35 protein-coding genes are annotated in these 42,670 nt (G+C 60.5%); 21 read left to right on the top strand and 14 right to left on the bottom strand.

What is annotated here, in order from left to right; genetic code table 11:
* Window positions 1–77: 77 nt before the first annotated feature.
* From H8B14_RS20490 to ribD, 3 genes are all read right to left on the bottom strand, one after another.
* Window positions 78–614 (bottom strand): dihydrofolate reductase family protein, encoded by a 537-nt coding sequence (locus H8B14_RS20490; RefSeq protein ID WP_187317541.1) that lies wholly within the window; start codon window positions 612–614, stop codon window positions 78–80.
* Between the two features lie 12 nt (window positions 615–626).
* Window positions 627–1,109 carry a GAF domain-containing protein gene (locus H8B14_RS20485; RefSeq protein ID WP_187317545.1) on the bottom strand — a complete coding sequence of 161 codons (483 nt, stop codon included), beginning with the start codon at window positions 1,107–1,109 and terminating at the stop codon, window positions 627–629.
* An 84-nt stretch (window positions 1,110–1,193) separates the two neighbouring features.
* On the bottom strand, window positions 1,194–2,255 hold the full coding sequence (gene ribD, locus H8B14_RS20480) for a bifunctional diaminohydroxyphosphoribosylaminopyrimidine deaminase/5-amino-6-(5-phosphoribosylamino)uracil reductase RibD (protein WP_261990121.1): 1,062 nt from the start codon (window positions 2,253–2,255) through the stop codon (window positions 1,194–1,196).
* 152 nt (window positions 2,256–2,407) lie between these two features.
* Between ribD and prmC the strand changes: the two genes are divergently transcribed.
* From prmC to H8B14_RS20430, 10 genes are all read left to right on the top strand, one after another.
* On the top strand, window positions 2,408–3,277 hold the full coding sequence (gene prmC / locus H8B14_RS20475; RefSeq protein ID WP_187317540.1) for a peptide chain release factor N(5)-glutamine methyltransferase: 870 nt from the start codon (window positions 2,408–2,410) through the stop codon (window positions 3,275–3,277).
* A gap of 164 nt (window positions 3,278–3,441) precedes the next feature.
* Complete coding sequence (locus H8B14_RS20470) at window positions 3,442–4,035, top strand: acyltransferase (protein WP_187317539.1); 594 nt, start codon at window positions 3,442–3,444, stop codon at window positions 4,033–4,035.
* A 75-nt stretch (window positions 4,036–4,110) separates the two neighbouring features.
* Complete coding sequence (locus H8B14_RS20465; RefSeq protein ID WP_187317538.1) at window positions 4,111–5,409, top strand: nucleotide sugar dehydrogenase; 1,299 nt, start codon at window positions 4,111–4,113, stop codon at window positions 5,407–5,409.
* A gap of 90 nt (window positions 5,410–5,499) precedes the next feature.
* Window positions 5,500–6,525 carry a UDP-glucose 4-epimerase GalE gene (galE, locus tag H8B14_RS20460; protein ID WP_187317537.1) on the top strand — a complete coding sequence of 342 codons (1,026 nt, stop codon included), beginning with the start codon at window positions 5,500–5,502 and terminating at the stop codon, window positions 6,523–6,525.
* A gap of 114 nt (window positions 6,526–6,639) precedes the next feature.
* A complete protein-coding gene (gene rfbB / locus H8B14_RS20455; RefSeq protein WP_187317536.1) occupies window positions 6,640–7,692 on the top strand; it encodes a dTDP-glucose 4,6-dehydratase in 1,053 nt (350 codons plus the stop codon).
* 125 nt (window positions 7,693–7,817) lie between these two features.
* Window positions 7,818–8,825 (top strand): SDR family oxidoreductase, encoded by a 1,008-nt coding sequence (locus H8B14_RS20450; protein WP_187317535.1) that lies wholly within the window; start codon window positions 7,818–7,820, stop codon window positions 8,823–8,825.
* Window positions 8,826–8,974: 149 nt separating this feature from the next.
* Window positions 8,975–9,853, top strand: a complete 879-nt coding sequence (gene rfbA, locus H8B14_RS20445) for a glucose-1-phosphate thymidylyltransferase RfbA (protein ID WP_187317534.1) — start codon at window positions 8,975–8,977, stop codon at window positions 9,851–9,853.
* A 349-nt stretch (window positions 9,854–10,202) separates the two neighbouring features.
* Complete coding sequence (locus tag H8B14_RS20440) at window positions 10,203–10,976, top strand: hypothetical protein (protein WP_187317533.1); 774 nt, start codon at window positions 10,203–10,205, stop codon at window positions 10,974–10,976.
* 41 nt (window positions 10,977–11,017) lie between these two features.
* Window positions 11,018–12,088: a sensor histidine kinase gene (locus H8B14_RS20435; protein WP_187317532.1), complete on the top strand. Its 1,071-nt coding sequence runs from the start codon at window positions 11,018–11,020 to the stop codon at window positions 12,086–12,088.
* On the top strand, window positions 12,063–12,818 hold the full coding sequence (locus tag H8B14_RS20430; protein ID WP_187317531.1) for a LytR/AlgR family response regulator transcription factor: 756 nt from the start codon (window positions 12,063–12,065) through the stop codon (window positions 12,816–12,818). Before H8B14_RS20435 ends, H8B14_RS20430 begins: the two co-directional genes overlap by 26 nt.
* A 22-nt stretch (window positions 12,819–12,840) precedes the next feature.
* Here H8B14_RS20430 and chrA read toward each other — a convergent pair whose 3' ends face one another.
* Both chrA and H8B14_RS20420 read right to left on the bottom strand, forming a co-directional pair.
* Complete coding sequence (chrA, locus tag H8B14_RS20425) at window positions 12,841–14,046, bottom strand: chromate efflux transporter (RefSeq protein WP_187317543.1); 1,206 nt, start codon at window positions 14,044–14,046, stop codon at window positions 12,841–12,843.
* Between the two features lie 228 nt (window positions 14,047–14,274).
* Window positions 14,275–15,252, bottom strand: a complete 978-nt coding sequence (locus tag H8B14_RS20420) for an isopenicillin N synthase family dioxygenase (protein ID WP_187317530.1) — start codon at window positions 15,250–15,252, stop codon at window positions 14,275–14,277.
* A 133-nt stretch (window positions 15,253–15,385) separates the two neighbouring features.
* Between H8B14_RS20420 and H8B14_RS20415 the strand changes: the two genes are divergently transcribed.
* The gene (locus tag H8B14_RS20415) at window positions 15,386–16,216 is read left to right on the top strand and encodes a hypothetical protein (RefSeq protein ID WP_187317529.1); all 831 of its coding nucleotides are present in this window, start codon (window positions 15,386–15,388) and stop codon (window positions 16,214–16,216) included.
* Window positions 16,217–16,288: 72 nt separating this feature from the next.
* Here H8B14_RS20415 and H8B14_RS20410 read toward each other — a convergent pair whose 3' ends face one another.
* Both H8B14_RS20410 and H8B14_RS20405 read right to left on the bottom strand, forming a co-directional pair.
* Complete coding sequence (locus tag H8B14_RS20410; protein WP_187317528.1) at window positions 16,289–16,996, bottom strand: DUF4349 domain-containing protein; 708 nt, start codon at window positions 16,994–16,996, stop codon at window positions 16,289–16,291.
* 219 nt (window positions 16,997–17,215) lie between these two features.
* On the bottom strand, window positions 17,216–19,330 hold the full coding sequence (locus H8B14_RS20405; RefSeq protein WP_187317527.1) for a hypothetical protein: 2,115 nt from the start codon (window positions 19,328–19,330) through the stop codon (window positions 17,216–17,218).
* A 242-nt stretch (window positions 19,331–19,572) separates the two neighbouring features.
* Here H8B14_RS20405 and H8B14_RS20400 point away from each other — a divergent pair, with 242 nt between their 5' ends.
* Entirely contained in the window at window positions 19,573–21,615 is a 2,043-nt protein-coding gene (locus H8B14_RS20400; RefSeq protein WP_187317526.1) for an OmpA family protein, read from the top strand.
* Between the two features lie 156 nt (window positions 21,616–21,771).
* On the opposite strand, the gene floA is transcribed toward H8B14_RS20400, so the two are convergent.
* Both floA and H8B14_RS20390 read right to left on the bottom strand, forming a co-directional pair.
* On the bottom strand, window positions 21,772–22,776 hold the full coding sequence (floA, locus tag H8B14_RS20395) for a flotillin-like protein FloA (RefSeq protein WP_187317525.1): 1,005 nt from the start codon (window positions 22,774–22,776) through the stop codon (window positions 21,772–21,774).
* Window positions 22,777–22,887: 111 nt separating this feature from the next.
* The gene (locus H8B14_RS20390; RefSeq protein ID WP_458363603.1) at window positions 22,888–23,355 is read right to left on the bottom strand and encodes an NfeD family protein; all 468 of its coding nucleotides are present in this window, start codon (window positions 23,353–23,355) and stop codon (window positions 22,888–22,890) included.
* Between the two features lie 151 nt (window positions 23,356–23,506).
* On the opposite strand from H8B14_RS20390, the gene H8B14_RS20385 reads away from it, so the two are divergent.
* A complete protein-coding gene (locus tag H8B14_RS20385; RefSeq protein WP_261990119.1) occupies window positions 23,507–23,752 on the top strand; it encodes a hypothetical protein in 246 nt (81 codons plus the stop codon).
* A gap of 104 nt (window positions 23,753–23,856) precedes the next feature.
* Here the strand turns inward: H8B14_RS20385 and proS are convergent, their stop codons facing one another.
* On the bottom strand, window positions 23,857–25,332 hold the full coding sequence (proS, locus tag H8B14_RS20380; RefSeq protein ID WP_187317523.1) for a proline--tRNA ligase: 1,476 nt from the start codon (window positions 25,330–25,332) through the stop codon (window positions 23,857–23,859).
* A gap of 195 nt (window positions 25,333–25,527) precedes the next feature.
* Between proS and H8B14_RS20375 the strand changes: the two genes are divergently transcribed.
* Both H8B14_RS20375 and H8B14_RS20370 read left to right on the top strand, forming a co-directional pair.
* Window positions 25,528–26,925: a hypothetical protein gene (locus H8B14_RS20375; protein WP_187317522.1), complete on the top strand. Its 1,398-nt coding sequence runs from the start codon at window positions 25,528–25,530 to the stop codon at window positions 26,923–26,925.
* Between the two features lie 67 nt (window positions 26,926–26,992).
* Window positions 26,993–28,537, top strand: coding sequence for an OmpP1/FadL family transporter (locus H8B14_RS20370; RefSeq protein WP_187317521.1), 1,545 nt, complete (start codon window positions 26,993–26,995; stop codon window positions 28,535–28,537).
* A 70-nt stretch (window positions 28,538–28,607) separates the two neighbouring features.
* Here the strand turns inward: H8B14_RS20370 and H8B14_RS20365 are convergent, their stop codons facing one another.
* Window positions 28,608–29,570 carry a hypothetical protein gene (locus tag H8B14_RS20365; protein WP_187317520.1) on the bottom strand — a complete coding sequence of 321 codons (963 nt, stop codon included), beginning with the start codon at window positions 29,568–29,570 and terminating at the stop codon, window positions 28,608–28,610.
* Between the two features lie 128 nt (window positions 29,571–29,698).
* Between H8B14_RS20365 and H8B14_RS20360 the strand changes: the two genes are divergently transcribed.
* The 3 genes from H8B14_RS20360 (at window position 29,699) to H8B14_RS20350 (ending at window position 35,132) form a co-directional block, all read left to right on the top strand.
* On the top strand, window positions 29,699–31,966 hold the full coding sequence (locus tag H8B14_RS20360; RefSeq protein ID WP_187317519.1) for a S9 family peptidase: 2,268 nt from the start codon (window positions 29,699–29,701) through the stop codon (window positions 31,964–31,966).
* A 1,031-nt stretch (window positions 31,967–32,997) separates the two neighbouring features.
* Window positions 32,998–34,506 carry an energy transducer TonB gene (locus H8B14_RS20355; protein ID WP_187317518.1) on the top strand — a complete coding sequence of 503 codons (1,509 nt, stop codon included), beginning with the start codon at window positions 32,998–33,000 and terminating at the stop codon, window positions 34,504–34,506.
* 47 nt (window positions 34,507–34,553) lie between these two features.
* A complete protein-coding gene (locus tag H8B14_RS20350) occupies window positions 34,554–35,132 on the top strand; it encodes a Uma2 family endonuclease (protein ID WP_187317517.1) in 579 nt (192 codons plus the stop codon).
* Between the two features lie 89 nt (window positions 35,133–35,221).
* Here the strand turns inward: H8B14_RS20350 and H8B14_RS20345 are convergent, their stop codons facing one another.
* Complete coding sequence (locus H8B14_RS20345) at window positions 35,222–36,664, bottom strand: aldehyde dehydrogenase (protein ID WP_187317516.1); 1,443 nt, start codon at window positions 36,662–36,664, stop codon at window positions 35,222–35,224.
* A gap of 120 nt (window positions 36,665–36,784) precedes the next feature.
* Here H8B14_RS20345 and H8B14_RS20340 point away from each other — a divergent pair, with 120 nt between their 5' ends.
* Window positions 36,785–38,539 carry a hypothetical protein gene (locus tag H8B14_RS20340; RefSeq protein WP_187317515.1) on the top strand — a complete coding sequence of 585 codons (1,755 nt, stop codon included), beginning with the start codon at window positions 36,785–36,787 and terminating at the stop codon, window positions 38,537–38,539.
* A gap of 170 nt (window positions 38,540–38,709) precedes the next feature.
* On the opposite strand, the gene H8B14_RS20335 is transcribed toward H8B14_RS20340, so the two are convergent.
* Together H8B14_RS20335 and H8B14_RS20330 are read right to left on the bottom strand one after the other, a co-directional pair.
* A complete protein-coding gene (locus H8B14_RS20335) occupies window positions 38,710–39,663 on the bottom strand; it encodes a glycosyltransferase family 2 protein (RefSeq protein ID WP_187317514.1) in 954 nt (317 codons plus the stop codon).
* Between the two features lie 54 nt (window positions 39,664–39,717).
* A complete protein-coding gene (locus H8B14_RS20330; protein ID WP_187317513.1) occupies window positions 39,718–40,464 on the bottom strand; it encodes a class I SAM-dependent methyltransferase in 747 nt (248 codons plus the stop codon).
* A 159-nt stretch (window positions 40,465–40,623) separates the two neighbouring features.
* Here H8B14_RS20330 and H8B14_RS20325 point away from each other — a divergent pair, with 159 nt between their 5' ends.
* Both H8B14_RS20325 and H8B14_RS20320 read left to right on the top strand, forming a co-directional pair.
* A complete protein-coding gene (locus H8B14_RS20325) occupies window positions 40,624–42,024 on the top strand; it encodes a hypothetical protein (protein WP_187317512.1) in 1,401 nt (466 codons plus the stop codon).
* 30 nt (window positions 42,025–42,054) lie between these two features.
* Window positions 42,055–42,594 carry a carbohydrate binding domain-containing protein gene (locus H8B14_RS20320; RefSeq protein WP_187317511.1) on the top strand — a complete coding sequence of 180 codons (540 nt, stop codon included), beginning with the start codon at window positions 42,055–42,057 and terminating at the stop codon, window positions 42,592–42,594.
* Window positions 42,595–42,670: the final 76 nt, after the last annotated feature.

Below are 42,670 nucleotides of genomic sequence, written 5' to 3'. Positions count from 1 at the left end.
CAGCTATTTAAAAGCCCACAAGAAAGCCCGGCCGTTAGCTAACGGCCGGGCTTTCTTGTGGGCTTTTAAATAGCTGGCTAAGATTCCAGCTCAGCTAAACGGTAATGCAGCAATACCATGCCGTCGGGCCAGGTTTGGGTGTGCAGCAGCTGTAGCGGCTGCGGATGATCCTGCAGGCGCCAGAGCGGAATGCCCGCTCCCAGCAGCCGTGGTACCACGAAGAGCATCAGCTCATCAACCAAACCGGCGGCCAGCAGTGGGCTGGCCAGCGTGCTGCCGCCAATCAGCCAGATGGTGCCGCCGGGCTGCTGGCGCAGCTGCGTCACAAATTCCACCGGATCGGTACTGACAAACTGCACCGACGGCTCGGGCGACTCGGTGGGTGGCTTGCGGCTGAACACGTAGTTGGTGAGCGTGGGGTAGGGCCACTCCCCGAACATGAGCACCTGCTCGTAGGTGGCGCGGCCCAGCAGCGTCGCGTCGGCGGTGGCCAGAAAATCGGCATAGCCATAGTCCTCGCCGGGTGGGGGCGTGGGCAGCCACTCCACCGAGCCATCCGGCGACGCAATGTAGCCGTCGAGGCTGGTAGCAATATATAGAACGACTTTGCGCATAACCGTCGGAGCCTAAAACCAAGTGGCGGCTACCTGCATCAGCTGTTCCAGGGCCTGCTGGTCGTCGTGGTCGAAATCGTTAAGCTGGTCACTGTCGACATCCAACACCGCCACTACTTGCCCGTCTTTCAGCACGGGTACCACAATCTCGGATTTCGACTCCGAGCTGCAGGCAATGTGGCCGGGAAACTGCTCTACATCAGGCACTAATAGTGTAGCGGCCTGGGCCCAGCTGGCGCCGCATACGCCTTTGCCGTGCCGGATGCGGGTGCAGGCAATGGGGCCCTGGAATGGCCCAAGTACCAGTTCATTGCCCTTCACGAGGTAGAAGCCTACCCAGAAAAAACCAAACGCCTGGCGCAGAGCGGCGGCCGTGTTGGCAAGGTTGGCGGTAAGGTCGGGCTCGCCAGTGGTTAATGCCTCAATCTGGGGTAAAAGCTGGCGGTATTGCGCCGCTTTGGTGAGTGTGGTGTCGAGGGTGAGTTCTTCGGCCATTTGGGTGAGTTGGATGGGGAGCAGTAAGGTAAACAGCAGACGAGGCAAACAAGAAATAAGTTGGGGCAAAACCAACTTCGTGGGCTATCCGTTCGGTTGCTCCCGCTCATTCACATACACAAACAGCTCATCGTTGCCGAGGCGGGTATGCTGGCGCAGACTGCGCAGGCCGGGGCTGGGGGCTGCTACACCGCCACCCAGCTGCCGGGAGCTGCGCAAAATCCGGATTTCATCCCAGAGGCCGTCTTTCAACAGCGAGTTGAGCACCGTCGGCCCGCCTTCCACCAGCACCGACTGCACGTTGCGCTGGTGCAGGTTGCTGAAAATCTGCGGAAACAGGTCTTCGGCCTCCGACAGCCGCACAAAACCCAGCTTATCGGTGGTAGCCCGCTCGCGGTAAGTGTACACCACCGTGGGCTGGCGTCCATCAAACAGATGATGTGTGGGCGGCAAGCTCAGGTTTTTATCGATGACCAGCCGGATGGGGGCGGGGCCGGGCCACTCGCGCACGTTCAGGTGTGGGTTGTCGTGCAGGGCCGTGCGCGTCCCAACCAGAATGGCGTGCTCCTCGCTGCGCCAGCGGTGCACCGCCACCCGGGCCAGCTCGCCGCTGATGGCCACCGGCTGAAAGTAGGGCCCCGCCAGATAGCCATCGGCGGTTTCGGCCCATTTCAGCACCACGTAGGGCCGGTTTTTCTCCTGAAACGTGAAAAAGCGCCGGTTCAGCCATCGGCCTTCGGCCTCCAGCACCCCGGTTTCCACCTGAATGCCGGCGGCCCGCAGTTTTTCCAGGCCGCGTCCGGCTACCAGCGGGTTAGGGTCGAGGTTGCAGATTACCACTTCCGGAATGCCTTTGGCAATCAGCAGGTCGGCGCAGGGTGGGGTTTTGCCGTGGTGGGCGCAGGGCTCCAGCGTTACGTAGGCGCGGCTGTGGCGCAGCAGCAGCGGGTCCGACACGGCTGCCACAGCATTTACCTCGGCGTGCGGCCCGCCGTATTGCCGGTGCCAGCCTTCTCCAATGATGCGTCCTTGGTGGGTTATAACGCAGCCCACCAAAGGATTAGGGCGGACGTAGCCGGTGCCAAGGCGGGCCAGGTCCAGAGCGCGGCGCATCATCAGCAGGTCGAAGTCGAGAGAAGAAGGCATGGGGTGGGAGGGTGGAGGTGCAGAAAAGCGAAAGTAACACGGCGCCAACTGTAGCGCGAATCTTCTGCCTTACGCCCGCCGGATGCAACAACTGTAGCGGCAAGAACAGGAGCCGGCCCGACGCTTCGCGCCTGAGGCGCTACTTTTGCACCATGCCCACGCTCCGCCAGCTCACCACTTCCTTTACTTCTGCTCTGGAAACCATCTATCCAACATCGGAAGCCGGCAGCATTGCAGGGCTGGTACTGGAGCATCTGCTGCAGCTTACGCCGCTGCAGCGCCGCATGCAGGCCGATGCGCCCGTGCCAACGGAAGTGGCGGCGCAACTCCCGGCTCTGCAGGCACGGCTGCTCCACCACGAGCCAATGCAGTACGTGCTGGGCGTGGCGCATTTTGCCGGGCTGGAGCTGGAAGTAACGCCCGCCACCCTCATTCCGCGCCCCGAAACTGAGGAACTGGTGCAGCTTATCATTGAAGAGCAACGCCACCGTCCGGCGCTGTCGGTGCTGGATGTGGGCACGGGCAGCGGCTGTATTCCGCTGGCGCTGTGCCAAGCGCTGGAGCCCACCCGCACCGTGGCCGTAGATATTTCCGGCGAGGCCCTGACCGTAGCGCGCCGCAACGCCAGCCGCTACGGCTGCGAAATAGATTTTCAGCAGCTGGACATTCTAACGCAAACTCCCGCCGCTTTGGAGCCTCAAAGCTTGGATATTCTGGTTAGCAACCCGCCTTACGTGCTGGAAAACGAGCGGCCCCTGATGCGTCCCAACGTCCTCAACTACGAGCCGGCCACCGCGCTGTTTGTGCCCAACCACGACCCGCTGCTGTTCTACCGCCGCATTGCCGAATTGGGTACCACGCTGCTACGGCCGGGCGGGGCGCTCTATTTTGAAATCAACGAGCAGTATGCCGGCCCTACGCTGGCGTTGCTTACCGGCCTTGGCTACACAGAAGTGGCTGCCCGCCCGGATATATTTGGTAAGCAGCGGCTGGTGCGGGCCAGTTGGGAAAGCGCCACGTAGGCTGCACCTTGTGTTGTTCTATAGGCAAGTTGGCTGCTGACTTGGCTGGTCGTTTTTGCTAGTAGCCTGAGGCTTACCACCTGCCGTTTCCGGCCCGGCCCAAATGTGGGCCTGCACTACAACGGCAAAAGCCTTACCTTTGCCCCCCGAACCGTACACCTTCTATGACTAATGCCCCCGCCTACTTCGCCCACCCTACTGCCGTCCTCGACGAGGGCAGCCGTATCGGGGCCGGCAGCCGGATCTGGCATTTCTGCCACATAAGTGCCGGCGCCGTGCTGGGCGAAAACTGCAGCCTGGGCCAGAACGTGTTTGTGGCCGACGGCGTGACGTTGGGCTGCAACGTGAAAGTGCAGAACAATGTAAGCCTTTATACCGGCGTTGAGTGCCACGACGATGTATTTATCGGCCCGTCGGCCGTATTTACTAATGTGCTCAATCCGCGGGCAGCCGTAGTGCGCCGCCACGAATATCAACCTACCATACTGGAGCAGGGGGTTAGTATTGGCGCTAATGCCACTATTGTTTGCGGCGTGCGGTTAGGCAAGTACGCTTTCGTAGGCGCTGGCTCTGTAGTGACGCATAGCCTGCCCGCTTACGCGCTGGCCTACGGCAACCCAGCTCGCCAGTATGGCTGGATGAGTGAGCAGGGGCATGCATTGGTATTCAATGCTGCCGGCCAATCTTCATGCCCCGGCAGCGGCGAACAGTATGTTCTAACCGAAAATCAGGTTTCTCGTATTAGCCCCGATTCCTGACCAGGCCTGATGCTCTCCGGCTATCCGCTTTCAAACCTCCGAAATTCAAGACTTTACGTCCCTAAGATTCCAATCGTGTACGAGCAACTACTTCGCAAAGAGGCCAAGCTGGCCGTTATCGGCCTCGGCTACGTTGGCCTGCCCATCGCCCTCGAGTTTGCCCGCAAAATCCAGGTTATCGGCTTCGATATCAACGCCAAGCGCGTGGATATGATGCGTAACAATATCGACCCCAGCGGCGAACTGGAAGCCAAGGACTTCGAGGGCTGCGACATTACGTTCACCGATTCGCTGGACGTGCTGCGCGAAGCCACATTCTACATCGTGGCTGTGCCTACACCCATTGATGAGCACGCCCAGCCCGATCTGAAGCCGCTAATCGGCGCCTCCTCGTCGGTGGGCAAGGTGCTGAAGAAAGGCGACTACGTGGTGTTCGAGAGCACCGTATATCCTGGCTGCACCGAGGACGACTGCATTCCGGTGATGGAAAAGCACTCCGGGCTGAGCTTCGCCAATGGCGACTTCAAAGTGGGCTACTCGCCCGAGCGCATCAATCCCGGCGACAAGGAGCACACGCTCAGCAGCATCATCAAGGTGGTAGCTGGCTGCGATGCGGAGTCGCTGGACGTTATTGCCAAGACCTACGAGCTGGTGGTGAAAGCCGGCGTGCACCGCGCCAGCAGCATCAAAGTAGCCGAGGCTGCCAAGATCATCGAAAACACCCAGCGCGACGTGAACATTGCGCTGATGAACGAGCTGTCGATGATTTTCGACCGCATGAATATCAACACCTACGAGGTACTGGAAGCGGCCGGCACCAAGTGGAACTTTCTGAAGTTCTCACCCGGCCTAGTAGGCGGCCACTGCATCGGCGTCGACCCCTATTACCTCACCTACAAGGCCAAAGAGCTGGGCTACGACGCCAAGGTGATTCTGAGTGGCCGCACCACCAACGACAACATGGGTGCCTACATCGCACGGAAAACCGTGCAGATGATGATCAAGAAAGGCAAGGACGTGGCCAAGAGCCGCGTGCTGGTGATGGGCGCGACCTTCAAGGAAAATGTGGAGGACATCCGCAACTCCAAGGTGGCCGACGTGATTCAGGAGCTGAAAAACTTCTCGGTAAACGTGGACATCGTGGACCCGCACGCCGACAGCGACGAGCTGCACCACGAGTACGGCTTCCGCCTGACGCCCGCCACCGAGGTGCGCACCGATTACGACGCCGTTATTGTGGCCGTTAGCCACCAGCCCTACACCCAGCACAACGAAGCCTACTTTCAGTCCATCACCAGCGACAACGCCGTGCTGGTGGATTTGAAAGGCCTATTCCGCGGCAAGGTGCAGGACATGCAGTACTGGAGCCTCTAAAATCAGTTGTCAGTTATCAGTTGCCAGTTGTCTGTTTCGTTCTGAAACCAACCGGTGTCTGACAACTGACAACTGGCAACTGATAACCGAATGTCTAGAACGAAAATACTGGTTACGGGAGGTGCGGGCTACATTGGCTCGCATGCAGTAGTGGAATTGTATGAAGCTGGTTTCCAGCCAGTCATTATCGATAATTTCAGCAACTCGCGGGAGTCGGCGCTGGCGGGCGTAGAAGAAATTCTGGGTGTGAAAGTACCGTTGCACCGCATCGACTGCAACGACGCTGAGGCTTTGCGGGCCGTGTTTGCCGAGGAAGGTAGCCTGCGCGGCGTCATTCATTTCGCGGCTTATAAGGCCGTGGGTGAGTCGATAGCCAAGCCGCTGGAATACTACCAAAACAACGTGGGCTCGTTGCTGACGCTGCTGCAGGTGATGCGCGAGTTTGGCGTAGAGGCCCTGGTGTTTTCGTCTTCGTGCACCGTGTACGGCGTGCCCGACACGCTGCCCGTGACCGAGCAGACGCCCACCAAAAAGGCCAACTCGCCCTACGGCGCCACCAAGCAGATGTGCGAAGATATTCTGCGCGACGTGGCGGCTGCGCCCGGTAACACGCTGCGCACCATTCTGCTGCGCTACTTCAACCCAATCGGGGCCCACGATTCGGCCAAGATCGGGGAGCTGCCGCTGGGTGTTCCGCAGAACCTGATTCCATACGTGACCCAGACGGCCGCCGGCATCCGCGAGCAGCTGACGGTGAACGGCGACACCTACGACACGCCCGACGGCACCAACATCCGTGACTACGTGCACGTGGTGGATTTGGCCAAGGCCCACGTGGTGGCGGTGCAGCGCCTACTGGACCAGAAAGGCGAGACGGTGGAAACCTTCAACGTCGGCACTGGCCGCGGCAACTCGGTGCTGGAAGTGGTGCACGCTTTCGAGCGCGCCACCGGCCAGAAGCTGAACTACAAAATTGGTCCGGCCCGCCCCGGCGACGTGCCCGCCATCTACGCCGACGTCACCAAATCGGTGGAAATCCTGGGCTTCCAGACGTCAGCTACGTTGGAGGAAGCTTTGGCCAGCTCCTGGAAGTGGCAGCAGGCATTGGGTAAGTAGACATAAACGAGAAAAAAAGGACGTCATGCTGAACGAAGCGGAGCGCAGCGGTAGAGATGCTTCGGCTCCGGCTGCGCCTTCGCTCAGCATGACGGGTAATAAACAATTCAAGCCATGAAAATCATCATCACCGGCGGGGCCGGCTTCATTGGGTCGCACGTGGTGCGCCTGTTCGTAACCAAGTATCCGGAGTATCAGATTCTGAACCTGGATGCGCTGACCTACGCCGGCAACCTCGAAAACCTGCGCGACATTGAAAACGCGCCCAACTACCGTCTGGTGAAGGGCGACATCACCGACCAGGCCTTCGTGGACAACCTGTTTGCCACCGAGGAGCCCGACGCCGTGATTCACCTGGCCGCCGAAAGCCACGTGGACCGCAGTATCACCGACCCGCTGGCTTTTGTGAAAACCAACGTGCTGGGTACGGTGCACCTGCTGAACGCCGCCAAGAACCTGTGGAAGCCGCTCAACTATGAGGGCAAGGTATTCTACCACGTGAGCACCGATGAGGTGTACGGCTCCCTGGATTTCGGGCCCGACATGTTCACCGAGGAAACCAGCTACGACCCCCGCTCGCCGTACTCGGCCAGTAAGGCGTCGTCGGACCATTTTGTGCGGGCCTGGCACCACACCTACCACATGCCGGTAAAGCTGAGCAATTGCTCTAACAACTACGGTCCCAACCACTTCCCCGAGAAGCTGATTCCGCTGGCCATCCACCGCATTCAGCACGGCGAGGCCATTCCGGTGTACGGCAAAGGTGAAAACGTGCGCGACTGGCTGTTCGTGAAAGACCATGCCACCGCCATTGATGCCGTATTCCACAAGGGCAAAGTGGGCGAAACCTACAACATCGGCGGCGTGAACGAGTGGGCTAACCTGGAGTTGATTCACTTGCTCTGCGACACGCTGGATGAGAAAACCGGCAAAGAGAAGGGCACCTCGCGTAAGCTCATCAAGTTTGTGACGGACCGCGCCGGCCACGACCTGCGCTACGCCATCGACAGCTCAAAAATCATGAACGAGCTGGGCTGGAAACCATCCGTGACCTTCGAGCAAGGCCTAAGCCAGACCGTGGATTGGTATTTGGAAAACGAGGAGTGGCTCAACAACGTCACCAGCGGCGCTTACCAGGATTACTATCAGAAGCAGTACAACCGCTAGGCCCAGAAAGACAGTCATGCTGAGCTGGCCGAAGCATCTCTACTGCTGACGTTTGAGTAGTATTCAATCGAAGCGGTAGAGATGCTTCGACAAGCTCAGCAGGACGTGCTGATTATCCCCAAGAAATGTATAACACCCCTTTCCACGACCAGCCGCTCGATAACCTGAGCTTCCTCGTTACCGGCGGGGCCGGCTTCATTGGCTCGAACCTGGTGGAATATCTGCTCAAGTACGGCGCCAAAGAGGTGCGCGTGCTGGACAACTTCTCCAACGGCTTCCGCAAGAACGTGGCGCTGTTTGAAGGCAATCCGGCTTTGCGCGTCATCGAAGGCGACATCCGCGACCGGCAAACCTGCATCGATGCCTGCCAGGGCATTGACGTGGTGCTGCACCAGGCGGCGCTGGGCTCCGTGCCGCGCTCCATCAACGACCCCATCACGAGCAACGACGTGAACGTGGGCGGCTTCGTGAACATGCTGGTGGGAGCCAAGGAAGCGGGCGTGAAGCGCTTCGTGTACGCAGCCTCTAGCTCCACTTACGGCGACCATAAAGCCCTGCCCAAGGTGGAGGACCGTATCGGCAAACCCCTCTCGCCCTACGCCGTGACCAAGTACGCGAACGAACTGTACGCTGACGTGTTCGGCAAGACCTACGGCATGGAAATCATCGGGCTGCGGTACTTCAACATCTTCGGCCCGCGTCAGGACCCCAACGGGGCCTACGCGGCCGTGATTCCGCTGTTCATTGACGCCGTGCTGGAAGGCCGCCCGCCCCGCATGAACGGCGACGGAGGTCAGACGCGCGACTTCACCTTTGTGGAAAACTGCGTGCAGGCCAATATCAAGGCGGCGCTGGTGCAGAACCCCGAGGCCGTGAACCAGGTGTACAACGTGGCCGTGGCCGACCGCACCTCCCTCAACGACCTGTTCAACATCCTGAAGGAAGAAGCCGGCTCCGACATCACGCCCGAGTACGGCCCCGACCGTGCCGGTGACATCCGCGACTCCCTGGCCGACATCAGCAAGGCCAACAACCTGCTCGGCTACCAGCCCCAAATCCGCATCCAGGAAGGCCTGCAAAAAACGCTGGAGTGGTTCAAGACCAACCAAGAGTTTATTGCCGAGCGGAATTAATCCGTATGTCATGCTGAGCTTGCCGAAGCATCTCTACCGCTGCGTTGCGGTAGTAACTCAACGAAGCGGTAGAAATGATTCGGCAAGCGGACGCTAGATCAAGCATGACGTTCTTTTATCCAAGTTCCTAAGTTCCTAAGACCCTGCATATGAAAGGCATCATCCTCGCCGGCGGCTCCGGCACCCGGTTGCACCCCCTTACCCTGGCCGTATCCAAGCAGATGATGCCGGTGTACGACAAGCCGATGGTGTACTACCCGCTGTCCATCCTGATGATGGCCGGCATCCGGGAAATCCTCATCATCACTACGCCCCACGACCAGGCCCAGTTCAAGAAGCTGCTCGGCGACGGCGCCAACCTGGGCTGCCGCTTCGAGTATGTGGTGCAGGAAGTGCCCAACGGGCTGGCCCAGGCCTTCGTGCTGGGTGCTGACTTCATCGGCGACGACAAGGTGGCCCTGGTGCTCGGCGACAACATCTTCCACGGCGAAGGCATGGAAGAACTGCTCAAGAGCAACAGCAACCCCGACGGCGGTGTGGTGTACGCCTACCACGTGCACGACCCGGAGCGCTACGGTGTGGTGGAGTTCGATGCCAACAACAAGGCCCTCAGCATTGAGGAGAAGCCCGCCAAGCCCAAGAGCAACTACGCCGTACCCGGTCTGTACTTTTACGACAACGACGTGGTGCAGATTGCCCGGGACCTGAAGCCCAGCCCCCGCGGCGAGTATGAAATCACGGACGTGAACCAGGAGTACCTGCGCCGCGGCAAGCTGAAAGTGGGCATCCTAGGCCGCGGCACCGCCTGGCTCGATACGGGCACCTTCGAAAGCCTGATGCAGGCTGGTGAGTTTGTGCGCGTGCTGGAGCAGCGCCAGGGCCTGAAAGTGGGTTCGATTGAGGAAGTGGCCTACCGCCAGGGCTTTATCGATGCCGAGCAGCTGCGCAAAATCGCGGAGCCTCTGCGCAAAAGTGGCTACGGCGACTACCTCATGCGTTTGCCTGAGCAGTTGATGCTGAAAAGCTAGAAGACATAATCCAAGAAACGTCATTCCGGGCAGAGCGAAGTGTCTCGCCGGGGTAGTGAAATTATCTACTACTCCGGCGAGACACCTCGCTCTGCCCGGAATGACGTTTTTTATGCTGTCCTGCTATATAGGACAGTGTATAAACAACAAGCTAAATTCCGACTAAGCAAAAGGGCTGATTCCCGGATGAAACGTGCTCCTTTAATATACTAGACGGGCATGAGGCGACAGTGGCGGGCTGATTTCCGGCATTCGCCCGATTTTTCCGGCACTGACGCGAAAAGGCAGGTAGGCGCGGCCACTGCGATGCAGTTTTGGGCTGTCAATCACCTCAAAACGATTTCCGACCATGACCACCCAGCAACTTGCCCGCGACGTAAAATTCCTGAAAGCCTATGCCCTGACTGCCACGCTCATCCCAGTAGTGGGGTTGCTCTTCGCTTTCAATAAGCCCGATAAGCCGGTACGCTTCGGCGAAATAACGGTGGAGCGCCTGAACCTGGTGGAGCGCGACGGCACCGTGAAGATGATTATGAGCAACCAGGAACGGTTTCCGCAGGGCGTCACCATCGATGGCAAGCACCTCGACTACAAGCGGCCCCATCCCGGCATGCTGTTCTACAATGCCAAGGGCGAGGAATGCGGTGGCCTGATTTTCGGCGGGCAGAAGGGTCCGGATGGCAAAGTAGCGGCTGGCGGCCACTTCTCGCTCGACCGGTTTGGGCAGGACCAGGTAATTGCCCTCAACTACCAGGAGCAAGGCGGCTTCTACAAGGCAGGTCTCACGTTCAATGACGCGCCCGACGAGTCCATAACGGCCCTGGAGGAGAAATACAAAGCCGCCACGCCCGAGCAAAAGCAACAGGCACAGAAAGACGGCAAGCTGGGCCTGCAGACCCGCTTGTTCGTGGGCACTACTGCCGGCCGCTCTTCAGCCATGGTCATGGCCGACCAGCGTGGCGAAACCCGGGTGATGCTGGTGGCCAATACCGAACAGTCGACGCTGGACTTCAAGGACAGCCAGGGCCGCACCCGCCTGACCATCGGCGTGGACAAGAACAACCAGCCGGTATTGCTCTTCCTGGACGAAAACGGGCAGCCCAGCAAGCCGGCTGCCAAGTAGGCTGGTTCGCTTGTACGACATCTTCTATCTTGCGGCCCACAATGCGCAAACCGCCCTGGTTTTATCTGTTCGTCTTCGGCCTGGCCGTGCTGCTGGCCGTCTATACCCGCCTGACGATGGCCGTGCGGTGGGAGGACTTCTACCTGTTTCCTGACGCGCCGTTCTGGCTGTTTCTGGAAGCTTTGCTGGTGGTATTCCTGCTCGACCAGCTGCACCTGCGGGCTACCCGGCGGGGCCAGGTCAGCGGGCGGGCGGGCTACTACTTTGGGCTGCTGTGGCGGGGGGCACTGCCTTTTGTAGGATTGTTGCAGCTGCTGCAAGGGGCGCTGGTGCTGGCCCACGCCGGCCAGGGCGACTACGGCAGCTGGTACGAGGTGGTGCGCTGGCTTGCATCCACGCTGTTTTTGTACTTGCTGGTAGGCAGCGTGTACTTGCCGTTTCTCTATCAGCAGCACGCCGGCCTAGTACGGCTGGCTCTTGAGCAGGCCGAAAAAGCCGCCACCCAGGCTCGGCTCCGGGCCCTGCAGCAGCACGTGGATCCGCACTTTCTGTTTAATAACCTCAACATTCTTGCTTCACTCATCGAGCCCGATAATGGTGCCGCGCTCGACTACGTGAGCCATCTGGCCAATCTGTACCGATATTTGGTGCGTGCCGGGCAGCGCGACGTGGTACCGGTGGCCGAGGAGCTGGCTTTTGCCCGCGACTACCAGTTCCTACTGCAGCGGCGCTTCGGGGCGGCCTACCAGTTTGCCGAGGACGTGCAGCTGCCCCCTGCCAGCCAGACTGAGCGGCTCCTGCCGCCGGGCGTGCTGCAGGAGCTGCTTACAAACGCCGTAAAGCACAACATGGCCACCCGGCAGCTGCCCCTGCTTATTCGCCTCACGCTCACGCCCGAAGCCCTGCGCCTGGAGCATTCCCGCCGTTTGCGCCCGGTGCCGGCGGCGGGCACCGGCAGCGGCCTGCCGGGCCTGCGCGCCCGCCTGTCCCTGCTCACTGACTTGCCCTTGGTGGTCGAAGAAACGCCCGAAACGTTTGCTGTTACCGTGCCGCTGCTGGCGGCCTTACCTACCCTATCTGTTGCCCATGCGCCTGCTGCTGCTGGAAGATGAAGAACCGGCGCTGGACCAGTTGCGCCGGATGGTGCTGCAGTTCTACCCCGCCGCCACGGTGGTGGCTGAGTGTCAGCAGGTGAGCGAAGCCGCCGCGTTTCTGCGCACGCACCCGGCCCCTGACCTCATCCTGTCCGATATTGAACTGCTTGACGGCAACGTGTTTCAGCTGTTCAGTCTGGTGACGGTGAGTAGCCCCGTGGTATTTGTGACGGCCTACGACACGTTCCTGACCCAGGCCTTCGAGCAAAACGGTATCGGCTACGTGCTCAAGCCTCTGCGCTATGACGCCTTGGCGGCGGCGCTGCAAAAGTTTGAACGCCTGCGCCACGCCTTCCAAGCCGATGCCATGCGCCACCTGGCTGCGCTGGTAGCGCCCACCCCACGCTATAAGGAGCGGCTCGTGAGCAAAGCCCGCACGGGTCTCTACCTGCTCGAGGTGGCCGACCTGGCGTACTTCCAGCTGCGCCACGGTGTTACGCATGCCGTAGACAACCAAGGGCGCAGCTTTGTGCTCAGCGAAACACTGAGCCAGTTGGAGACCGTGCTCGATCCGGCCGCGTTTTTCCGCCTCAACCGTAGTGAAATGGTGCATCTGCGGGCCGTGGAGCGCCTGGAGTCCTATTTCAACGATACGTTGGTCGTATATCTGAAAGGCCAGGCCACTACCCTTACCAGCAGCACCCACCGCACCCCGGAGTTGCGCCGTTGGCTTCTTGGCAGCCAATGATAGCCGGAAACAGCAAAGAAGTTTAAAAAACCGCTCCGGCCAGCAGACCAGCCAGCACGATAACGTAGGAGGGAATTCTCTCCCACAGCAGCACCAGAAACGTTATGCCAATCAGCGTGAGGTTGATGGGGGTGTCGGGCAGGGGATGGTAGAGCAGAAACACGGCCGCGCACACTAGGCCGGCCGAAACGGCATTCACACCCTCCAGCGACGCCTTCACGACGCGATACTGCTTGAGTTGGTCCCAGAACCGGATCAGGAAAAAGATGAGCAGCGTGCCAGGCATAAAGATGCCGGCGGCCGCCACCAGCGCCCCTACTACTTGCCCACCAACACCATAGTCGCGCATGGCCAGTGCCCCCACATATGAGGCAAAGGCGAAGTTAGGACCAGGCAGTGCTTGCGTGAGCCCGTAGCCCGACAAAAACTCCGGGGCCGACAGATATTCTTTGAACTCCACAAACTCGGCAAACAGCAGCGGCGCCAGCACCTGCCCACCCCCGAACACCAAACTGCCGTTGCGGTAGAAGTTCTCGAATAGCAGCACCGGCAGCTCGCGGGTGTAATGGCCCAGCACGGCTGCCCCAATGAATACCCCACCCCACAGAATGAAATTGGCCCACTCGATGCGGAGCGGCTGCTTATCCAGAATAGGGGCGTGCTTGCGGTAGCGAAACGTGGTAACCAGGCCGCCACCCAGCAGCAGCAGCGGCAACACCTGTGGCAGTTGGAAGCGGTAGGCCAGCATAGCGGACCCCACCATTAGGGCCACCGACGTCTTGGTGTGGATGACTTTCTCGGAAATCTTATAGGCTGAATACGCCACGAAGCCTACCGCAATGGGCTGCACAAAGCGCACCAGCTGCGTTACCTGGTCTTTGTCGAGGTAGCTCATGGCTATGCCAGCGGCCGTCATGATGCTCACGGCGGGCAGCATCCAGACTAGCAGCGTGAGGTAGGCCAGGTTGGGCCCGCCCAGCCGAAAACCAATGGCCGTGATGGTCTGCGTGGACGTAGGGCCGGGCAGTAGCTGGCACAGGGCCATGATTTCCAGCAGCTCGGCCGAAGTGAGGTAGCGCCGCTTGTCCACGAGCAGGCGCAGCATCATGGCGGTGTGGGCCTGCGGGCCGCCAAAGGCCGTGATGGCCAGTGCAGCCACGTCTTTCAGAAAAATAATGCCTCGTACCCGCCGCGTCCGGGCACCACTGCGCCGCGGTGGGGGCGCCAGCTGCACGTCGGAAGGGGGCGGAAGTGGCGGAGTGGAAAGCACAGACCTAAGGTAGCAGAAGCTTTAGTTTGTGCTGGCAGAGGGCAGCGAAAATGTGCGGCTGATACGGAAAAAAAGAACGTCATGCAGAACAGAGCGAAGCAGCTTGCCAGTGAGGTATGGTTACGACACTGGCGAGATGCTTCAGCTCCGCCTCTGCATGACGGTCTAAATAAATGCTAACCGGGCTTACTTCTTTTTCAGACCCAGCTCAATCAACCGCTCATTCAGGAATTCGCCGGCCGTGATGTCGGCTTCCTTCTTGGGGTTTTCGGCGGTTACACAGCTTTCCAGCGCGGCCAGGCTCATTTCGGAACGGGGGTGCATGAAAAACGGCACCGAGAAGCGCGAAGAGTTCATTTTCTCGCGGGCCGGGTTCACCACGCGGTGAATGGTGCTCTTCAGTACGCCGTTAGTCAGGCGCTGCAGCATGTCGCCCACATTCACCACAATCTGGTCGGGTAGGGCCGTGATTGGAATCCACTTGCCGTCGCGGCGCTTCACCTGCAAGCCATCGGCCGAGGCGCCCATGAGCAGCGTAATCAGGTTGATGTCGCCGTGCTCGGCAGCCCGAACGGCGTCGGCTGGTACGGCGTCTGGGTCTTCGATGGGGAAGTAGTGGATGGGCCGCAGGATGCTGTTGCCGTTGCGTACTTTATCGTCGAAGTAGTTTTCGGGCAGCTCCAGATACAGTGCAATGGCGCGCAGCACGTCTTTGCCGGCGGCCTCCAGGGTGCGGTACGTGGTGAAGGTGCTCTTCTGGAAGCTCGGTACTTCCGACGGCCAGATGTTGGCCGGGTATTCTTTGCCGATGGGGTCGGTGTCGTCTTCCACCTCCTGGCCTACGTGGTAGAACTCTTTCAGGTCGCCGGTGTTGCGGCCTTTGGCGTGCTCCTTGCCTTTGCTGATGTAGCCACGCTGGCCCGCCAGTTCGGGGTTTTCGTAGCGCTGCTTGGTTTCGTCGGGCAGCGAAAAGAAGCTTTTAACGTCGGCGTACAGCGCAGTGGTTTGCTCGTCGGAGAGGCCGTGGTTTTTGAGAGCCACAAAGCCGATGCTTTGGTAGGCTTCACCGAGCTGCTGTACGAAGCGGGCTTTGCGCTCCGGGTCACCGGAACGGAAGTCGGCCAGGTCGAGGGAGGGAATTTCTTCCAGCAGTTTTTCTTCCATCTTAGAAAATCACTATACTTTTGGACAAAGAATTGGTACCGCGCAAGGTACTTAAAAAACCAACGTTTTACCGGCGCTGGATGTTTCCTCAAGCACTGCCCTTCCGTACTTCACACCTGTTTCCTGCGTCCCTATGAACCTCTCTCCTTTGTTGTTTGGTGCTGTTGTGCTATTAGGCCTGGCCGCCTGCGACACAGCCAAGCAGGCCACCGAATCCACGGCCTCGGCTACCGATACCACTACGCTGACCACCACCACGGCCGCTACGCTGGAAAAAAACGGCATCCGCCTGACGCCTTTCACCAACTCACCTAAGTTTCCGGAGGCACAGCTGGCCCTCAAGTCGCCGCCCGCCGGCTCTTCGGTACCCAGCGGCGCTGTTGCTTTCGACTACGACCTGAGCAATTTTCAGCTCACTAAAATGACCGGCGGTATGCACGCCGGGCACCTGGCCAACTCGCAGAAAGGCCAGCACATCCACAACATTGTGGACAACCAGCCCTACACGGCCCACTACGAAACCGAATTCAGCAAGCCCGTGGCCGATGGCCAGCACGTGGTGCTGTCGTTTTTGTCGCGCTCCTACCACGAAAGCCTCAAGCACCGTAGCGCCTACGACCTGCGCGTTATCACCGTCGGCAAGGCTGCTGCCGGCACGCCCACCTTCGATCTGAAAGCGCCGCACCTGTTCTACAGCCGCCCCAAAGACGTGTACACCGGCGCCGACAAGGAGAAGGTGATGCTGGACTTCTACCTCGTGAATACCACGCTGGAGCCCGGCGGCACACAGGTGCGCGCCACTATCAACGGCGCCGAGTTCATGCTGGATCAGTGGGCGCCCTACATGATGGAAGGCTTGCCGGTGGGCGAAAACACGGTGAAGCTGGAGCTGGTAGATGCCAGCGGCAACCTCATTCCCGGCCCTTATAACTCCGTCACCCGCACGTTCGAAATCCAGCCGTAGTTGCGCGCTAACGCAAAAGGCCCGGCTTATCTATTCGATTTGCCGGGCCTTTTGCGTTAGCAAGCGCTGTAGTTAGTGGGTGGTCGGGCGGCGAGAGTAGCGGTGCACGAGCCAGCCAATGAGCAGCAGGGAGAGGGGCCAGAAATAGGTGCAGGCCACCAGAATTTCTCCCAGCAGATGCCAGCCGAAGCGGAGGCCGGCCGTGAGGCGCGGCGCTAGGGGCGGCTGCGGGGCCATAGCAGCCGGAATCAACTGATAATACTGCAACGTAAGCGTCCCCATCGTAGCCTCATCGGCCAGCAGCTTATCATGGGCCGACAAGACACTAGCCGCTGTGTCCTGTACACGCACGCGCAGTTGGGCGCTGGTCAGGTCGCGGGAACTGATGTCCTTATTCTCCACGTAGCCCAGCTCTCCTAGCGCAAACGTAAGTGGCATAAACCGCGCTGAGGGCACGCGGATGGTGAGCTGCTGCGTATGGCGGCCGTCTTCAGCATCTTCGTGAGCCTGCGCCAGATACGCTCCATACCGGTGCAGCAGCGTGTCCAGTTGGTGGGTGGTGGTCGCAAAGTCGGACACCAGCAGGTTCATGGTGCCTTGGTAAATAACGGGGCGGTTGGTTTGCCAAAGGCTGGCTAGTGGCCCAGCTGGCATAGATGCTGGTGGCGGCACCACTATTTCCGGCGCTTCGGCCGCAGCAGTTGTATCAGCTTCCTGCTGTTGAGCACACCCGCCCAGCAGCAGCCCCAGCAGCGGGAGCAGTTGCCATAACTTTTTCATCGGAGGAAAGGGAATTGGGATGAGATGAAAAAAGCTGCGCAGCTTCTGCAGGTTCATACAGCAGGTGGTGAAACGTAACCCAGCGCCAAGCCGATGGGTGGACGTCAGATAAGGTGGAAGAGCCGCTTCTGCTCTTGTGGATGGCACTCATGCGGCCTACCGGCGGCGATTATCTTCTCCTATCGTCAACGAATTTTAATAACGCCTGCGCTCTAAGCCCTACCACTGCCGCACGCGCCAAGCCAGTGCCATCTCAAAATAGGGGTATAGGTTGCGGGTGGTGCGGTCCAGGTCCTCGGGGGTGTAGCTGGGGCCCACAAACGGGCCGGTGCCGGGGCGGTAGCGGTATAGGGTGCGCAGCTCCTGCAGCCACAGGCCGGCTGAAAAAGCCAGCGCCCCGGCCCGCCGCTCGTAGGCCACATCGGGGCCTTGCTGGCGGGTGAGGGCACGCAGGTAGATGAGCGAGGAGCCGCCTGCGTTCTGCACCAGCGCGGCGCGGGCGTGGGTGCGCTGCTCCAGGAAGCGGTAGCCGAGGCGCAGGCTGCTGGAGCTGGCCACAGGCCGGCGGCGGCCAACCCAGCCGTAGCGCAGGCCGCCGCGCAAATCGTGGGTGATGGTGGTATCGAGGGGGCTTTCCCGGAAAGCTGGCCAGCGCAGCAGCCCCACCCGGTTTTCGCGGCGGGCGTAGTCGAGCACCGTGAGCAGGCGGGGTGTGAGCTGGTACGTAAGGTTCTGCTGCTGCTCCAAGACCCGGCTGGCGCGGTTGCGCAGCTGTTCACTGGCCCGGTCGCGCACCTGGTAGCTCACCCACAAATGGTAGGTGCTGCGGATACTGAAGCGCCCCGGCGCCCACGTGAAGCCCGGCTCCCAGTGCAGCAGCCGGTCGGTGTAGTTTTCGGCGCTGAGGGCCGCCCGGATGAATACAAACTGTCGGTACTCGCCCGCCACGGCCAGGCTGGTGCGGAAGTTGCCGCGCCAGCGCCCGGTCCAGGTGAGGCGCAGCTGGTGCTGGGCTTCGTCGCGGTCCTGCTGGTTGTCTTTGCTGGGTGCGGCCACGCGCAGCAGCTGGGCCGCGCCGGTCAGGGAAAGAGCGTGGCGCGGCCGTGGCAGCCAGGTCAGCTCACCCTGCCACTGCGTGGTTTGCTCGGTGATGTCCTTTATTCGCTCCCGGGCCAGGGCCAGATCGTACTTGGCCGGCGTGAGGTTGCGGGTGTTGCTGAGGTTGTAGGCGCGGTTGCGCTGTCGGTAGTTGAAGTTCAGCACGGCCTGCAGCTTGCGCGAGCCCAGGCGCAGCTCCTGGCGCGTATCCAGCTCCTGCTGGCGGTAGCCCAGGTTCTGCAGCGTGTCGGCCTCAGGGCCCAGGCGGCGGTAGGCAAAAACCCGGCTGGGCAGCGCCACGGCATTCACCGACCGGAACGACACCTTATCGGAGAGGCGGTAAGCCCAAGTCAGCTCACCGGCCAGCGTGTCGCTCTGGATGCGCTGCACGTTGCCGGGCACGTAGTCTTCGGCGCGGTGGGCGCGGTAGGTGCCGCGCAGCGTGCCACTGGAATACTGGTCGAAGGTGTGCTCGTAGTAGCCTTCGGCCAGCAGCCGCTGCCACACGCGCGGCCCCAGCTGGGCGCGGGTGCCCAGCACGCGCAGGGCCAGCGGCGGCGCGGCGGCGCCCCGCAGAAAAGCCAGCGTCGAGAAGTCGAAGCCGTAGGCCGGGCCAGCATCCTGGCGGCCGTTGCGCACATCCTGCACCACCCCGCCAAACCCGATCAGCCGCAGCACCGACAACGAGTCGGTAGCTTGCGCAGGCAGCAGATGGGGCAGGGCCTGCTCGTAGCCGAGGCGGGCCAGCCAAAGGCCCGTGCGGGTGGCATTGGCGCGGCTTTGCTCGTAGCGCACAAACTGACCGGTGCGCCAGCCCCGGCCCAGGTCTACGGTGTGCAGGGCATCGGCGGCATAGTCTTCGCGCACGAACGGCGGCTGGCCGCGCGAGTCGTAGATCCACTCGCTTAGGAGGCGGTAGCGCAGCTGCTGGCGGGCACTCAGGTGCAGCGTGCCCAGCACGGCCGTGCGCTGGGCGTAGGTGCTCACGCCCACGCGCCGGGCCTGGGCGGTTAGGAGCAGCAGCGAATCGGGAGTGGGAGCAGCGGTGCGGGCCAGCAGCGGCAGCGTTCCGGCATCTACCAGCGACTGTGCTATGCCGATGGCGGGGGCAAAAATCAGCCAGCAAACCAGCTGTATTCGTTTGAGGAACTTCTGCTTCGTTTTAGCCCTTTTGTAGGCTGGTGCCGGCCCTTCTCCGGCGCTTCTGGCATTTGCAACGGAACAGAGAAACTCCATGGGAAAAGCAGCGCAGCGCCAGACGATAAGCAAGTTACTTCATCAGGTGGCGTGCCGCAAACGTCGGTGATTTTTGCACTTTCATTAAAATTTAACACCCCCAGGCAACCTGTGTGCGTACCTTTGAGGTTCGGGGTGTTGGATTGCCGCAACTTCGAACCCCATCCTCACGTCTCCAATTGCAGGAAGGTAATGCTTCCAGCTTGCGCAGGAGCCCAAGCTCTAGTTTCGCCAATAAGCTTATGAGTGTTCAGAAATTTCTACTGTCGGTAGGGTTGGTAGTGGGAGGCTTTGTGAGCGCACAGGCGCAGCACGCCGTGTGGGCGGCGAAGGTCGCGGTGGTGTCGTCGCAGAAAGCGGAAGGCAAAGAGGCCTTTTCGCCGGAAAAGGTGCTGGGGGAGCCCAACGCTCAGCCGCTGGGCCAAGTCAGCAATGAGGCCTGGATTCCGCGCAAGGAAAGCAACAGTGAGTTTATCGAGGTGCGTTTCGGCAAGTCATTGATTGCCAAACAAGTAACGGTAGTAGAGAACTTCAATCCTGGCTCCGTTATCAAAATCGAGCTGATTGACACGCGTGGCGGCAAGCACCAGGTGTACGCCAACGACAGCCCCGGGCCCATTCCCGAGCAGTTTCGTTCGTTGCAGGTCACGTTTTCGCCAGGTACCTACCGCACTATTGGTGTGCTCGTGACCATGAACACCAAGGCCGTGAACGGCGTCAACCAGATCGACGCTATTGGCATTGCCGACGTGGCCGAGACGATGGTGAAAAAGGAGTTCAAGGGCGAATCGGAAGGTGTACGAGTGGACTCAGCCATGGTGAACCTGGGCCCCAACGTCAACTCCAAGTATGTGGATACGCACCCGGTTATTTCGCCGGATGGCCGCACGCTGTTTTTTGCACGTCAGGAAAGCCCACAGAATGCAGGTGGAGCCAACGATGTGCAGGACGTGTGGTACAGCACCCTCGGCAACGCTAAAAATAAAGCCTGGAACCCGGCCAAGAACATCGGCGGACCTATCAATACACCCGGCCCCAACGGCTTGGCCTCGGTGTCGTCGGATGGCAATACGGCGGTGCTCATCAACGTGTATAATGAAGATGGCTCACTCGACCCCAAGGGCGTGAGCATGAGCAAGCGCACCAAAACCGGCTGGAGCCGCCCCGAGAAAATCAATATCGAGGACTTTTATAACGACGACGAGGAAAACGTCGATTACTTCCTGGGCACTTCGGGCAAGGTGCTGCTGATGGCAGTGCAGCGCAAAGACGGGCAGGGCGAGCAGGACATCTTCGTCAGCTTCCGCAACGCCGACGGCAAATCGTGGAGCAAGCCGCGCAACCTCGGGCCCAGCATCAACACCAAAAAGCCGGAGTTTGCGCCTTTCCTGGCCTCAGATGGCCGCACGTTGTACTTCGCTTCGGAAGGCCACGGCGGCTACGGCAAGAGCGACGTCTTCTACAGCAAGCGCCTCGACGACAGCTGGACCAACTGGACCAAGCCGCGCAACCTGGGCCCCAACGTCAATTCCCCCGATTTCGACGCCTACTACGTGGTGTCGGCCGCCGGCGAAGATGCCTACCTGGTTTCGACGCGCAACGGCACCGGCAATTCCAAGGACATCTTCCGCATTGGCCTCACACCCCAGTTCAAGCCTGAGGTGGTAACGCTGGTGCGCGGCCGGGTGCTGGATGCTGCCACTAAAAAACCGATACAGGCTGTTATTAAGTACGAGAATCTGCTTACTGGCGAGGAAATTGGGGTGGCCGACACTAATCCGGTGGATGGCTCCTACACCATCGTGCTGCCTTCGGGTATTCAGTATGGCTACCGCGCCGAGGCGCCAAACTACCTAGCTGAAGCCGACAACCTCGACGTGACGGACCGCCAGAAATACTCGGAAGTCACGCAGGATCTGTACCTGGTGCCCTTCGCCGTGGGCCAAACGATTAAGCTGAACAATATCTTCTTTGCTCAGAGCAAGTACTACCTGCGCGAAAACTCCTATCCCGAGCTGCTGCGTCTGGTGCGCACGCTCAAGGAGTACCCGAACGTAGAAATTAAGCTGGAAGGCCACACCGACAACCAAGGCGACCCGGCCCTGAACCTGAAGCTCAGCCAGGACCGTGTGAATGAAGTGAAGAAGTTTCTGGTACAGAAAGGCATCAAGAGCACCCGCATTGCCACCGAAGGTTACGGCGACACCAAGCCCGTGGCCAGCAATGACCAAGAGGAAACCCGCAAACTCAATCGCCGCGTGGAGTTCCGGATTACCAAGAAGTAAAGTTTGATGTGCTGATTACGGATGAGTTGATGTGCTAAACAGTATACTCTGTAACTCAAGTCTAAGGCATGGTTGCAGCAAAAAAGAATCCCGGTTCGAATAGAACCGGGATTCTTTTTTGCTGCTCAGTACATCAACTCATTAGTAATCAGCGCATCAAGAAAGACGCCCTTCGTCGCGGCCGGGCTTGCTGCTGCTGCTCTGGCCACCGGGGTTAGCTATGGAGTCGCGCATGTCGGTGTCGGCCTGCACGTTGCGCATCTTGTAGTAGTCCATGACGCCCAGATTACCGGAGCGGAAAGCATCGGCAATTGCTTTCGGAATCTCGGCTTCAGCCTGCACCACCAAGGCTTTGGCTTCCTGAGTTTTGGCACGGTTCTCCTGCTCTACGGCTACGGCCATAGCCCGGCGTTCCTCGGCCTTAGCTTCGGCCACTTTGAGGTCGGCAGTGGCCTGGTCGATCTGGAGTTTGGCACCGATGTTCTCTCCGATGTCGATATCAGCAATATCGATGCTCAGGATTTCGAATGCCGTGCCGGCATCGAGGCCCTTGCTGAGCACGAGCTTGGAAATCTTGTCGGGGTTTTCCAGCACTTCCTTATGCGACTTCGAGGAGCCGATGCTGGTTACGATGCCTTCGCCCACACGGGCCAGAATGGTTTCCTCGCCGGCGCCACCTACCAGCTGCGTGATGTTAGCGCGCACCGTAATCCGGGCCTTGGCAATCAACTGAATACCGTCCTGCGCTACGGCCGCCACGTTGGGCGTGTTAATCACCTTGGGGTTTACGCTGGTGGTTACGGCCTCAAACACGTCGCGGCCGGCTAGGTCAATGGCGGTGGCTTGCTTGAAGGTGAGCGGAATATTGGCTTTGTCGGCGGAAATAAGGGCCTTGATGACGCTGGGAATGTTACCGCCGGCCAGGTAGTGCGTTTCCAGGTCGTTGGCGGTCAGCTCCAGGCCGGCCTTGGTGCTCGTAATCATGGAGTTGACGATGAGGGACGGCGGCACCTTGCGCACCCGCATAAACGCCAGCTGGAACAAGCTCACCTTCACCCCCGAAAACAGCGCCGTAATCCAGAGGCTGATGGGAAAGAAGTAGAGAAAGACCAGCAGGACGATGGCCCCGACAATCAGCGGAAATACTGGGAAAGAGTTCATAGGGCGCAATGTAGCACGCGCAACAGACGGGTGCTGATGAGAGTGAAAATTCCGACTACAGCCGGCAATACTACACGGCTAAGTAATGCAACTGCCTGCCAAGCTACCCCTTTACACGACACTTTCCACGACAATCCGATTTTGCTCGATGCGCAACACGCGCACCTCAGCCCCGGCCGGCACAAACTCGCCACGGGTGGTTACTTCGCGGCGGTTTTCCTCGAACAGCACGGTGCCGGCCGGCCGGAGCGCCGAGAGTGTGCGGCCAATGGCACCCGGCTGCACGTCGGGCAGGCGGGCGTCGCGCACGTGCGAATTGTTGACATCAGTGAGGGCCACGCGGGCCATGTTCTTGGGCTTCAGTCCAATGTAGACCAGCACCCCCGTAACCACCAGCGACGAAACCAGCAAGATGTGGCCAGTGGAGGAACCAAAGTCGCGGTAGGCAAACCAGACGCCGGCAGCCAGCAGCGCAAAGCCAATCAGGCCCACAATGGTGGTGCCGGGAATGAAGACGACTTCGGCGGCCAGAAACAGCAGGCCGAAGAGCAGAAGCATGGCAACGGTAAGCCAGTCCATAGTGGGGGAGTAGTTTGGTTAGGAAAAGATACGCAGAAACCCCACGGGAAATGAGTAGGGCCTGATAGATGTTTCCCGGGCCTCGCGTGGCGGGCTATCGGCTGTTGGAAACCAGCATATCCCAAACCGGACAGCCACGTATCTGAGGGGCATGATGAAACAACGCGAAGTAACCGACCAGCACAACACCACCTGGACCTGCGTGCAGGCATATGCCGCCACGGATAGCGCCGCTGCAGAAAAAGCCATGGAGCTAAGCGAAACTGACTCCGGAGCTGTGCCGGTAGTATGTACGCCCAGCGGCGGCGCCCAAACTGTGCGGCTGGAACTGGAAAAGGATTGGCTCGATAATCTTTCCAATGCGGAGCTGACTACCGCCATTTCAGCAGCGCAATAATTGTCGGCCGTAAAACAGCAAACCCGTTCTGCCAAGTGAGCAGAACGGGTTTGCTGTTTTACGCTAGGTCTTTCTGCAAAGCAGAAAACACATTGCTGACTTGCCTAGTAGGCCCGGGCGAAATACACGCGGCGCTTGCTGGGTTTGCCGGTCAGGATGCAGGTGCCGTCCTCGTCGGGCTCCGCGAGGGCCATGCATCGGATGGTGGCTTTGGTTTCGTCTTTGATGCGCTCCTCGGTTTCGGAGGTGCCGTCCCAGTGGGCCACCACGAAGCCGCCTTCGCCTTCCAGCGCCTGCTTGAACTGCTCGTAGGTGTCTACACGGTGCGTGTGTGTTTCGCGGAACTTGTGCGCGCGGTTGTAGATGTTGGTCTGGATGTCGTCGAGCAGCGCGGCCACGCTGTTCACGATATCGGCCAGGGGCAGGTTCATCTTTTCCTTGGTGTCGCGGCGGGCTACTTCTACGGTGCCGGCGTCCAGGTCGCGCATGCCCACGGCCAGACGTACGGGCACGCCCTTCAGCTCCCACTCGGCAAACTTGTAGCCGGGGCGCTCGGTGTCGCGGTCGTCTAATTTCACCGAAATGCCGCGCTCAATCAGCCCCATCTGCATCGGGCGGATGCGCTCCAGCAGCTCGTCGAGCTGGCCGGACTTGTAAATGGGCACGATGACCACCTGAATGGGGGCCAGCTTGGGCGGCAGCACCAAGCCTTCGTCGTCGGAGTGGGCCATTACGAGGGCGCCCATCAGGCGCGTGCTCACGCCCCAGCTGGTGCCCCACACATACTCCAGGCCGCCTTCTTTGGTTTGGAACTGCACATCAAATGCCTTGGCGAAATTCTGGCCCAGGAAGTGCGAGGTGCCGGCCTGCAGCGCCTTGCCGTCCTGCATCAGTCCTTCGATGCAATACGTGTCCTCGGCGCCGGCAAACCGCTCGTTTTCGGTTTTCACGCCTTTCACCACGGGCAGCGCCATCCATTCCTCGGCAAACTGGGCGTACACCTCCAGCATTTGGCGGGTTTCGGCTACAGCTTCTTCGGCAGTGGCGTGGGCGGTGTGGCCTTCCTGCCACAAAAACTCGGCGGTGCGCAGAAACAGGCGGGTACGCATTTCCCAGCGTACCACGTTGGCCCACTGGTTGATGAGCAGCGGCAAGTCGCGGTAGCTCTGAATCCAGCCTTTGTAGGTGCTCCAGATGATGGCCTCTGAGGTTGGGCGCACCACCAGCTCTTCTTCCAGCTTGGCGTTGGGGTCGACGCGCAGCTTGCCGGGGTTATCGGGGTCGGTCTGGAGGCGGTAGTGCGTGACTACGGCGCACTCTTTGGCGAAGCCTTCAGCGTTTTTTTCTTCGGCTTCAAATAAACTTTTCGGGACGAACAGCGGGAAATAGGCGTTCTGGTGGCCCGTGCGCTTGAACATGTCGTCCAGGGTGCGCTGCATCTTCTCCCAGATGGCGTAGCCGTATGGCTTAATGACCATGCAACCCCGTACAGCGGAATTCTCGGCCAGGCCGGCCCGCTTCACCAACTCATTGTACCACAACGAATAATCCTCGCTCCGCTTGGGCAAACTTTTGCTCATGTTTCAAGTATCTTTGGTAAGTCGAAAAAGTTCCCGGTTTGGCCCAAGATTTGTGTTAGGTATTTCGGCACCGTTTCGGTGCCAAATTACGTTATTAAACCGGAGCCTGTCGCCACAGTCTGCAGCTAGTGCAGCAAGCCTTCGGTGTTTGAGTAGCTCCTTCCTTTCGCCCGCCTCCCTTTTGCGTTAGCTGTCATGAAAAAAATCCTTTCTACCCTGTTGCCTGCCTTCTCCCTGCTCACGCTGGGAGGCTGCGCGAGCACCACCGGGCTTTCCACTACGGAAAGCGACGGTGTCTATTATTCTTCTTCTGACCGCACGACGCAAAGCGTGCAGGCGGTAGCGGCGGCCACACCCGCCACTCGCGACGAGCTAACTAACCCTGATTATACCAACCAAGGCAGTTCGGCGGGTAGCGCCAGCGAAAATGCTGAATATTATGACGATGACTATGCGTATTCGTCACGTATTCGGCGTTTCCATCAGCCTTACTACCGCAGCTTCGGCTACGGCTACAACGACTTCATCTACGCTGACCCATTCTGGTACGGTGGCCCGGCTTACTACTCGGCCTGGGGCCCTGGCTACGGTTTCGGTGGCTATGACCCGTTCTGGGGTGGCGGCTACGGGTATGGCTATGGTAGCTTCGTAAACATCAATATTGGGTTTGGCAGCCCGTGGGGCTGGGGCCGGCCCTGGGGCTGGAACCGTTGGGGCGGCTACGGCCGCGGTTATTATGACGGTTTCTATAGCGGCCTGTATGGTGGTGGCTACGGTGGTTATTACGGCGGATACGGTGGGGGCTACTACGGTGGCAACAACGGTTACTATGGTGGCACTGGCGGCCGCGTAACCAACCAGCGCTATGGCCCACGCAGTAGCCGCAGCGCCGAAGCCGTAACCTCGGGCCGCACAGGCAGTGGCACCGTTAATGGCGGTGGCACGAGCACTGGTAGCGGCCGTGGCCGCGTTGCAGAAGGTGGCTTGGTCGCGCCGGGCGGTAACACATCGGGCAATATGGTGGGCAGCAGCCCGGCCTCTGTGCCCGGCCGCCGCAACGTGCGCCTCACGGATGCCGCTACCAACGGCAGTACCAACAATACGCCGGGTGTACGCAATACCCGCATTTCCGACCTCGGTACCGATGGCGCCGCTGGCCAGACTGCCCCTGACCGCAACTCGGCCATTACGCGCAGTCCTGCTATGCAGGATGCGGCCACCGAGCAGCCCACGCGCAGCTACGAAGGCCGCCGCTGGCGTGTGGCGCAGGATGGCACTGGCAATACAGCCCAACCACAGCCATCCACCGACTACTCGCAGCCGCGCCGCAGCAACCGCAGCATTTTCAACCAAAGCCAGCCGCAGGGTAGCAACGGGCAAGCCGCCGAGCAGCCGGTCCGCCGGGCTTCTCCGCAGCGCACCTACGAAGCGCCCCAACGTAGCGCCCAGCGCACTTATGAAGCTCCTCAGCGCAGCTACGAAGCCCCCAGCCGTTCGTCGGAGCCTTCCCGCAGCTACTCGCCGCCATCAGGTGGCGGTGGTAATGGTGGCGGCAACAGTGGCGGTGGTGGTGGCCGGGGCCGTGTAAACTAAAAAGCCTGCAGCCTTCTGCAACTGAATCTGTGACGGGCCGCACAGCGGCCACCTTCCTTTCCCTCAGATGAAAAACCTGAAATACTGGCTTGCCGTGGCTTTTGCAAGCCAGGCTAGCTACGGCTTTGCCCAACAAGTAGCACAAGGCTACCAAGTAGATGCCCTGCGGTTTTCGCAAACCCAGCCCAGCGGCACCGCCCGCACCCTCGGTATCGGCGGCGCCAACGTGGCCGTAGGTGCCGACCTGAGCAGCCTCATAACGAACCCGGCTGGTCTGGGCCTCTATCAACGCTCTGAATTCAGCTTCACGCCGGGTCTGGGGCTGGGTAACACGGATGCCAGTGGCTTTGGCACTACTACCTCAGATTCCCGCAACAGCCTGCACATTGCCAGCCTGGGTATGGCTTTTGTGAACCGGCGCCCTGATAGTGACAACAATGCCTGGCGCGGGGGTACATTGGCTATTGGCTTCAACCGCACCAACGATTACAATCAGCGCTTCCGCTACCGCGGCCAGCCCGACCCGAGCCAGGATATTCTGCAACGTTTCAATGACCCGGAAATCAGTGTAGCCAACGCCGAAGAACAATTCAGCAATGGATACCGAAACCTCGACGGCCTGGCTTACGGAGCATTGCTGACGGACTACTTTTATACCAACGGCCAGCCTCGCGACAGTGTGCTGGGCTTATCGACCCCGTTTGAGGATACCGGCCGGCTCACGCAGGATGAAACCGTGCTGACTACCGGCTCCCAGACACAGTTTGATATTGGCTACGGTGCCAGCTACCGCGACCGGCTGTACGTAGGCGGGGCCATCGGTATTGTGGGCACGCGCTACAACTCTACCAGCACGCTTACGGCCTCGGAAGCTACGCCAAACGGCAACACCGCCTTCGGCAGCCTTACGTACCGGGAAATACTGGAAACGCGGGGCAGTGGTATTAACGCTCGTATCGGTGCTATCTACCGCTTCAACGATGCCGTACGCTTTGGGGCTTCCATCCAGACGCCCACGCTCACGACACTGTCGGAAACGTATAGCGCATCGCTCAGTTCTAATTTTGACCGGCCGGTGCGAGTGGGCAGCCAAAGCTACACCAGCCGGGAAGTAAGTACTGGCACTACGCCATTCGAATACTTATTGACGTCGCCGTTCCGGGCCTCGGGCGGTATAACGACCGTGATTGGCAAGTATGGTTTTTTGGCTGGTGATGTAGAGTATGTCAACTACAGCCAGACGCGCCTCAATTCAGCCGCCAACCAAGTGGAAAACGACTTCGATGTTGATAATACTGCCATTAAGGGCCTGTATCAGTCGGCGGTGAACGTGCGGGTGGGCGGCGAGCTGCGCCTCGACATATTCCGGCTGCGCGCCGGCTATGCCCGCTACGGCGACGCCTACAGGCAGAGTGACTTCGACCGCACCCAGCACTACTACACGGGTGGTGCCGGTATTCGCCAAAACAACTTTTTCCTGGATATAGCCGGGGTGTATGGCACCAGCAAACGGTTCTATAGCCCCTACACCCTGAGCACCAACAATACGCCGGTTGTTAATGTAGATGGCACCCGCTTTACTACGACTGTTACGGCAGGCTTCCTGTTTTAGCCACTGCTGTTACGCAGAAAAGGCCCCGCACCAGCTTGGTGCGGGGCCTTTTGCATTAACATATGTCTTACTACTTGGTGATGCGTACCCGGAGCTGCACAGCTGGGCGGGGAGCCGTGGGAAAATCGTCGATGTAAATCAGGCCGGTTTTATTGCTGGCGGTGCGGAAGGCAATGGTCCGGCCCCTGACCAGCGTGCCGGTATTGGTGCTCGGCGTGAGAGGAAGGCCGGCTGCAAAAGCGGCCAGCAGTTCTGCGTTGCTGTCAGTGGCCGAAAAAGCGGCTTCATCGAGTGTGGTAGCCCGAAACTCGGTGCGGCGGCGGGTGGTCCAGCTGCGCAGCGTCAGGGCCGGGTCGGCGGGGGCGGCCAGGGCGCGGGCGCCGCCGGCCAGCGGCAGATACACCACATCAATCGAGTCGCGGTTTGCGGCCGTGCTGGGGCCTACTGCAAATGCCGGCAGCGCCAGCCCCGCCGACAGCGCCAGGTAGCTGCGTGAACCTCGCGTAAGCGGCGCCTGCAGCCGCAGCGTGTAGCGGTGATAGGTCAGCAGCGAGTCGGGGTTGCGCAGCGTGAGTACATAGCTACGTTTGTTGGAGGCGCCTTGCGTGTCTTCTACCTGAAAATTCCAGGTCTCCTTGCCCGACGTGCTGCGGGCCACAGCGGTGTACTGAAACGCAATGGCCCGCTTGCCCGGCGCCAGCACCGAGTCGAGGTAGACCAGCGGCGCGGTTTCAGTGGGCACCTGGTTTGGGTCAAAAGGAATACCTACCGGATAGCTATACGGGTTGCGGTTGCGCACATAGTCTACGGTGATGCGCAGCCGCGTGAGGGCCGGGCCGCTTATTGTGTCGCGTGCTTCGGCAAACACGCGGGTCGTGAACGTGTCGGCCGGCACGGTGCTGGTACGGCTGGCGCTCAGCAGCTGCGGCGAGGTGCTGCCTACTAGGTCAATGCGCGGGCCGGGATTGGGCTCGGGGTTGCAGCCGGCCAGCAGCAGGGGAGAGGCAAGAAACAGAAGCAGACGATGACGCATAGGTTCGGTAAAGGTCGGAGTTTCGGGCGGATGTGCCACGCGGCCGGGTTTTGCCAGGCCAACCGTGCAACCATCCCAAGGCCATTGGCTACCTTAACGTCCCGATTCTTCTGACATTTTCCTTCTGCATGAAATTCCGCTCTTTTGGGCTGGCCCTGTGGCTGGCCACCGCTGGTCCCGCACTAGTGCCCACCCTGCTGCCCACCGCCTCGGCCCAGCAAAAACAGAACATTACCCTCGAAGATATCTGGCAGAAAGGCACGTTTGCCGCCAAGTCGGTGCCGGGCTTCAACTGGATGAATGACGGCCGGTTCTACTCCTCGCTCGATGCCGGCAACCTCGTGCAGCACGACGTAACCACCGGCCAGCCCGTGCAGACGCTGGTGGCCGCCACTGCCCTGCAGCTGCCTGGCCAGCCCCAGCCGCTGCCCGTGGATGGCTACAGCTTCAACGCCGACGAGCAGCAGGTGCTGTTCAGCACCGCCACCGAGCCCATCTACCGCCGCTCCAGCAAGTCCACGTTCTACATCTACAACCGCCAGAGCAAGCAGCTCACGCCCCTGAGCCAGGCGCCCGGCAAGCAGCTCTACGCCACCTTCTCGCCCGATGGCAAGCGGGTGGCCTTCGTGCGCGACAACAACCTGTTCGTGACCGACCTCGCCACCATGCGCGAAACCGCCGTGACAACGGATGGCGCGCTGAACAAGATCATCAACGGCGGCACCGACTGGGTGTACGAGGAAGAGTTTGAGTTTGCGCAGGGCTTCCAATGGTCGCCGGATTCGCGCTACGTGGCCTTTTACACCTTCGATGAAAGCCAGGTGCCCGAGTACAACATGCAGGAGTGGGGCGCGCTCTATCCTAAAGACTACCGATACAAATACCCCAAAGCCGGCGAGAAAAACTCCATCGTGAGTGTCTCGGCCTACGACGTGGCCGGCGCCAAAATCACCAAGCTGGACGTGGGCCCCGAGCAGGACCAGTACATCCCGCGCATCCTCTGGACCCAGACGCCCGACCTGCTCAGTGTCCGGCGTATGAACCGCCTGCAGAACAAGCTGGAAATCCTGCACGCCAACGCCAAAACCGGCCAGAGCCAGGTGGTCCTCACCGACACCGACAAAGCCTACGTGGAAGTCAACGACGATTTGCGCTACCTGCAGGGCGGCAAGGAATTCCTGTTCAGCAGCGAAAAAGACGGCTACCGCCACCTCTACCTCTACACCATGGGCGGCAAGCTGGTGCGCCAACTCACCAAAGGCCCCTGGGAAATCACTAGCATCGACGGCTTCGATGAGAAAAAGGGCCTCGTGTATTACACTAGCACTGAAGTCTCGCCCTTGGAGCGGCATCTGTATAGCGTCGACCTGAAAGGCAAGGGCAAAACCATGCTGGGATATACCGGCGCCTCATTGGCTTCGGGAGTTCGGGGTAGCAGCAATATGCGGAAGCTTGGGATACGAGGCACTGATGCCGCAAACATGAGCCCCGACTGCCGCTACTACCTCAACTACCATTCCGAAGCCGGCGTGCCCGCCGTGGTGAGCTTGCGTAGCGGCCAGGATGGCAAGCTAGTGAAAGTGCTGGAAGACAACGCCAGGCTGCGCGACAAACTCAGCCAGTACAACCTGGCCACCCCCGAGTTCTTCAGCTTCAAAACCAGTGAAGGCGTGGAGCTGAACGGCCAGATGCTAAAGCCCACCAACTTCGACGCCACCAAGAAATACCCCGTGCTCATGCACGTATATGGCGGCCCCGGCTCCCAGACCAACGCCGACTCTTGGGGCGGCACCAACTACCTCTGGCACCAGATGCTGACCGAAAATGGCTACATCGTGGTGATTGTGGACGGGCGCGGCACCGGCGCCCGCGGCGCGGCCTTCAAAAAAGTCACCTACGCCAACCTCGGCAAGCTGGAAACCGTGGACCAGGGCGAAGGCGCCAAATACCTGGCCTCGCTGCCCTACGTCGATAAGGCCCGCATCGGCATCTGGGGCTGGAGCTTCGGCGGCTACATGACGGCGCTGGCCCTCACCAAAAACGCCGACCTGTTCAAAATGGGCATCTCCGTGGCCCCCGTCACCAACTGGCGCTACTACGACACCGTGTACACCGAGCGGTTCCTGAAAACGCCCCAGGAAAACCCCGCCGGCTACGACGACAACTCCCCCGTGCAGCACGCCGACAAGCTCAAAGGCAAGCTCCTGCTGGTCCACGGCACCGGCGACGACAACGTGCACTTCCAGAACTCGGTCGCCTTCACCGATGCCATGGTCAAGGCCAACAAAGACTACCAGACCCTCTACTACCCCAACCGCAACCACGGCATCTACGGCGGTACCACCCGCCTGCACCTCTACCGCCAGATGACCGATTTCGTCCTCAAGAATTTGTAGGCAGAGCTGTCATTGCGAGGAGGCACGACGAAGCAATCTTTCCTCTCAATGAGACAAGCAACCCTAAGCAGCAAGCCCTCCGGCAGTAGGCCAACAACCTACCACCGGAGGGCTTTTCTGTCAGAACAGTGTAGAGACGCGACACTTCGCGTCTCGTCGTTGAACGGCCCGTTGCACATGGCGCCGGACGTCAATTTTCGCCGCCGCACTCGCTCAGCCATGCCAGTTGAGAAACAGGATTGAATGTTTGGCAAGGTCGTTTTTACCGTACAATGCCCATTCTACTAAATGATATTATTGATTCGCCCTTCCGCTTGCAGGTTGGGAAACAGAGTAACTTTCCTGTAGAAACCGCAAATCATAATTTATGTGTGGATCGGCTGGCAGATATATCACCTTTATAGTGTCGCCAGGAGTGTATCCGGGTTGAGATAGTGTGTGCCCTGTATAAAGTTGCCTGTTGGCAGAGAAGCGATAATAGTATCCCGTAGTCCCTCGCATACCCGCGTAGACTTCGGGCAGCACGAGTGCTTTAGCTGAAAGTCCAGTACGGGCCAGTTGCACCTGTCTAAAAGTTTTGTAGGCACCACCAGCGAGCAGGTAAGCAAACGGAAATAGTATGACCAACCACAGAATATGGATTCGGAATTGTCCAAAATTCATCCACCAGTGGCTAGAAGGTGTATGTTTCACAGGTCGGGGTGCTGAAGTGCCATATGTTTGCGATAAAACTACAAGAGGATAAAATAGATTTCCGCCGCACTCGCTCGGCTACGCCGAGTGAGCCCTACCCCTAAGGGGCTGTGCCCCGAATCCGCCCGCATCACTTGCACCTCAAATACGTCAACCAGCATCTAACGCCATCCAGCCATCATCTACTGCCTGCTAGATACCACCTACCGCCCGTCAGCACAATTCTTTCGCCGGTAAACCGCTATACTTGAGCCAATAATACGCGTGGCCTTCTATAAACGCATCTATTCCATACACGTAGCCTAGCCTTTTGTTCGTTTGTGCGTAGACCCCTAGCAATGCGAATACCCCGGCTTTCCTCTTTCCTGCTTGGCCTGACGCTGCTGGCCGCCGCGGCTTGCCAGCCCGACCAGCCCGCCACCACCGAGCGGCGCACCCCCGCCCTGGCCGATTCCCTGGCCCTCGATTCCCTGTCCGACCCCGTCGGCACCCTCGACACCACCCCCGTGCGCCGCGACTGGCACCGCCTGGCCCGGCCCACTTCGCGCACGGCGCCGCTCATCGTCTACCGCAGCGTGCGCCGCGCCCCGGCCGGCCTCCAGGACAACGCGCCGCCCCCCGGCGACGCCACCCTATTCGACGTCGCCCGCAAAGCCAGCGAGTACTTCCAAATTGACCCCACTCAGGCCGCCGAAGTGCGCGGCCGCGCCGGCACCGTAGTTCGCATTAGTGCCGGCACTCTGGTCGATGCCCGGCAGAAAGTTGCCACCGGCCCTGTCTGGGTGGAACTGAAAGAGTGCCTCACCACGGCCGAGATGCTGCTTTCCAATCTCAGCACTACCACCACTGATGGCCAGCCCCTCCAGACGGCCGGCATGGTGCTGCTGAAGGCCTCCCAAAACGGCCAGCCTTTGCAGGTAGCCGCCGGCCGCACCGTGCGCCTGGAGCTGCCCGCCGCCAACGGCCGCCCGCTGTCCGATATGCGCCTCTACCACGGCCAGGGTACCGCTCCCGTGCGCTGGGAGCTGGCCCCCGAAACCACCACGCCCGCGCCCGAAACTGCCGAAACCATCTACACCGACGCCCGGCCCATGCCCGCCTATGGCAGCGGCCCCGCCGACATCAACCGCCTCATCCGCTACCCGCAACAGGCCTTAGCCAGCCGCACCCAGGGCGTGGTGTTTGCCTCGTTTGTGGTCGATGAAGGCGGCAAGGTGCTCAACCCCAAAGTGCTCTACGGCCTCGGCCACGGCTGCGACGAAGAGGTGCTGCGCGTGCTCCGTCAGACCTCCGGCCACTGGACGCCCGGCCAGCGCAACGGCGAGTTCGTGAAGGTGAAAATGATGCTGCCCGTACGCTTCTCCTTCAACGAAGGCCAGCTCTCCAATGCCGACAGCACCCCTACTGCCGAACAGGCTCCGGCCATGGCTTCCGCCTTTCCTACAACCGAAGAGCCCGCCACCGACGAGCCGGAGCCCACGGACCGCTACGTGTTCCACTGCGCCCAGCTAGGCTGGCTGAACGCCGACCGCCCGCACACCAGCGCCACCACCTCGCTGCAAGCCACTGAGTCCGTCACGTCATCCGTCAACACGCCCGATGGCACGGCCCTACGGCTGGTGCTGCGCGGCGCCACGCCCACTATTCTGGCTGCTGAGGCCGGCGGCGGCAGCTATCAGTTCGAGAATGTGCCCGCAGGCCGCCGCGCTGTGCTCATCGGCCTGCGCTACGAGGCCGGCACACCTTATCTGGCCTGGCAGGAAACCACCACCGGCCAGGAGCCCGATCCGCTGGAATTTCAGGAAATTACGCTCGAAGAACTGGAGCGGCGCTTGGAGCGGCTGTAGCCGATGTTGCGCAAGCAGTATCTTGCAGCCACCTAATCTGCTGACTTATGGGACTTCCTGCCTCGCCACTCACCCACGTTTCGCCCGAAGAATACCTGGAAGCGGAGCGCAAAGCTGAACACAAGCACGAATACTGGAACGGGGATATCCGCGCCATGTCAGGTGCCAGCTTCGCTCACAACCAGATATGCATGAACCTGGGTGCTGAATTGTACCTACAGCTAAAGGGTAAATCGTGCACCGTGGTTGGCAGCGACCAGCGGGTGCAGGTACTCAGTGAAACCACGTTCGTCTACCCGGATCTGACGGTTGTGTGTGGCCCGCGGGAGTTCCAGGACAAGATGAAGCCCGACACGCTGCTGAACCCGACCTTGCTGGTCGAAGTGCTGTCGGCTTCCACCAAAAGCAACGACCGGGGTGACAAGTTTTTCCTGTACCGCCAGATTCCCAGCCTCCGCCAATACCTGCTCCTGGATTCTCAAACCATCCACGCCGAACTGCACACCCGCGACGAGCTGGGCCGCTGGATTCTCACCGAAACCTCCGACCGTACCACCATACTGGAACTGGATAGCATCACCTGCCGCGTCCCGCTGACGGATTTGTATACCGGCGTAGAACTGTAGTGTGTCATTCCGAGCAAAGCGAGGAATCTGAGTAAATCCGTTCAATAAATTCACCCAGATTCCTCGCTCTGCTCGGAATGACAGCCAGTTTACAGCTTCACGGTCACGCTTTGCGCTTCCGTAAAGAAGCGTAGCGCCTCCAGCCCGCCTTCACGCCCAACCCCTGAGTTCTTCATGCCGCCGAACGGCGTGCGCAGGTCGCGGTGCAGCCAGGTGTTGATCCAGACGATGCCACTGTGCAGCTGGTGCGCCACGCGGTGCGCGCGGTTCAGGTCGCGGGTCCAGATGGTGGCGGCCAGGCCGTAGTCGGTGCCATTGGCCCAGGTTAGCACCTCCTCCTCAGTGTCGAAAGGCGTGAGCGTGACGACGGGGCCGAAGATTTCCTCGCGGTTGACGCGGCAGTCGGGGGCTAGGCCCTCGAACACGGTGGGCTGCAGGAAGTAGCCCTCGGCGCAGCGGCCATCCAGCTGCACGCGCTGCCCACCGGCCAGCAGCGTGCCACCTTCCTCATGGGCCAGCGCAATGTAGCCGAGTACTTTCTGCAGGTGCGCCTCACTCACCAACGCGCCCTGGCGGCTGGTTTCCAGCTGCGGATCGGCTACGGTCAGGCCCGCCACGCCCGCCAGAAAATCAGCCTTGAACTGCTCGTAGATGCTGCGCTCCACGAAAATGCGCGAGCCGCACAGGCAAATCTGGCCTTGGTTGGCGAAGCTGCTGCGAAGGCTGGTGCGCACGGCCTCGGCCAGGTCGCAGTCGGCGAAGATGATATTGGGGTTTTTGCCGCCCAGCTCCAGCGAGAGTTTCTTGAACATGGGGGCGGCGGTGCGAGCTATCTGCTCGCCGGTTTTGGTGCCGCCCGTGAAGCTGATGCCCTTGATGCCCGGATGCTCGATGATGGGCTGGCCCGCGCCCGGCCCGGTGCCGTGTACAATGTTGAGCACGCCCGCTGGCAGCCCGGCTTCCATGCACAGCTCACTCAGCAGAAAGGCGGTGTAAGGCGTGATTTCCGAGGGCTTAGCCACCACCGTGCAGCCCGCCGCCAGGGCAGGAGCAATCTTCCAGGTAAACAAATACAGCGGCAGGTTCCAGGGCGAAATGCAACCGACCACGCCCAGCGGATGCCGCACTGTGTAGTTCAGCGCCACGCCTTCCTGAAAGTGAGTTTCGGAAGCAAAGTGCTGGGCGGCCGTCCCGAAAAAGGCGAAGTTGCTGGCGGCGCGCGGGATGTCCACGGTGCGGGCCAAACTCACGGGCTTACCGTTGTCCTGGCTTTCGGCCTGGGCCAGGCGCTCCAGGTCGCGCTCAATCAACTCCGAAATCCGCACCAGCAGCCGGCCCCGGTCTTCGGCTGGCAGGCGGCGCCAGGCGGGCAGGGCGGCCTCGGCGGCAGCGGTGGCGCGGGCCACGTCTTCGGCATCGGAATCCGGAATGTAGCTGAACACCTGGCCGGTGGCGGGCTCGATGTTGGGCAGGTAGCGGCCGGCGGCGGGCGGCATCAGCTGGCCGTTGAGGTAGTTCTGGAGGTGGAGCATAGCAAAGCAGATAGAGCGGCAGGAACGTGCGAAAAGGTACGACTTAGCGGGCAACGGCTACCTTTGCCGCCCCGGCTGCGGGTTAGCCGGCTCTCTTTTTCTGCTGATTTCTGCATCTGTATGCCTAACGCAAATACCGGCTGGCGGCTGGCGCTGATAGTGGCTTCCTATCTGGCTGTATTCGTGGCCTGGACCTGGCCGCTGGCCGCGCACCTGCGCACCGCCTTCCCCGCCTTTGCCGACCAGGATGGCTACATGCAGCTTTGGAACGTGTGGCATTTCCGCGAGGAAGCACTGGCCGGCCACAACCCGTTCTACTCCACCTGGCTGCTCTACCCCGAGGGGGCGGGGCTGTGGCTGCACACCTACATTCCGGTGGTGGGCATGGTCAACGTGCTGATCGGCAACGAAATGCTGGCCCTCAATCTCACGCTGGCCGCCGAGTATGCGCTGTCGGGAGCGGGGGCGTGGCTGCTGGCGCGGCGCTGGCTGCGGCATCCGGCGCTGGCGTGGCTGGCAGGGCTGTTCTTCGCGTTTTCGCCTTACAAAACCGTGCGGCTGCCGTATCATTTTGATCTGGTGCTTACGGCCACCGTGCCCTTCTACCTATTAGCTTTTCTGAACGCCTTCTGGTTTGAGCCGGGACGTTTCTGGCCCCAAGTGCGCAGCTGGAAAGCTGTGATGGCCTGCTTCGTGCTGGGTGTCATCACGCTGCTGAGCGACTACTACGTGCTGTTTGCGCTGCTCTACTTCTCGTTGGCCTATGCCGCTTGGTTCTGGCTGAAGCTGGGTCACATCAACTGGCGCCACCGTCGCCCCTGGCTGCTACTGGCGGCCGTGCTGCTCGTCAGTCACTTCGTTATCCGGCTGATGCGCCTGCGCGACGTGCCCGACAATGCTGGTTTCTGGTGGGGCGGCGACCTGGCTGGCTTCTTTATGCCAGCCGAAAACAGCCGCTGGCTGAGCTTCGACTGGGCCCAACAACTCTACCACAACTCAAAGGTGTTTAACATGCCGGGCTCCGTGGAAAACGTCATGTTTCTGGGATACGCGGTGCCGCTGGTGTGCGCGGTGGCGGCGCTGTGGCCGCGCCGGCCGGCCTCGGTGCGCCACCACGACCACCAGGGCCGGCCGCTGGCGTGGGTGCTGTTGTTCTTTGTGCTGCTCACGCTGCCGGCGCTGCGGGTGCTGGGGCATGTCAAGTTCAACCTGCCCAATGGCTTGCTGCACTTCATCCCGTTCTTCAACAACATCCGCTGCCCCACGCGCTGGGTGCTGATGGTGACGCTGCTGCTGCCCATTGTGGGCTTCGGGGCGCTGGAAGCCGCCTGGCAAAACTCCCGGCGCCCGATGCTGCGCGGCCTGCTGAGTGGTGCTTTGGTGCTGGTGGTGCTGTTCGAGTTCTGGCCTGTGCCGCCGCCGCTGGATTCGTCCAGAAGGATGCCGGCGGCCTACCGGGCGGTGGCCGCGCTGCCCGGCGAGGCACTGTTTACGGTGCCGTTTGGCTTGGTGGATGGCTACCGCCAGCTTGGTAAAGTGGAGTTGCGCAGCTTTCTGCATCAACCTTATTACCGTAAGAAGCTGCCCTCCGCCTACATTTCCCGCGTCGAGGCCGAGCAGTTTACCCGCTTCGAGGCCGATACCGTGGTGCACACGCTGCTGGCGCTGCAGCGCGCCTCCGCCGATACCATATTCACTCTGCCTTCCGCCACCGGCGCCACCCGTTTCCGCCAGCACTATAAGCCTGCCGCCGTGCTCGTCAGCCCCGCTTGGCGCGACGGCCCCGCTCACCGTTACCTGCGCGCCATCTTCCCGGACTACGCCGAGCAGCGCTTCACGGACGGTTATGTAGTGCTGGCACCGCGGAAGAAGTAAAAAGCCCGTCATGCTGAGCGAAACCGAAGCATCTCTCTCACTTCGTTGGCACGTTGTTCCGACTAGCGCGAGGAATCTCGCGTGCCGACGATGGTAATGCTACTGCAACGAAGCGGTAGAGATGCTTCGGCTTCGCTCAGCATGACGGTCTGTATTTTCCCTACTCTGCTCTACCGCAACTGCTTATCAGTCTGGGGCGCGTGGGTGATGTTGGTGTCGGAGATGATGTAAAGTGGGCGCTGGCGCACGTTGGCCGAGAGGCGCGCAATGTACTCGCCGATGATGCCCACCGCAATGAGCTGCACGCCGCCCAGAAACAGGATGCTCACCATTAGGGAGGCCCAACCCGGCTCGTAATCCTCGCTCACGAAGCGCGCATACAGCGTGTAGAGCATTACCAAAAAGGCCACACCCGATACGATGAACCCCCCAATAGTAGCGGCTTTGAGCGGCGCGTCGGAGAAGCCGGTGATGCCGTCCAGCGCCAGCCGGATCATTTTGCGGTAGGTGTAGCCGGTTTCGCCGCCGGCCCGCTCGGCCCGGTCGTACTCGATGTAGGTCTGGCGGTAGCCAATCCAGGATATCTGACCCCGGATAAACTTGTTCTGCTCTGGCATCTGCTTAAGCGCATCCACCACCTTGCGCGAAATGATGCGGAAGTCGCCGGTATCTACCGGAATAGAAATGTTGGTGATGCTGGCCAGAATCCGGTAAAACAGCTTGGCCGTGAGCTTCTTGGCGGCGCTTTCGCCCTGCCGGGAGCGGCGCTTGGCATACACCACCTCGTAGCCTTCGTGCAGCTTCTGGTAGAGTGGTACAATCAGCTCAGGCGGGTCCTGTAGGTCGGCGTCGATAATGACCACGGCCTCGCCGGCGGCTAGGTCCAGGCCGGCCGTCACGGCAATCTGGTGCCCGAAGTTGCGGCTGAAGTCAATGAACCGCACCCGCTCATCGCGCAACGCCAGCGTCTGCACCAACTGCAACGACTTGTCGCGCGAGCCGTCGTTGACGAAGATGAATTCGTAGCGCAGTCCCATCGGGTCCAGCACCCCGCGCAGCCGGTCGTAGAGCGTCGGGATGTTGGTTTCTTCGTTGTAGATGGGGATGATGACGGACAGATCCACGGGAAGCAGGGGAGGGTGGGGAAAGGAAATCAGGCCGGTTTGCTAAGCCGGGGGCTAGGGCTTGCGGGCAATGGCGAACACACTGACGCCTACCGGCAGCGGCAGATGCTGTAAAATAGTGTTTTCAGTTTTGAGCAGCCGGCTGAGCAGCCCGTTCAGCCAGGGCGGCAGCTGTTTCAGGTCGCCGGTATACGGAATGTCGGAGCGGGACCGGACCAGTAGGCGCTGCAGCAGCCGCACGGCCGTGGTCGGGAAAAACAGCGTTGAGTTCCAGTACGATGTGCGCTCCAGCTGCAGGCCGGCCTGCTGCAGCACCTGGCGCAGGTGCGTGCCGGTGTAGCGCCGGAAATGGTGGTTCACTTCGTCGTGGCGGGTCCAGAGCATCTGAAAAGCCGGCACAAACACAATCATGCGCCCGCCGGGCCGCAGCACCCGGCACCATTCGCGCACGGCTTGGGCTTCTTCCTCGATGTGCTCCAACACATCAGAAGCCAGCAGCAGATCAAACGAGTTATCAGCAAAAGCCAGCTGGGCGCCATCCATCACCGACACGTTGGCCAGGCCGCGGGTGTGGGCCAGCGCAATGGCTTTCTCACTAATGTCGATGCCAGTCAGGTGCGTGTAGCCATCGGCCAGCAGGATCTGCTGCAGCGGCCCGCCCGAGCACCCGATTTCCAGCACCTCGGCCGTCGTTGGTATGGCCAGGCTTTGGATCAGCTTGCGCACCGCGTCGCGCCGGCCCGCAAACCACCAGTGCGCTTCTTCCAGCTGATGATATTTCTGCTCGTACGTCAGATCCATGTGCTCACCCCAGACAAGTAAAAAACCAAAGATACCGGGGAGTTGGCAGGGAACCGCACTGGCCGTTGCCGCGGCCGGAAAAAGCAGTTTGCCAAACGTCGTTTTTTCGGGCCCTGGAACTGCGCAGAATCTGTACTTTTACCGGAATTCTGTGGTTTTATGCAGCCTACTTCTCGTGTTGAAGCAGCTTTCTGGTACGGGTGCACCGTCCTGATTCTGCTGAGTGCCGCCCTCTACAACGGCTTCCCGCTGGTCACTTCCGACTCGGGTGCTTACATCAACAGCGGCTTTTATCTGGACGTGCCGCGCGACCGGCCCATCAGCTACGGCTTGTTTCTGCGGCTGTTTAGTTTGCGGTTTTCGCTGTGGCTGGTAGTGGGGGCACAGTGCGCGCTGCTGGCCGCGCTGCTGCTGCGCAGCGTGCGGGTGCTGGCGCCAGGCATTTCGGCGCCGGGCGTGCGGGTGGGGCTGGTGCTGCTGAGCGTGTGGGCCACTGGCGTTGCTTGGTTTAGCGGCCAACTGATGCCGGATATTTTCACCGGAATCGGGCTGCTGCTGCTGCTGCTGCTTTACTTCGATACGGAGCTGACCTGGCGCGGCCGTGCTAGCCTGTTGGCGTTGCTGCTCTTGAGCACCATCATGCACTCCTCCAATCTACTCACTTTCTCTCTGGTGGCGGGGCTGGTGGCCGTGGGCAAACTGGTGCTGCGCCAGAGCAGGGCGTTGGCCTGGCGCCGCGTGGGGCCGGTGCTGGCCGTAGTGCTGAGTGGCTGGCTGGTGCTGCCGGGGCTGCACTGGGCGTTCGGCGGCGGCTTTGCCGTGTCGCGCAGCTCCTACATGTTTCTGATGGGCCGGCTGGTGGAAAGCGGCGTGCTGGATAAGTATCTGGCGAAGAACTGCGGCCAGAATGCTTACCTGGATTTGTGCAGCCACCGCAACGAGCTGCCCAACGATGCCATTACTTTTCTGTGGGACGGCCAGAGCCTGCCCAACCGCACCGGCGGCTGGGAAGCCCACCAAGCCGAATACAGCTCCATTATCCGCGACGTTTTCACTTCGCCGCGCTACTACCCGATGCTGATTTCGGAGGCCGCCCAGGCCACGCTGCGCCAGATGGTGAGCGTGGAACTCGGCGACGGCCTCACGGCGCACGGCAACAATACCAACCCATTCTGGAAGGTGCAGGAGTTCTTTCCGCACGAGCTGCGCGAGTACCTCTCGGCCCGCCAGCAGCAAAGCCGCCTCGATTTTACCGACCTGAACGCCCGCAACCAGCTGGCGCTGCTGCTTGCCGTGGGTGGGCTGTGCCTGGGCCTCGGCACGGCGCTGCGCAACCGGCTAACCGAGCAGCACCGCCTGTGGCTGCTGGTGTGCCTGATTGCGGTGGTGGCCAATGCCAGCGTAACGGGCAGCCTGGCCAATGTGCTCAGCCGGCTGCAAACAAGGGTTGTTTGGGTTCTGCCTTTTTCGGTGCTTTGCTTAGCGGTAGGCTACCTGCCCGCTGCCCGGCAGTATTGGCAAAACCGGGTGCGTCGTCCTCAGATTCCGCCTCTTTCTTAGTCTTCACGTATTCCGTTTCTCTTTTTCAGTATGAAAAAATTAGTCCCTTTTTTGGGCCTGGCCTGCCTGATGCTCTCGGCGTGCTCCGGCTCTGATTCTGCTGCTGCTGACCCGGCCAAGCTGATTACCGCCAACGATTTTGAGAGTGTAGACGGCTGGATGCCCGCCACGCCCGCCCTGACCCGCGAGCAGGCTCACTCCGGCAAGCATTCCACTAAAGTAGACGGCGGCGTGGAGTTCAGCATTGGCTACAGCAACATGCTGGGCAAGCTGAGCCCTTCGCGGCTGCGCAAAATCAAGGTGCACGCCTGGGTGTATCTGCCCAGCAACAAGTCGCAGGCCCGCCTGGGTGTGCAGGTGACGGACCCAGCCACCAGCAAAGAGATTTTCGGTGATGGCATCACGCTCACCGACCAGGTAAAGGAGTATAAGAAATGGACGGAGGTAAGCAAGGAAATTACGTTTCCGGAAAACATTGCCGCCTCGCAGGTGCTGCGCGTATTCCTGTGGCGTGCCGCCGCCGCCGATGCTGCCTACATGGATGACATCAGCCTGACGATTGCTGAATAAAGCAGCGGCTTAGCCGGCAACGAAAACGGCCTCCCACACACGTGTGTGGGAGGCCGTTTTCGTTGCCGGCTAAGCC

It is taken from the genome of Hymenobacter puniceus, assembly GCF_014333525.1.
In the GTDB taxonomy this organism is placed as follows: domain Bacteria; phylum Bacteroidota; class Bacteroidia; order Cytophagales; family Hymenobacteraceae; genus Hymenobacter.
Note: the sequence above shows the minus strand (reverse complement) of the source record. Positions and strands in the feature narration are given on the sequence as shown.

Excerpts from the sequence above, each read along its gene's own strand:
- H8B14_RS20490 (WP_187317541.1), bottom strand. The coding sequence starts at position 614 with ATGCGCAAAGTCGTTCTATATATTGCTACCAGCCTCGACGGCTACATT.
- H8B14_RS20485 (WP_187317545.1), bottom strand. The coding sequence starts at position 1,109 with ATGGCCGAAGAACTCACCCTCGACACCACACTCACCAAAGCGGCGCAA.
- ribD (WP_261990121.1), bottom strand. The coding sequence starts at position 2,255 with ATGCCTTCTTCTCTCGACTTCGACCTGCTGATGATGCGCCGCGCTCTG.
- prmC (WP_187317540.1), top strand. The coding sequence starts at position 2,408 with ATGCCCACGCTCCGCCAGCTCACCACTTCCTTTACTTCTGCTCTGGAA.
- H8B14_RS20470 (WP_187317539.1), top strand. The coding sequence starts at position 3,442 with ATGACTAATGCCCCCGCCTACTTCGCCCACCCTACTGCCGTCCTCGAC.
- galE (WP_187317537.1), top strand. The coding sequence starts at position 5,500 with ATGTCTAGAACGAAAATACTGGTTACGGGAGGTGCGGGCTACATTGGC.
- rfbB (WP_187317536.1), top strand. The coding sequence starts at position 6,640 with ATGAAAATCATCATCACCGGCGGGGCCGGCTTCATTGGGTCGCACGTG.
- H8B14_RS20450 (WP_187317535.1), top strand. The coding sequence starts at position 7,818 with ATGTATAACACCCCTTTCCACGACCAGCCGCTCGATAACCTGAGCTTC.
- rfbA (WP_187317534.1), top strand. The coding sequence starts at position 8,975 with ATGAAAGGCATCATCCTCGCCGGCGGCTCCGGCACCCGGTTGCACCCC.
- H8B14_RS20440 (WP_187317533.1), top strand. The coding sequence starts at position 10,203 with ATGACCACCCAGCAACTTGCCCGCGACGTAAAATTCCTGAAAGCCTAT.
- H8B14_RS20435 (WP_187317532.1), top strand. The coding sequence starts at position 11,018 with ATGCGCAAACCGCCCTGGTTTTATCTGTTCGTCTTCGGCCTGGCCGTG.
- H8B14_RS20430 (WP_187317531.1), top strand. The coding sequence starts at position 12,063 with ATGCGCCTGCTGCTGCTGGAAGATGAAGAACCGGCGCTGGACCAGTTG.
- H8B14_RS20420 (WP_187317530.1), bottom strand. The coding sequence starts at position 15,252 with ATGGAAGAAAAACTGCTGGAAGAAATTCCCTCCCTCGACCTGGCCGAC.
- H8B14_RS20415 (WP_187317529.1), top strand. The coding sequence starts at position 15,386 with ATGAACCTCTCTCCTTTGTTGTTTGGTGCTGTTGTGCTATTAGGCCTG.
- H8B14_RS20410 (WP_187317528.1), bottom strand. The coding sequence starts at position 16,996 with ATGAAAAAGTTATGGCAACTGCTCCCGCTGCTGGGGCTGCTGCTGGGC.
- H8B14_RS20405 (WP_187317527.1), bottom strand. The coding sequence starts at position 19,330 with ATGGAGTTTCTCTGTTCCGTTGCAAATGCCAGAAGCGCCGGAGAAGGG.
- H8B14_RS20400 (WP_187317526.1), top strand. The coding sequence starts at position 19,573 with ATGAGTGTTCAGAAATTTCTACTGTCGGTAGGGTTGGTAGTGGGAGGC.
- floA (WP_187317525.1), bottom strand. The coding sequence starts at position 22,776 with ATGAACTCTTTCCCAGTATTTCCGCTGATTGTCGGGGCCATCGTCCTG.
- H8B14_RS20390 (WP_458363603.1), bottom strand. The coding sequence starts at position 23,355 with ATGGACTGGCTTACCGTTGCCATGCTTCTGCTCTTCGGCCTGCTGTTT.
- H8B14_RS20385 (WP_261990119.1), top strand. The coding sequence starts at position 23,507 with ATGATGAAACAACGCGAAGTAACCGACCAGCACAACACCACCTGGACC.
- proS (WP_187317523.1), bottom strand. The coding sequence starts at position 25,332 with ATGAGCAAAAGTTTGCCCAAGCGGAGCGAGGATTATTCGTTGTGGTAC.
- H8B14_RS20375 (WP_187317522.1), top strand. The coding sequence starts at position 25,528 with ATGAAAAAAATCCTTTCTACCCTGTTGCCTGCCTTCTCCCTGCTCACG.
- H8B14_RS20370 (WP_187317521.1), top strand. The coding sequence starts at position 26,993 with ATGAAAAACCTGAAATACTGGCTTGCCGTGGCTTTTGCAAGCCAGGCT.
- H8B14_RS20365 (WP_187317520.1), bottom strand. The coding sequence starts at position 29,570 with ATGCGTCATCGTCTGCTTCTGTTTCTTGCCTCTCCCCTGCTGCTGGCC.
- H8B14_RS20360 (WP_187317519.1), top strand. The coding sequence starts at position 29,699 with ATGAAATTCCGCTCTTTTGGGCTGGCCCTGTGGCTGGCCACCGCTGGT.
- H8B14_RS20355 (WP_187317518.1), top strand. The coding sequence starts at position 32,998 with ATGCGAATACCCCGGCTTTCCTCTTTCCTGCTTGGCCTGACGCTGCTG.
- H8B14_RS20350 (WP_187317517.1), top strand. The coding sequence starts at position 34,554 with ATGGGACTTCCTGCCTCGCCACTCACCCACGTTTCGCCCGAAGAATAC.
- H8B14_RS20345 (WP_187317516.1), bottom strand. The coding sequence starts at position 36,664 with ATGCTCCACCTCCAGAACTACCTCAACGGCCAGCTGATGCCGCCCGCC.
- H8B14_RS20340 (WP_187317515.1), top strand. The coding sequence starts at position 36,785 with ATGCCTAACGCAAATACCGGCTGGCGGCTGGCGCTGATAGTGGCTTCC.
- H8B14_RS20330 (WP_187317513.1), bottom strand. The coding sequence starts at position 40,464 with ATGGATCTGACGTACGAGCAGAAATATCATCAGCTGGAAGAAGCGCAC.
- H8B14_RS20325 (WP_187317512.1), top strand. The coding sequence starts at position 40,624 with ATGCAGCCTACTTCTCGTGTTGAAGCAGCTTTCTGGTACGGGTGCACC.
- H8B14_RS20320 (WP_187317511.1), top strand. The coding sequence starts at position 42,055 with ATGAAAAAATTAGTCCCTTTTTTGGGCCTGGCCTGCCTGATGCTCTCG.